This is a genomic window from Streptomyces sporangiiformans (genome assembly GCF_005768555.2).
Lineage (GTDB): Bacteria > Actinomycetota > Actinomycetes > Streptomycetales > Streptomycetaceae > Streptomyces > Streptomyces sporangiiformans.
In genome coordinates, this window is record NZ_VCHX02000017.1 from 1 (window position 1) to 42994 (window position 42994).

The 42994-nt window shown below is 68.3% G+C and carries 40 protein-coding genes, 1 tRNA gene and 4 pseudogenes; 31 read left to right on the forward strand and 14 right to left on the reverse strand.

The window, feature by feature from the left end; translation table 11 throughout:
• Both FGD71_RS00315 and FGD71_RS00320 read left to right on the forward strand, forming a co-directional pair.
• Window positions 1–198 (forward strand): SbtR family transcriptional regulator (locus FGD71_RS00315; RefSeq protein ID WP_478129456.1); only part of this gene is annotated, 198 nt, incomplete at its 5' end.
• 144 nt (window positions 199–342) lie between these two features.
• Window positions 343–1299: an AraC family transcriptional regulator gene (locus FGD71_RS00320; protein ID WP_119098350.1), complete on the forward strand. Its 957-nt coding sequence runs from the start codon at window positions 343–345 to the stop codon at window positions 1297–1299.
• Window positions 1300–1558: 259 nt separating this feature from the next.
• On the opposite strand, the gene FGD71_RS48215 is transcribed toward FGD71_RS00320, so the two are convergent.
• Window positions 1559–3397, reverse strand: coding sequence for an endo alpha-1,4 polygalactosaminidase (locus FGD71_RS48215; RefSeq protein ID WP_240436310.1), 1839 nt, complete (start codon window positions 3395–3397; stop codon window positions 1559–1561).
• Between the two features lie 309 nt (window positions 3398–3706).
• Here FGD71_RS48215 and FGD71_RS00335 point away from each other — a divergent pair, with 309 nt between their 5' ends.
• From FGD71_RS00335 to FGD71_RS00360, 7 genes and pseudogenes are all read left to right on the forward strand, one after another.
• Window positions 3707–4867, forward strand: coding sequence for a sensor histidine kinase (locus FGD71_RS00335; protein ID WP_181359089.1), 1161 nt, complete (start codon window positions 3707–3709; stop codon window positions 4865–4867).
• Window positions 4864–5532 carry a response regulator gene (locus FGD71_RS00340; protein WP_119098319.1) on the forward strand — a complete coding sequence of 223 codons (669 nt, stop codon included), beginning with the start codon at window positions 4864–4866 and terminating at the stop codon, window positions 5530–5532. The genes FGD71_RS00335 and FGD71_RS00340 overlap by 4 nt, the downstream gene beginning before the upstream one ends.
• A gap of 134 nt (window positions 5533–5666) precedes the next feature.
• Window positions 5667–5891 carry a hypothetical protein gene (locus tag FGD71_RS00345; protein WP_119098320.1) on the forward strand — a complete coding sequence of 75 codons (225 nt, stop codon included), beginning with the start codon at window positions 5667–5669 and terminating at the stop codon, window positions 5889–5891.
• Window positions 5892–5897: 6 nt separating this feature from the next.
• The gene (locus FGD71_RS00350) at window positions 5898–8084 is read left to right on the forward strand and encodes an MMPL family transporter (RefSeq protein ID WP_119098321.1); all 2187 of its coding nucleotides are present in this window, start codon (window positions 5898–5900) and stop codon (window positions 8082–8084) included.
• Between the two features lie 52 nt (window positions 8085–8136).
• Window positions 8137–8376: pseudogene (locus FGD71_RS48220) on the forward strand (mycothiol transferase); the annotation flags it as partial.
• A gap of 28 nt (window positions 8377–8404) precedes the next feature.
• Complete coding sequence (locus tag FGD71_RS48225; RefSeq protein ID WP_240436316.1) at window positions 8405–9076, forward strand: zinc metalloprotease; 672 nt, start codon at window positions 8405–8407, stop codon at window positions 9074–9076.
• Window positions 8982–9620 (forward strand): hypothetical protein, encoded by a 639-nt coding sequence (locus tag FGD71_RS00360; RefSeq protein ID WP_240436311.1) that lies wholly within the window; start codon window positions 8982–8984, stop codon window positions 9618–9620. Before FGD71_RS48225 ends, FGD71_RS00360 begins: the two co-directional genes overlap by 95 nt.
• A 35-nt stretch (window positions 9621–9655) precedes the next feature.
• Here the strand turns inward: FGD71_RS00360 and FGD71_RS50010 are convergent, their stop codons facing one another.
• Both FGD71_RS50010 and FGD71_RS50015 read right to left on the reverse strand, forming a co-directional pair.
• A complete protein-coding gene (locus tag FGD71_RS50010; RefSeq protein ID WP_119098353.1) occupies window positions 9656–9970 on the reverse strand; it encodes a glycoside hydrolase family 6 protein in 315 nt (104 codons plus the stop codon).
• Window positions 9883–10167: pseudogene (locus FGD71_RS50015) on the reverse strand (glycoside hydrolase family 6 protein); the annotation flags it as partial. The pseudogene FGD71_RS50015 and the gene FGD71_RS50010, both read right to left, overlap by 88 nt.
• Between FGD71_RS50015 and FGD71_RS00370 the strand changes: the two are divergent.
• Window positions 10048–10797, forward strand: coding sequence for a tyrosine-type recombinase/integrase (locus tag FGD71_RS00370; RefSeq protein ID WP_119098325.1), 750 nt, complete (start codon window positions 10048–10050; stop codon window positions 10795–10797). The pseudogene FGD71_RS50015 and the gene FGD71_RS00370 sit on opposite strands and share 120 nt — an antisense overlap.
• A 100-nt stretch (window positions 10798–10897) precedes the next feature.
• Here the strand turns inward: FGD71_RS00370 and FGD71_RS47170 are convergent, their stop codons facing one another.
• Entirely contained in the window at window positions 10898–11038 is a 141-nt protein-coding gene (locus FGD71_RS47170) for a hypothetical protein (RefSeq protein ID WP_162930976.1), read from the reverse strand.
• A gap of 323 nt (window positions 11039–11361) precedes the next feature.
• Between FGD71_RS47170 and FGD71_RS00375 the strand changes: the two genes are divergently transcribed.
• Window positions 11362–12339, forward strand: coding sequence for an endonuclease domain-containing protein (locus tag FGD71_RS00375; protein WP_119098326.1), 978 nt, complete (start codon window positions 11362–11364; stop codon window positions 12337–12339).
• A 419-nt stretch (window positions 12340–12758) separates the two neighbouring features.
• Here the strand turns inward: FGD71_RS00375 and FGD71_RS00385 are convergent, their stop codons facing one another.
• Window positions 12759–13406 carry a TetR-like C-terminal domain-containing protein gene (locus tag FGD71_RS00385; RefSeq protein WP_162930977.1) on the reverse strand — a complete coding sequence of 216 codons (648 nt, stop codon included), beginning with the start codon at window positions 13404–13406 and terminating at the stop codon, window positions 12759–12761.
• Between the two features lie 71 nt (window positions 13407–13477).
• Here FGD71_RS00385 and FGD71_RS00390 point away from each other — a divergent pair, with 71 nt between their 5' ends.
• Window positions 13478–14938 carry an MFS transporter gene (locus FGD71_RS00390; RefSeq protein WP_119098329.1) on the forward strand — a complete coding sequence of 487 codons (1461 nt, stop codon included), beginning with the start codon at window positions 13478–13480 and terminating at the stop codon, window positions 14936–14938.
• A gap of 81 nt (window positions 14939–15019) precedes the next feature.
• Window positions 15020–15301: a hypothetical protein gene (locus FGD71_RS00395; RefSeq protein WP_240436312.1), complete on the forward strand. Its 282-nt coding sequence runs from the start codon at window positions 15020–15022 to the stop codon at window positions 15299–15301.
• Window positions 15302–15349: 48 nt separating this feature from the next.
• Here the strand turns inward: FGD71_RS00395 and FGD71_RS00400 are convergent.
• The 3 genes from FGD71_RS00400 to FGD71_RS00410 all read right to left on the reverse strand — a co-directional run bounded on the left by FGD71_RS00400 (window position 15350) and on the right by FGD71_RS00410 (window position 18955).
• A tRNA-Arg gene (locus FGD71_RS00400) sits at window positions 15350–15422 on the reverse strand.
• Window positions 15423–15959: 537 nt separating this feature from the next.
• Window positions 15960–17855: a propionyl-CoA synthetase gene (locus FGD71_RS00405; protein ID WP_119098330.1), complete on the reverse strand. Its 1896-nt coding sequence runs from the start codon at window positions 17853–17855 to the stop codon at window positions 15960–15962.
• Between the two features lie 188 nt (window positions 17856–18043).
• Entirely contained in the window at window positions 18044–18955 is a 912-nt protein-coding gene (locus FGD71_RS00410) for an alpha/beta hydrolase (RefSeq protein ID WP_119098331.1), read from the reverse strand.
• A 108-nt stretch (window positions 18956–19063) separates the two neighbouring features.
• Here FGD71_RS00410 and FGD71_RS00415 point away from each other — a divergent pair, with 108 nt between their 5' ends.
• Complete coding sequence (locus FGD71_RS00415; protein ID WP_140935783.1) at window positions 19064–19279, forward strand: iron-containing alcohol dehydrogenase; 216 nt, start codon at window positions 19064–19066, stop codon at window positions 19277–19279.
• Window positions 19280–19345: 66 nt separating this feature from the next.
• Complete coding sequence (locus FGD71_RS00420; RefSeq protein WP_119098332.1) at window positions 19346–20356, forward strand: enoyl-CoA hydratase/isomerase family protein; 1011 nt, start codon at window positions 19346–19348, stop codon at window positions 20354–20356.
• 237 nt (window positions 20357–20593) lie between these two features.
• Here the strand turns inward: FGD71_RS00420 and FGD71_RS00425 are convergent, their stop codons facing one another.
• Window positions 20594–21607, reverse strand: coding sequence for an NADP-dependent oxidoreductase (locus tag FGD71_RS00425; RefSeq protein WP_119098333.1), 1014 nt, complete (start codon window positions 21605–21607; stop codon window positions 20594–20596).
• A gap of 197 nt (window positions 21608–21804) precedes the next feature.
• Between FGD71_RS00425 and FGD71_RS00430 the strand changes: the two genes are divergently transcribed.
• Window positions 21805–22278 carry a winged helix-turn-helix transcriptional regulator gene (locus FGD71_RS00430; protein WP_119098334.1) on the forward strand — a complete coding sequence of 158 codons (474 nt, stop codon included), beginning with the start codon at window positions 21805–21807 and terminating at the stop codon, window positions 22276–22278.
• A gap of 250 nt (window positions 22279–22528) precedes the next feature.
• Here the strand turns inward: FGD71_RS00430 and FGD71_RS00435 are convergent, their stop codons facing one another.
• On the reverse strand, window positions 22529–23095 hold the full coding sequence (locus tag FGD71_RS00435; protein WP_119098335.1) for a TetR/AcrR family transcriptional regulator: 567 nt from the start codon (window positions 23093–23095) through the stop codon (window positions 22529–22531).
• Window positions 23096–23790: 695 nt separating this feature from the next.
• Here FGD71_RS00435 and FGD71_RS00440 point away from each other — a divergent pair.
• The 4 genes and pseudogenes from FGD71_RS00440 to FGD71_RS48235 form a co-directional block, all read left to right on the forward strand.
• On the forward strand, window positions 23791–24582 hold the full coding sequence (locus tag FGD71_RS00440) for an SDR family NAD(P)-dependent oxidoreductase (protein ID WP_119098336.1): 792 nt from the start codon (window positions 23791–23793) through the stop codon (window positions 24580–24582).
• Between the two features lie 336 nt (window positions 24583–24918).
• A partial coding sequence (locus FGD71_RS00445) for an alkene reductase (RefSeq protein WP_244951184.1) occupies window positions 24919–25732 on the forward strand: 814 nt, incomplete at its 3' end.
• A gap of 414 nt (window positions 25733–26146) precedes the next feature.
• Entirely contained in the window at window positions 26147–27064 is a 918-nt protein-coding gene (locus FGD71_RS00450; RefSeq protein ID WP_119098337.1) for an alpha/beta hydrolase, read from the forward strand.
• Between the two features lie 178 nt (window positions 27065–27242).
• Window positions 27243–27425, forward strand: a pseudogene (locus FGD71_RS48235) (AMP-binding protein); the annotation flags it as partial.
• A gap of 41 nt (window positions 27426–27466) precedes the next feature.
• Here FGD71_RS48235 and FGD71_RS00460 read toward each other — a convergent pair.
• On the reverse strand, window positions 27467–27934 hold the full coding sequence (locus tag FGD71_RS00460; protein ID WP_119098354.1) for a winged helix-turn-helix transcriptional regulator: 468 nt from the start codon (window positions 27932–27934) through the stop codon (window positions 27467–27469).
• Between the two features lie 103 nt (window positions 27935–28037).
• On the opposite strand from FGD71_RS00460, the gene FGD71_RS00465 reads away from it, so the two are divergent.
• The 7 genes from FGD71_RS00465 (at window position 28038) to FGD71_RS00495 (ending at window position 34084) form a co-directional block, all read left to right on the forward strand.
• Window positions 28038–28538: a PaaI family thioesterase gene (locus FGD71_RS00465; protein WP_119098338.1), complete on the forward strand. Its 501-nt coding sequence runs from the start codon at window positions 28038–28040 to the stop codon at window positions 28536–28538.
• Between the two features lie 158 nt (window positions 28539–28696).
• A complete protein-coding gene (locus tag FGD71_RS00470; protein ID WP_119098339.1) occupies window positions 28697–29287 on the forward strand; it encodes a TetR/AcrR family transcriptional regulator in 591 nt (196 codons plus the stop codon).
• 227 nt (window positions 29288–29514) lie between these two features.
• Window positions 29515–29847, forward strand: a complete 333-nt coding sequence (locus tag FGD71_RS00475; protein WP_240436313.1) for an alpha/beta hydrolase — start codon at window positions 29515–29517, stop codon at window positions 29845–29847.
• A 422-nt stretch (window positions 29848–30269) separates the two neighbouring features.
• Window positions 30270–31085, forward strand: coding sequence for an oxidoreductase (locus tag FGD71_RS00480; RefSeq protein WP_119098341.1), 816 nt, complete (start codon window positions 30270–30272; stop codon window positions 31083–31085).
• A 117-nt stretch (window positions 31086–31202) separates the two neighbouring features.
• The gene (locus FGD71_RS00485) at window positions 31203–32288 is read left to right on the forward strand and encodes an SMP-30/gluconolactonase/LRE family protein (protein ID WP_240436314.1); all 1086 of its coding nucleotides are present in this window, start codon (window positions 31203–31205) and stop codon (window positions 32286–32288) included.
• 38 nt (window positions 32289–32326) lie between these two features.
• A complete protein-coding gene (locus FGD71_RS00490) occupies window positions 32327–32929 on the forward strand; it encodes a TetR/AcrR family transcriptional regulator (protein ID WP_119098342.1) in 603 nt (200 codons plus the stop codon).
• Window positions 32930–33109: 180 nt separating this feature from the next.
• Complete coding sequence (locus FGD71_RS00495) at window positions 33110–34084, forward strand: alpha/beta fold hydrolase (RefSeq protein ID WP_240436315.1); 975 nt, start codon at window positions 33110–33112, stop codon at window positions 34082–34084.
• A 117-nt stretch (window positions 34085–34201) separates the two neighbouring features.
• On the opposite strand, the pseudogene FGD71_RS00500 reads toward FGD71_RS00495, so the two are convergent.
• From FGD71_RS00500 to FGD71_RS00510, 3 genes and pseudogenes are all read right to left on the reverse strand, one after another.
• Window positions 34202–34306: pseudogene (locus FGD71_RS00500) on the reverse strand (NADP-dependent oxidoreductase); the annotation flags it as partial.
• A gap of 138 nt (window positions 34307–34444) precedes the next feature.
• The gene (locus FGD71_RS00505; protein WP_119098343.1) at window positions 34445–35200 is read right to left on the reverse strand and encodes a TetR/AcrR family transcriptional regulator; all 756 of its coding nucleotides are present in this window, start codon (window positions 35198–35200) and stop codon (window positions 34445–34447) included.
• A gap of 443 nt (window positions 35201–35643) precedes the next feature.
• The gene (locus FGD71_RS00510) at window positions 35644–37542 is read right to left on the reverse strand and encodes an acyl-CoA dehydrogenase family protein (protein WP_119098345.1); all 1899 of its coding nucleotides are present in this window, start codon (window positions 37540–37542) and stop codon (window positions 35644–35646) included.
• A 453-nt stretch (window positions 37543–37995) separates the two neighbouring features.
• Here FGD71_RS00510 and FGD71_RS00515 point away from each other — a divergent pair, with 453 nt between their 5' ends.
• The 4 genes from FGD71_RS00515 (at window position 37996) to FGD71_RS00530 (ending at window position 42907) form a co-directional block, all read left to right on the forward strand.
• A complete protein-coding gene (locus tag FGD71_RS00515; RefSeq protein WP_119098346.1) occupies window positions 37996–38748 on the forward strand; it encodes a ScbR family autoregulator-binding transcription factor in 753 nt (250 codons plus the stop codon).
• Between the two features lie 114 nt (window positions 38749–38862).
• The gene (locus FGD71_RS00520; RefSeq protein WP_119098347.1) at window positions 38863–40122 is read left to right on the forward strand and encodes a cytochrome P450 family protein; all 1260 of its coding nucleotides are present in this window, start codon (window positions 38863–38865) and stop codon (window positions 40120–40122) included.
• Window positions 40123–40311: 189 nt separating this feature from the next.
• Complete coding sequence (locus tag FGD71_RS00525; protein WP_119098348.1) at window positions 40312–41022, forward strand: TetR family transcriptional regulator; 711 nt, start codon at window positions 40312–40314, stop codon at window positions 41020–41022.
• Between the two features lie 322 nt (window positions 41023–41344).
• Window positions 41345–42907 (forward strand): MFS transporter, encoded by a 1563-nt coding sequence (locus tag FGD71_RS00530; RefSeq protein ID WP_119098349.1) that lies wholly within the window; start codon window positions 41345–41347, stop codon window positions 42905–42907.
• Window positions 42908–42994 lie beyond the last annotated feature (87 nt).

Genomic DNA, 42994 nt, shown 5'->3' on the forward strand with positions numbered 1-42994 from the left:
CTCCTTACCGACGCCGTCGCCACCCTTCTCGAGGCCGGCGCCCGAGACGGCAGCCTGCGAACCGACGTCACCTCCGACGATGTTCTACTCCTCATGGGCGGCATTGCCTATGCCGTGCAGCACGGCACCAAAGAGCAGGCCAGTCGGCTCGTCGACCTCCTCATGGACGCGCTGGCCAAAGGCTCGACCGTGAGTTGAACCCAAGCTGCCGGACCGGCGCGTCGAATGCGCACGCAAGTGCGGCCATTCATCGAGCTGCTGCGCCAACACTCATGAGGCGCCGGACACATGACGCACACCAAGCTTCGAACGCATTCTGTTAGTGGTTCTTACACTGCGCCGGTGGACCCTTTGTCGATCTTGCTGGACGGAGTCAGGGCCAGGGGTGCATTCGTGCTGCGGACCGTCCAGAACCCGCCCTGGTCGGTGCAGGTGCGGGACAGGGCACCACTCAGCGTAGTGGCGATCCTGCGAGGGATGCCCTGGGTTGTGCCCAGCACTGGCGATGCGGTGCGACTGGGCGCAGGCGATATCGCGATCATGCGTGGCCCGGACGCGTTTACCTTCGCCGACAATCCCCGCACTCCGATCCAGGTGGTCATTCAGCCCGGCCCTCGACGGACAACCTCAGCGGGCACGGAGCTGCCCGAGGTCGCGGACATGGGTGTGCGCACCTGGGTCAACGGCGTGCGAACTTGCGACGACGGCGCGGACGGTTCGTCGGTGCTGCTGATCGGCAAGTACCGGGGACGGGGCGAGATCGCTACGCACCTGCTCAGCGCGTTGCCGCCGCTACTGGTCATCCCCAGGGCCGCCCACGTCGAATCGGCGCTGGTGTCGCTACTCGCTGAGGAGACCGTGCGAAACGAGCCGGGCCAGGATCTCGTGCTCGATCGATCTCTGGATCTCTTGCTGGTCGCAAGCCTCCGCGCATGGTTCTCCCGGCCCGATGCCGAAGCGCCGGCCTGGTACCGAGCCAACGGGGATCCCGTTGTCGGCACCGCCCTGCGGCTCATACACGGCCACCCGGGCCATCCCTGGACGGTGGCCGCGCTCGCCGGGCGGACCGGGGTGTCCCGAGCGACGTTGGCCCGCCGCTTCACCGACCTCATTGGTATGCCACCAATGGCGTACCTCGCCGAGTGGCGAATCGACCTGGCCGCCGATCTTCTCAGGGAGCCGGACGCCACGATTGACTCCGTGGCCCACCAGGTCGGTTATGGCAGCGCATTCGCGCTCAGCACCGCTTTCAAGCGGGCACGCGGGATCAGTCCACAACGCTACCGCGACCGGACATGACCGCCCGACCTTGGAGCGCGGGCATCGAATCCAGACGCCTGGGCAGCGATTACTCCCAGTCGCCAGGTTGACGCGGCGGCAGATCGCGCAGCGGCCTCGGACTCGGACTCGATGACGGTTGCCGCCGTTCTGGGTCGGACGGGTCCGGTGGCGGTGCTGAGCTTCGCGCAAACTCCCTCGGGCCGACAGCCGCCCTGTGCCGCTACAAACAAAGGGCCGGCTCAGGATGGGTTTCCTCCCAGGCTGGCCAGGCTTGGCGTCAGCAGGTTTCGCGGAGGTAGCCGCTCGTGCCCTCGGGCACGACGTACTGGTCGCGGCGGACAACGCTCAGTGTGCTGCTCCAGCCGGAGCACGCGTTCGACAGGCCCTTCGCCGTGTATTCGACAACGAGCACGTTGTTGTCGAACGCTTCGGCGAACTTGCCGCACTCGTTCCACTCGCCGCACTCCTCCGCCACGGCGAAGTCCAGACCTACGGACGCACGCTCGGACACGAGCTCCAGGGTGTTCTTCTGGGCGACGGCCAGGCCCTTCGCGTGGGCGTGCGCCGCCAGCAGCTTCATGAACGCCTTGGCCTGATTGGCCGTGAGGTAATCCGGGAAGCGGGTGAACGTGTCGTAGTTGTCGGGCTCGACGGCTTTGTACCCCTTGGTGGCGCACTCGTCGATCCAGGTGTTCACCTCGGAAGCGATGCGCTGCCGCTTGGCGTCCGTGCGGATGTCCAGGACCGCCTCGCCCCAGTCCTCGTCGTAGACGACATCCCCGTTGGCATCGCGCAGCAGCAGGTCGGAGGCCCAGTCCTTCTCCGCGTTCTCCTGCGCCTGGAAGGCGTTGAAATTGCAGATGTTGTATGCACCCGGCGCTGGCGTGTCTTCGTGGCTGCGACTGACTACCTGCACACCGGTCGGCAGGGCGTACGCACCGCCGATCTGGTAGTCCCACCGCACGTGCTTCGGCGGTGGCGTCACTGTTGCGGCGGATGTGGATGTGGATGCGGGCGCGGGCGCGGATGCGGGCGCGGTCGGCTGCTGGGAACTTTTATTCTGATGTGACCCGGTTTCCGCTGCCGTTTTCGCTGCCGTTTTCACTGCCGTGATGCTCAGCCCGGTGACGACCAGGGTTGCGGCGAGACTGATGAGGATGCGCCGTCCTCGACGTCCGTGACCGGCCCGGGGCCTGTCCGTTCCCCCCTCACCCCCGGTGGTGGCAGGGCCTTGTGCGACAGGGTGTGTATCGGAAACCTGGTGGCTGGGTTCCGCTGAGTCGGCCACTCCCGGCGCGACCGGGGCGGTGGAATCCGGGAGCGTCAGGAGCATGCTGTGCAGCTCGGCAAGTTCGGGGCGGCCGGCCGGATCCTTGGTCAGACAGAGTTCGGCGATGCTCCGGAGCGGTTCGGTGACTCCGTCCAGGACCGGCGCCTCGTACATCACCTGATAGCCCGTCAGGTACGGGCTGCTCCCGTCGAACGGGCGGGTACCGGTGGCCGCATACACCAGCAACGACCCCAGCGAGAACACGTCCGAAGCGGTGGTGACGTCCCGTGGCGCGGCGAACTGCTCCGGCGACATGAAGGGCGGCGTGCCGATCAACCGCCCGGTCACGGTCAGGGCTTCGTTGTCGACGGCGTGCGAGACGCCGAAGTCGATGACGCGGGGTCCGTCCTCGGCCATCAGAACGTTGCTCGGCTTCAGATCGCGGTGCACCACACCAGCCTGGTGGATGTCCCGCAGCGCCTCGACAAGGCCCAGCGCGAGCGTGCGCAACTCACGTCCGCTCAGCGGGCCGTCCTTGGCCACGACGTCCGACAGGGTGCGGCCCGGCACATACTGCGTAGCCATCCACGGCTGCACGGCGTCCGGATCGGCGTCCACCACCGGGGCCGTGAACGCCCCGCTCACCCGGCGGACTGCCACTATCTCCTGCCTGAAGCGCGTCCGGAACTCCTCGTCCTGCGCGTACGGCGCGTGCACAACCTTGACCGCGACCTGCCGTCCCGAGGCCGAGCGGCCCAGATAGACGACGCCCATGCCGCCGCTGCCGAGCCGGTCGATCAGCGTATAGCCGCCTATGGACTCCACATCGCCGGGTCTAAGCGGCATCCCCCGTCACCTTTTCCATGTGTCGTGCTCTCGAAAGGCTGTTCAGGGGGATCAGACTAGTCCGAGGTTTTCTCAGTGAGACAGGCTTCGCGAGTCGCTCTGATCTTCCCTTTACCAGAGGCAGCTCTCGAGAACCTCGCTCCCGTACCTGTCCTCCCAGTGCCCACGCTCATGGCCTTCGCCTGCACAACCCGGCCTACCTGAAAGCCGGTGTCTGGCCCGCAGACCTCGCAGGGCGGGACGAAGTCCAGAGCGAGGGCCCTGCTGCAGGGCTCCTCCGTTGATCGGCGTCGCAGGCAGAATGAACGCGTGGCGCCTTTCGATCAGACCCGTTTCCGGCTGCCTCATGCCGCCCGCGCTGACGCTGCCCTGGCCTTTGGGGTGTTCGTGTTGGTGGCGATCGCTGAGGGGAAGCGGCTGAGCAACGGCGGGGGCTCGATGCCCTCGCTGATCGGATCCTGGCTGCTGATCATTGCGGTGTGCGGAGCGCTGTTGCTCCGGCGCCGGTATCCGGTGGCGGTGGGCTGGTTCACGGTGCTGGCCACGGGCGGCTACTACCTGCTGAGCGACATCGACGGTCCGCTGGTCGTGGTGCCGATCGTGGTGTTGTACGCCATCGCGGCCCGGGGCCGGCTGCGGGCGGCTGTCGCGATGGCAGCGGCGATGGCGATCGGCGTGGGCGCGGGCACCCTTGTGGGACACAGCGATGTCACCGGCACGGCGGTGTTCATGCTCACCGGCTGGCTGGTCGCCGTGGTGGCCCTCGGCAGCGTGCGGCACGGCCGGGTGGCGTACGCCGAGGAGGAGGCGCGGCTGCGGGCCACCGAGGAGCGGCTGCGCATTGCCCGCGAGTTGCACGATGTGATCGGGCACAACATTTCGATGATCAACGTGCAGGCGGGTGCGGCGCTGTACCGGTTGAAGAAGGATCCTGCCCAGGCCGAGGATGCGCTCGGCGCGATCAAGGCGAGCAGCCGGGAGACCCTGCGGGAGCTTCGGGCCACCCTCGGCGTGCTCCGCCAGGTCGACGAGGAGGCGCCCACGGCACCCGCGCCGGGGCTGGCCCGCGCAGACGAGCTGGTGGCCTCGGCGAAGCTGGCGGGGCTCGAGGTGCGGATCGAGCGGACAGGCGTTGAACGCTCGCTGCCGGCTCCGGTCGACCTGGCCGCGTACCGGATCGTGCAGGAGTCGCTGACCAACGCAGCCAAGCACAGCGGCGCCGGACGGGTCACGATCCAACTCGTCTACGGGGAAAGGGAGCTGACCCTGACCGTAGAGGACGACGGCCGGGGCGCTGCGGCCCGCCCGGCCGGGTCCGGTGGCGGTAGCGGGATCACCGGTATGACGGAGCGGGCGCGGGCACTGGGCGGCGAGCTGACCGCGGGTCCGCGACCGGATGGCGGATTCGCGGTGCGAGCCCGGCTACCGTACGGGACCACAGGCGAGCCGATGGAGCGGAGTGACCGATGATCAGGGTCCTGCTGGCGGAGGACCAGCGGCTCGTCCGGGCCGGGTTCCGGTCGATCCTGGAGGACCAGGACGACATCGAAGTGGTGGGAGAGGCCGCGGACGGGCAGTCGGCGGTCTCGGCTTGCCACGAGCTCCGGCCGGACGTGGTCCTGATGGACATCCGGATGCCAGGAATGGACGGTCTGGAAGCCTCCCGGGAGATCGCCGGAGAGGAGCGGCTGGCGTCCGTGAAGGTGGTCATCCTGACAACCTTCGATCTGGACGACTACGTGTACGGGGCGCTGCGCGCCGGGGCGACGGGCTTTCTGGTGAAGGACACGGAGCCGGAAGAACTGCTGCAGGCGATACGGGTCGCCGCCCGGGGCGATGCCCTGATCAGCCCGTCGATCACCCGGCGCCTCATCGCCGAGTTCGCGGGCCGGGTGCACAACCCGGTGCCGAATCCCCAGCTCGATGTCCTCACCAACCGCGAGCGCGAGGTCATGCAGCTGGTGGCCGCAGGGCTTACGAACGACGAGATCGCGGCGCGGCTCGTGCTGTCACCGTCGACGGCGAAGACGCATGTCAGCCGGATCATGGCGAAGCTGGGGGCGCGGGACCGGTCGCAGGTCGTGGTGGTGGCGTACGAGTCCGGCTTGGTCAGCCCGGGCTGGCTGGGGGCGTAGCCCGGCCCCGCGGTGAACGGCACACCCGGCACTCCTGGGGTACGACGCGGCGGCAGTCTGCACCTACTGGGGTACGCCTCAGTGTCAGCCGCAGGCTGACGATTCGGCCCCCTCGCGCAGGCACGCTCAAGGGCATGAACGCACCCCCCTTCCGCGGACGGGCCACGGCCGCATTCGTCGGCGCGCTCGTCGGGGCCGCCGCCGGGATGCTGCTGGTCACGGCCGCCGGAGCCCTGGCCTTCGAGGTCGGCGGCGCGTTTGCCGCTCTGGGGATCGGCGTGCCCACGTTGTGCGGCGCCGTGGTGGGCGCGCTTCTTCAGCCAGGCCACTCACACTCGAATCGCCCGAATCCGAGGTAGTCACCCATGTCTCCCACCCGCGGCACAGCCGCGCCCCTTGCCCCGCCCGCACCACCGGACCGGCCGGATCGGCCGCGCGGCGGCCGGTTCGGCGCCCTGGCCGGCTGGGCACAGCGTCACCGCTGGGCCGCCCTGCTGATCTGGGTGGCCGTCCTGGCCGCCGTCACGCTGGGCTCTCAGGCCGCAGGCTCCGCGTACAAGAACGACTTCGCCCTGCCGGGCACCGACTCCCAAGCGGCCACCGACCTGTTCACGAGGCACGGTTCCGACCAGGCCGGCGACAGTGTCGACATCGTGCTCAAGGACAGCCAGGGCATCGACGGCCGCAAGGCCGCCGTGGAGAAGATGCTGGCCGAGGTGAAGGGACTGCCGGGCGTCGCCGATGTGCGCAGCCCGTACGCCGATGCCTCCGCGGTGTCGAAGGACCGCACGATCGGGTACGCCACCGTCACGCTCGACGGCAAGGCCGAGGCCGTGCCCAAGGACGACGTCACCGCGATCATCGACACCGCCAAGGGTGTTGAGGCGGACAGGCTCCAGGTCGAGCTCGGCGGCGATGCCGTGCGCGGCGCCGAGGACAAGGGAAGCCCGACCGCTGAACTGGCCGGCATCGTGGCAGCCCTGGTCATCCTCGGGTTGCTCTTCGGCTCCCTGGTGGCGGCCGCCGTGCCGCTGCTCACCGCCCTCTTCGCGGTCGGCTCAGCTCTTGGGCTGATCGTTCTCGCCTCGCACGTCTTCACCATCGCCGACTTCACGCCGCCCATCACGATGCTCGTCGGACTCGGCGTCGGCGTCGACTACGCACTGCTGATCTTCTACCGCTACCGGCACGAGCTCACAGAGGGCGCCGACCCGGATCAAGCCGGCCGTAAGGCCCTGGACGCCGCCGGCCGCACGGTCTTCTTCGCCGGCTGCACCGTGATCATCGCCCTGCTCGGCCTGGTCGCGCTCGGCCTGGGCTCGCTGCAGGGTGTGGCTCTCGCCCTGGCACTGACCGTGCTGGCCACCATGGCCGCCTCGCTCATCCTGCTGCCCGCGCTGCTGGCGCTCTTCGGCATGCGCATCCAGCGCCATGTGCTCAAGCACGCGGCCAAGACCCCGGCCAAGGGCAAAGCCGAAGGCCATCGTTGGCGGGCCCTGGCCGCAGCCGTACAGCGCCGTCCGCTGCCGTCACTGCTGGTGGCCGTGCTTGCCCTGCTGGCCCTCTCCGCACCGGCCCTTGGCATGCGCCTCGGCTTCGCCGACGCCGGCAACGACCCGAAGACCACGACCTCCAAGAAGGCGTACGACCTGCTCGCCGAGGGCTTCGGCCCAGGTTTCAATGGTCCGCTGGTCGTCCTGGCGCAAGGAGACGAAGCAGCCGGCAAGGCCGTCCAGTCCGAGCTGGCCAAGGCCGAGGGCGTTGCCGCGGCCGGCCCCGCGATGCCGTCCGAGGACGGCGCGCTGTCCACCGTGATCGTCTACCCGAAGGCAGCACCGCAGGACGAAGGCACCACCGATCTCGTGCACCACCTGCGCGACGACGTGGCCCCGAACCTGGAGCGCGACACCGGCGCCAAGATCCTGGTCGGCGGCGCCACCGCCGCCTCCCAGGACTTCGCGGACACCGTCTCGAAGAGGCTGCCGCTCTTCGTCGCCGTCGTCGTCGGACTGTCGTCCCTGCTGCTGATGCTGGTCTTCCGGTCGGTCCTGATCCCCGTCAAGGCAGCCCTGCTGAACCTGATCTCGATCACCGCCGCGCTCGGCGCCATGACTCTGGTGTTCCAACACGGCCTGTTCGGGGTGCAGCCGGGCCCGATCGAAGCCTTCCTCCCCGTGCTGATCTTCGCGATCGTGTTCGGGCTCTCCATGGACTACGAGGTGTTCCTGGTCTCGCGGATGCATGAGGAGTGGGAGCGTACAAAGGATCATTCCCTCGCGGTGCGGGAAGGACTGGCCTCCACCGGCAAGGTGATCACGGCGGCTGGGGCCATCATGATCGTGGTGTTCGGCGCCTTCATGCTGAGTGCCGACCGGATGCTCCAGCAATTCGGCCTTGGCCTCGCCGTGGCGATCCTGCTGGACGCGGTGGTCATCCGCTGCCTGATCGTCCCGGCCATCATGCAACTGCTGGGCAAGTGGGCCTGGTGGCTGCCCGCCCCGCTTGCCCGGCGGCTGCCCAAGGTGGCGCTCGAACGCCCCGCGGACAGCTGACGCCCCGACAGGACGGTCGGCGGGTCAAGCCGAATAGATCGGCCTCCTCAGAGTGCGAGGAGGCCGATCAAAGCAGAGCGAGGAACCCGCGCCCTTCGGTTGGCCGAAGCGCAGGGACGGTGACTTCCTGTTGGACGACGGCGCGACATTGACTGAGGACGTCGCGTGCTACCTGGCCGCCTGCGAGCGCAGCCGCGAGATCTTCGCCGGAGTTTCACTGGATGATGTTTGCACGCACCACCGATTTGGGGATCTCGACGTGCGTTGCATCATGATGCACCGGCTGGATACCCACCCTCGGCATCCTCACCGTCGTCGCAGTGGCATCCGTGACGGCACCCGCACACGCCGCCGACTCCGACGGTGCGGCAGATCCCGACATCACCGTGGAGCCGATGCGTACCGGTTCCGCCTGTATTGGCTCAGCCCGGGACTCGACCTCGCGTTCCTCCGTAGATGATGGCGAGATCCGTTGGACTCAGTCCAGCAAGTACGACGACGCCCGCAAGAAGGCCAACAAAGCCTGGACCAGCAACGGCCTCGAGCAGGTGAAGATCAAGGGGGACGCCTGGAACACCAGTAACGACCTGCACTGGAAGGACAAGAACAAGAAGGATGGCGCGCTGGCCACCTGGACCATGCGCGGCGGAGTCGGCGCGACCGACACCATCGAGATGAACGACTACTACCTCAAGTCCGGACGGCCCGGGCCCTTCGACAAGCCGTTCTACCGGCGAGGCGCCGCAGCGCATGAACTCGGCCACGCTCTCGGCCTGTGCCACAAGGACCAGAACTACGGTCTCTCCATAATGGGGCCGGACGGGCGGTATCTGCCTGACACCAAACCGACGAGCCGTGACCGCAAGGACTACCACAAGCTCTGGGGAACTGATCTCTGTGAAGAAGACTCGAGTCATTGCCCTTGGTGTTGCCGCGGTTGCCGTTCTTGGGGCTGCTGCCTTCACGGTGTGGGTCGGCGACAGCGGCAATGAGACCTACGTTTCGGAGCCGACGGTCAAGGAGGATCTGCTCGTACCTGATCTTTCCAAAGACGAGTATGTCTCCTACGCCTCCAGTGATGTCTTTCACGCCCGTGTGGTGAAAAAGGTCAGCCAGAACGAGACCGACCTGGCAGGCGAACTGGAACAGCAGTGGCAGGTCAAGGTGACCAAGGCGTTCAAGGGCGATGCCGAGGGCACTGCGATCGTCAACACGATGGCGTACGTGGACGGCGAGGGGAACGAGACGGCCGGTGAAGGCGGCGTCGCGCTCGTGCCTGGTCGAGGCTATGTCTTCGCCGGGCAGTACGACGCTGACAACGAGCGGTACGAACCGTTCGGTGGCATTACCGGCGCACGCCTGTCCCAAGAGCTGGACAGCCCCGCCAAGTCCGCTGCGCGGAGCACCGCGAGTGAGAGCGGCGAGACGGTCGAAGAGCACTGGGAGCAGGCCGTCACGAACGAGCGCCCAGGTCCTCCGGTCGATGGCGCAACGCCGGACAGTGACATGGTGGAGGCGCCCGAGGGCGAACAGTAGCGCCCGGTCGACAGCTGGCTGTTCGTCGTCGAATTTCACCAGCCGTCGATCAGCCTCTCGGCCAGGTGAGGGGAGAAGGACCCGGCCGGAAATCCGTGGCCGATGCCGCAGGAACCGTCAGAGTCACCGGGTACCTTGATCCACAGCAGATAGTCGGCGCCGCCGACCCCGATCGAGCTGGGGACGCCGAGCCGACGGCCGGCTGGGTTGCACCAGTCGACGTGATCTGGGTCGCGTAGGTACAGCAGACGTCGATCGCGTCGAAGTTCGCGACATTCACCGCGACACCGCGGACGAAGGCGATGCCCGCGTCCTTCAGCCGACTGGCCATTTCGGTGGGGCGGATCCAGGTGGCGTTGCCGCCGTCCAGGTAGACCGTGGTCGCCGGGAGCGCGCCGAGGGTCTGTGCCGCGTAGCTAAGACCGACATGACCGCCGGCACCGTCCACATCAGCGAGCAACTCGTCGCGGCCTCCTACGACGTCTGGGAGGACACCCCGAAGAGCGACAGCGGCGCCCGCACCATCCGGCTCGACAGCCAGACCCACCAACTCCTGCTGTTCTGGCGGCGACGCCAGCAGAGCGAGCGTACGGAGTGGGAGAAGAAGCACCGCAAGAACCCCAAGAAGTACGGGCCTTACATCGACTCGGGTCGTGTCTTCACCTGGGAGGACGGGCGCCCGTACCACCCGGAGTACCTCTCCCAGATCTTCAACCGGCTCGTCCAGAAACTCGATCTGCCCCCGATCCGGCTGCACGACCTGCGCCACTGCGCCGCGACGCTGTCCCTCGCCGCCGGCATCCACATGAAGACCATCCAGGTCATGCTCGGGCACTCCTCGTACAAGCTCACCGCCGACACGTACACCAGCGTTCTGCCCCAGCTCGAGCTGGAGGCCGCCGACGCGCCTGTGGCGATCGTCCCGCGCAAGGCGAAGCCGCAGGAGCCAACCGAGGGAGAGCAGCCGCAGGGGCCTCGTGCAGTCCCGAAAGCGGAGGGCGTCCCCGATGAGGCGGCCGCGTACAGGGTGTCCCCAATCTGTCCCCGCACACATGAATACAGGCCCCTCGGAGATCACTCCGAGGGGCCTGTTCGATGCTCCGTGCCTGGTCAGGCATTGGTGCCCCCGGCAGGATTCGAACCTGCGACACCCGCTTTAGTAGTTCGATCCCCCTGAGGCGCGGCGTGCCGAAATGGGGCTCGGTAGTAGCTCGACGATCCGGTCGTGGCCGCTTCGGTGCGTCATCGTTCGCCGTCGTTGATGTCAGCTTGTGATGTCAGAACAGCTCGATCGCCAAGGTGACGTTGAGCTCCGTGTACGTCGTGACCTCGCCAAGCCTCGCCCGCTCGATGAAAAACTGCCGCCCAGACTCGAACAACAGGTCCCACTCCTCATCGGCATGGCCATATCCAGGCATCGCACCCCGATCCTGAACCATCCTGATCCGTACGGCGGAACGCACAGGGCCGGCGAAGGCCTCACAATCCCCCACCGGCGGACGGGCGGGTTGACGGCGCTGTAAGGGCGACGGCGCCTATGGCCCTGCCGCGCCCAACGCCTCCGGCCACTAGCACGATCGGCTCCTGTAGCGGAACGGCAAGCACCCCGGTGGGTCAGCGGGATGCGGAGAATTTCACGAAACCACCCTCCCGATCCTGCTGCTGTTGCTAGCCTCTCGCCGCCTTCGAGAAGGCAGACGGCCAGTAGCAACACGACTCTTTGACAATTTGGGGGGACAGTATGAGTGACCAAACGTGCAGCTTCGCTGGCTGCACGAACCGCATCAAGAACACGCCCCGGCGACTCTGCCACACGCACTACCTGCAGTTCCTGGCCGGCAAGGAACTGAGGCCGATCAGGAAGCGCGTCCGGACGTCGGGCGACTGCGCGTTCCCCAGCTGTGGGCGACCGATCCGGTCGCGTGGCCTCTGCAAGTCACACTACGCACAGCAACTCAAAGGGAAGACTCTCACCGCGCTGGTCGAGCGCATCCCCGATGGGTCGGTATGCACGTTCAGTGGGTGCACGAAGTCCCAGTACAGCATCGGGCTCTGTCAGGGCCACTACAGCCAGCAATATGCGGGGAATGAGCTCACACCGTTGAGAACCGTCCTGAACAAGGACCGCACCTGCGAGTTCCCGGGCTGTATCAACAAGGTCAGGGCTCGCGGCCTCTGCTACACACATGCCGACCAGCGCAACCGGGGCGTCCCACTCACCCCCATCCGGTCTAAGCTCCCGCGCCAGCGTGCTCTGGAGCTACGAGCACAAGGGATGGGCCACTGCACCCTCTGCGACCAGAACAAGGATCTGTCCGAGTTCCCATGGGACAACGGGCGGGACGTTCCCCATTCCTATTGCAAGCGCTGTAAGGCCATCAAAAGGAAAGCGAGTCAGAACAACCTGACTTTCGCGTTTGTTGAGGCCCTCTATAAGTATCAGGAGGACCGGTGTGCCATCTGCGACAGCACAAACGGAGAGCCCGGGAACGGCAGCGACTGGCTTCAGATGGACCACTGGGGCGGCTGCTGCGAGCGAAGTAGCAAGGACGACAAGACCTGCGGCAGGTGCGTACGCGGCCTCCTCTGCGGAGCATGCAACTCGCGGCTGCTGTCCTGGTACGAGCAGGCACCTGATCACCTTCGGACGATCGCCGAGGTCAACGACTACCTCACGAACTGGCCGGCACAAGTTGTCCGTCAGCAGGGCATCGAATAGGTGGCCTCAAGCCAGGTTTCGGCGACCCGCTGATCGAGTTCCTGGGCGGCGGCGACGCTGGAGTCGGGCGCGCGTCTCTCTCGAGGGCGCACCCCTCTCTTGTCGGTGCCTGCCGTGTACGGAGAGAGCACTGCCGACCTACAGAGCTGTGTGGGCCCGCAGCTGGGGAAGCTGCGGCATTCTGAGGCCTGTTGGGGCGCTGACCTGGGCGAACTGCTGATTGGCGGTCTCGTCGGGCTCGGCTGCTTTCACGTGATTCCCCCGTTCGCCGTTCGATCTGGTGCGGTTGTGGTGCGGAGTGAGCGGCGTTACGGCCGTCCGACAGCGGCGTGGAAGGACTTGATCCGCTCCTCGCCGCTGACCAAGCACTGATCTTCGGCACCGGCCAACGCCGTGCACCGCGGGCGCCCCGAGCCTGGTCACCCATCGTGGCGCTGCCGGTAGTGGTCGCGCCAGTGCGGTGTTGCCGCGCCGTCGAGGACGGTCATCACCACGTTGTGCGCCAGTCGGTCGTCGACCGGCAGATGGCCGAACAGCACTCGGTGATAGGTGGTGGCGGCCAGCAGGTCGAGCAGCAGGTTCAGGTCGGCGTCCGCACGGATGTCGCCGCGCTCGATGCCGCGCTGCAGCGCCGCCTTGGTGGTGGCCCGCCTGGGGTGGAAGATCGTGTCGGCGAAGACCCGGTCCAGTTCGGGATCGTCGGCCAGGTCCGCGATCAGCGCGGGCATCGTCCGGCGGCCGAAGGTGCCCCCGAAGGCCTGGCCGATGGTCTCGATGCCCAGGATCAGGTCGCAGTGGGTGCAGCCCGTGTCGGGGGTGGGGGCGGTGCCCATGATCTCGCCCAGTGCCGTGATGACCAGCAGCTGCCGCGACGCCCAGCGGCGCCGGATGGCCGGCTTGGTGGTGCCGGCCCGGACGGCCACCGCCTCCAGGGTGAGGCCGGGGTAGCCGACCTCGGCGAGCAGCTCCCGGGTGGCGGTCAGAATCGCGGTGTCGAGCCGCGCGTCCCGCGGCCGCCCGGCCGCCCTGGCGACGGTGCGGGCGGAGGTGCTCCCAGGGTTTGCCATGGCGCTCAGTATAGGTAGCATGGATTTTCATTCTGTTCCGGTCCGTAACGTAATATAAATGGGAGGTCCTCATGTCACGGCGGGAACTGGCCGACGAAGGAGCCACCGACCCCTCGGCGCGGCGCGATCCCATGACAGAGCCACCGGGCCAGGCCGCGGGGCAGAGCGTGTTCCAGGCCCCGTACACAGCCATGACCTGGGGAATCGTCCTGTCGGTCGGCCTGGTGGCCTTCGAGTCGATGGGCGTGGCCACGGTGCTTCCGGAGATCGCCGGCAGGTTAGGCGGCCTCAACGCCTACGGCTGGGGATTCTCCGCCCTGATGCTCGCCAACCTGATCGGCACCGTCGCGGCCGGCCGCTCCGCCGACCGCCATGGTCCGGCCAGGCCGCTAGGCATCGGCCTGGCCGTCTTCGCGGCCGGCTGCGCCCTAGCCGGCGCCGCGCCGAACTGGCCCATCTTCCTCGCCGGGCGCTTCGTGCAGGGCCTCGGCGTCGGCGCCGTGATGGCCCTGGCCTACACCGTCATCGGCCTGAACTATCCGGAACACCTCAGGTCCCGGATGTTCGCGCTGGTGTCCGGCGCCTGGACCGTCCCCTCGCTTGTCGGGCCGGCCCTCGCCGGACTGGTCGCCGAGCACATCCACTGGCGCGGCGTGTTCGTACTGCTGCTGCCGCTGATCGGGCTCGCCTGGGCGATGGCGGTGCCCCCGCTGCTGCGCCGAGGACACCCACACCCACCCGCCGCGGACGAACCGCGTGGCACCTGGTGGCGCGGCCCGGTGGCCCGCGGAATCCTGGTCAGCGCCGGCACCGCGGTGCTGCTCGGCGGCCTGCAGCTCACCGACCTCGCCCTGCTGGTGCCCTTGGCGCTGCTCGGCAGCGTGGCCGCGGTACTGGGCCTGCGCACCGTGCTGCCGCCCGGCACGTTGCGCGGCCGGCGCGGGGTGCCGACCGGAGTGCTGATCCGGTTCCTGCTGTGCGGCGCCTACTTCGGCAGCGAGGCCTTCCTGCCGCTCGGCCTCACCCAGTTGCGCGGACTGAGCACCACCGAGGCTGGCATCGGCTTGTCCGCCGGGGCGATCACCTGGGTGCTCGGCGCGGCCTGGCAGGGCCGGGCGGACGATCGCTGGCGCGGGAGTTCCCGAGCGCTGCCGATCGGTGCCGGCTGCGCGGTGCTGGCCGCGGGTGTCGCGATCATCGCCGTAGGCATCCTGATCGACTCGGTGCCGGCCCTGGTCGCCGTGCTCGGCTGGGCCGTCGGCGGCGCCGGCATGGGCATCGCGTTCAACGCCGCGACGACCGACGCCATGGAGCAGGCGCCCGCCGACCGGCAGGGCGAGGTCAGCGGCGCGATGCAGCTCGCCCAGACCCTGGCCGTCGCCGTACTCAGCGGCCTCGGTGGGGCGGCGATCGCCCTGGCACACGAACACGGCGCGGCCACCGCCACCGCGCTGACGGCCACCTTCGGCCTCACCGCCGCGCTGGCCGTCACCGGCGTCGCGACCGCCCACCGCATCAGGCGAACCGCCTGACCGCATCCCACCGGGCGGCGCATCCGCCGAGCGCCGCCCGGCCCCGCGCCGCCCGGCCCCGCGCCGCCCGGGACCGGGGTCGTGGCCCTGCCGTGCACCGAGCGCCCGCTCCAGCGCGTGCTGCTGCCCGAGGCGGATCTGGCGATCGCCGAGGCTGCCGCCCGGCTCGTACCGCGCGCACGCGCCACCTCCGAGAACACCGCCCCCGAAGCGGAGCCCGAGCCCGACGATGCCGAGGAGCCCAGCCCCGAGTCCGTGCCGGATGATGCTGATCCGTTGGGAGAAAGTCCGGGGCCTGGCGATCCGTCCGCTCACGCACCGCTCACGCAAACGGCCTCGGACGAGGAGTCCGAGGCCGGCTAAAGCGCCTCCCTGGGGGGAGGAACTCCAGATCAGCGGCGTAATGCGTTGTGCCCCCGGCAGGATTCGAACCTGCGACACCCGCTTTAGGAGAGCGGTGCTCTATCCCCTGAGCTACGAAGGCGGGGGCTTGTGGAAAACCTTGTTGAAAATCCAGCCTGCGGATCTTCGACGAGGGGCACAAGCCCGCTGGTCAGACGTTGTGCGACGTCCTCCGCAGGGTCACCTGAGCGGACAACGCGACGCACCAACGACCGACCAGGGACAGCGTAGCGGATGCGCGCCTGCGAGGGTCCTCTGTATAGGGGAAGGAGAGCGGCACGGCGAGCTAGAGTGCCTCTGACCTGGCGTTTCTGTGGCTTGCAGCGAATGATTGGTGGACGTTGAGGGCGCGGGGACCGAGGGCGGTTGGACCGTTCTGCTCCCTGCGTCAGCTTGTGGGGCTACTTGACACTGTCTCGCGGCGCCTGGCATGACAGGCCGCCCCTTGTTCCTTGGCGGTAGGTGGTCTCTTGCGATGCAGAGCCTCGTGAACCCCAATGCCACATGGGCAGTCGGCACACCGCGTCAGGGACCGATTGGGGGAGATGCTCGGTGTGACAGAACCCGGCCTATGCACAGCCGGATGCCGGCGGACAGCGAGAAGGGGCGCCCCGGGCGGTCACGTCCACGGGGTGTCGGTACGGCGGCGGAGAACCGGGCGCAGGACCTCGATGACGCCGGGGTCGTCCACCGTGGACGGGATGGGTTCGTCGTGGCCGTCGGCGATACCGCGCATCGTCTTGCGCAGGATCTTTCCCGAGCGGGTCTTGGGCAGGGCGGCCACGACCGTGACGTCCTTGAGGGAGGCGACGGCGCCGATGCGTTCGCGTACGAGCCGGACGAGTTCGGCCTCGACCTCGCTCGGTTCCCGGTTGCTGCCGGCTTTCAGGACGACGAAGCCGCGCGGGATCTGTCCCTTGAGTTCGTCGGCGACGCCGATGACGGCGCATTCGGCGACGTCGGGGTGGGCGGCCAGGGCCTCTTCCATGCTGCCGGTGGACAGCCGGTGTCCGGCGACGTTGATGACGTCGTCGGTGCGGCCCATGACGAAGACGTAGCCGTCGTCGTCGATGTGGCCGCTGTCGCCGGTGAGGTAGTAGCCGTCGTGGGCGGAGAGGTAGGAGGCGACGTAGCGGGCGTCGTCCTTCCAGAGGGTGGGGAGCGCGCCGGGCGGCAGGGGGAGCCGCACGACGATCGCGCCGTCGGTGCCCGCGGGCACCGGCTCGCCCGAGGGGTCGAGGACGCGGACGTCCCAGCCCGGCAGCGGGCGGGTGGGGGAGCCGGGTTTGAGGGGAGCGGCTTCGATGCCGACCGGGTTGGCGACGATGGGCCAGCCGGTCTCGGTCTGCCACCAGTGGTCGATCACCGGGACGCCGAGGAGGGCGTTCGCCCAGTGGTACGTCTCGGGGTCGAGGCGCTCGCCGGCGAGGAAGAGGTAGCGCAGGTGGGTGAGGTCGTAGCCGGCGGTGAGCGTCCCTTTCGGGTCCTCCTTGCGGATGGCCCGGAAGGCGGTGGGTGCCGTGAACATGGTCTTGACCCGGTACTCGGCGGCCACCCGCCAGAACTGGCCCGCGTCCGGGGTGCCGACCGGCTTGCCCTCGTACAGGACCGTGGTGGCGCCGGCCAGCAGGGGTGCGTAGACGATGTAGGAGTGCCCGACGACCCAGCCGACGTCGGAGCCGGTGAACATCGTCTCGCCCGGGCCCACGTCGTAGACGGCGCCCATCGACCAGTGCAGGGCGACCGCGTAGCCGCCGCAGTCACGCACGACTCCCTTGGGTTTTCCGGTCGTTCCGGACGTGTAGAGGATGTACAGGGGATCGGTGGCGGGGACGGGGACGCAGTCGGCCGGTGGCGCGGCGGCGACCAGGTCGGCCCAGTCGAGATCGTCCGGCCCCAGCGCGGCCGGCGCCTGCGGGCGTTGCAGGATCACACGCTTCTGCGGCTTGTGGACGGCGAGTTCGATGGCCCGGTCGAGCAGCGGCTTGTATGCGATGACCCGCTTGCCCTCGATGCCGCAGGAGGCGGAGACGATCACCTTGGGGGCGGCGTCGTCGATGCGGAGGGCGAGTTCGTGCGGGGCGAACCCGCCGAAGACGACCGAGTGGACCGCGCCGATCCGTGCGCAGGCCAGCATCGCGACGGCGGCCTCCGGAACCATCGGCATATAGATGACCACGCGGTCGCCGTGTCCCACGCCGAGCTGCACGAGCGCTCCGGCGAAGGCCGCCACCTCGTTCCTCAGCTGCGCGTAGCTGTAGGTGCGTTGGGCGCCGGTCACGGGGGAGTCGTAGATGAGCGCGGGTTGTTCGCCGTGTCCGGCTTCGACGTGCCGGTCGAGCGCGTTGAAACAAACGTTGAGCCGCCCGTCGGGAAACCAGCGGTAGAACGGTGCGCCGGAGGAGTCCAGGGCGCGTTGCGGATCGACATCCCAGTCGATGCCCTCGGCCGCCTTCAGCCAGAAGCTCTCCGGGTCCTCGGTGCTGGCACGGAAGACATCCTCGTACGTTCCCATCACGCACTCCTTTGTGGCATCGAGGGACGGTGGTGGGGCTGAGTGTGGAACGGTGTCGGACACAAGTACCGCATGCCGGCCGGCATGGTCGAGCAGGATGCCGGAGACCGGCGGACCGGTCACCGGCATCGCGGTGGTGCGGCCGCCTGGCCGTCAGGCCCCGCCCCGCTGTCAGGTGCAGCTGCTGATCACGCGCCGAGGTGCTTACGGAGCCACTGGCCCATCTGCTGGATCGCCTGGTCCACCTCGGGTACGCGCCCGGCGCCCAGGACGAACGAGTGCTGGCCCTCGGGCATCGGGTGGACCTCGGAGGTGACCTTGAAGTCCGCGAGTCGGCGGCCGAGCTGGGCGCCGTCGTCGGCGAGGGTCTCGTACTCGCCGTAGTGGACGGTCGTGGGCGGCAGGCCGGTCAGATCGGCGTTCGCGAGGCTGATCTGCGGGTCGGCGAAGTCGACTCCGGGGTCCTGCAGCCAGGCTCCCCGGAAGAGCTCGAGGGTGTTCCTGCTGAGCATCTTGTCGTTGTCTTCGTTCGCGTCCACCGACGCGTTCTGGATGGTGAGGTCGGTCCACGGCGAGACGCTGACGATCGCGCCCGGGGTCGCCTCCCCCTGCGCGAGCAGACGCAGCGGGAGCATCACCGCGAGCGTGCCGCCGATCGAGTGGCCCGTGCTGCCGATGTTCCGCGGCTCGTAGCCCTGCGAGAGCAGCCACCGGTAGGCCGTCTCGGCATCGTCGAGCTGCGCCGGGTAGGGGTGTTCGGGCGCGAGGCGGAAGTCCACGACGAGCGAGCGGGCTCCGGCCGCCTTCGCGATGTGGCCGGCTGCCTTGCGGTCCGAGTGCATCGAGGCGGTGACGGATCCGCCGAAGTGGAAGTGGAGCAGTGCCCGGTCGGGGTCGGCGCCCTCGGGGATGGCCCACAGAGCGGGGACGCCGTTCGCGTCCACCTCGGCGTACGTGACGCCTTCCGGCTCGGCCGACGCCTTGTGGTTCGAGTCCACGATGTCGCGGACGATGGCCAGGTCGAGGCCCGGTGTCGCCGACTTCGCGCTCACGCTCGCGAGGAACTCCGCGAACTCGTGTGCCTCTGGACTGATTCCCATGGTGGTGATCCTTCTCAGACGGGTGCCGTGCCGGGTTCCCCTGCGGCAGCCGGGTCGATGTGCTGGGCATGACGACGCTACTGGCTGAGTATAGAAAAGTAAACTCAGATGGGGTTGGAATCACCCACCGTGGAGGCGCTCCGAGCCCTGTGCCAGGATCTTGAGGTGCCCACCCCTCAAGCACACGGCATCGACACGGACGAGTGGTCCCGCCTGCTGCCCCTCATGGCCGAGCAGGCGCTCGCGTCCGGATCCCCCGCCAACAACCGCGTCGTACCCACCGTGGAAGAGATCCAGGATCTCTACGCGCAGATCTACGCCTGACACCCGGCGAGTGAGGAACGTGATGGCCACGACAGCCAGGTCCGCGCGGAGACGAGATGACGACCGATGACTGATACCGCTGCGGTCGAGATTCTCGCCGACGTCCACCGGGGCGTCGGCCGGATCCTTTTGAACCGGCCCAAGGCGCTCAACGCCCTGACGACCGGCATGGTCGCCGCCATCGACCGCGTGCTCGCCGGGTGGGAGCACACACCGCTGTCCGCTGTGGTGCTTGCCAGCACCAGCACGAAGGCGTTCTGCGCCGGCGGAGACATCCGCACGATCCGCGAGCACAGCCTCGCCGGGGATGCCGAGGCCAGTGAGCGGTTCTTCGCCTCCGAGTACCGGCTCAACGCCCGGATCGCCGAGTATCCCGTGCCGGTCGTGTCGCTCATCGACGGCCTGTGCATGGGCGGCGGTCTCGGTCTGTCCGTCCACGGCAGCTTCCGCGTCGTCACCGAGCGCGCGGTGCTGGCGATGCCAGAGACCGGGATCGGGTTCTTCCCGGACGTCGGGGCCAGCTACTTTCTGCCGCGGTTGCCCGGCGCGATCGGCATGTACCTGGGGCTGACCGGGCATCGGCTCGACGCGGCCGACGCCCTGTACACCGGACTGGCCACGCACTTCGTCCCCGCGGACGAGCTCGACGCGGTCGGGGAGGCGCTGGCCGACAGCCCCGGCGACCCGGTGGACGTGGTCCTGAACCGCCTCGCCGGCCGCTCCCCGGTGGCGGGCAGCACGCTGGCGGAGGTACGCGGGGACGTGGACTGGGCGTTCGGCGCGCCGGCCCTCGGCGAGATCGAGAAACGCCTGCGCCACCTCGACACCCCCTGGGCGGCAGCCGCGCTGGTCGCCCTGGAGTCCGCCTCACCGCAGAGCCTGGAGATCACCCACACCCTGCTGGCCCGGGGCAGGCAGCGCACGTTGCGCGAGTGCCTCGGCACCGAACTCGCCCTCACGCGCACGACCATCCGCACTCCGGACTTCCTGGAGGGCGTCCGTGCGGCTCTGGTCGACAAGGACCGCAGTCCCACCTGGCAACGTGCGTCGCTCGGCGGACGGACGCTGCCGTCCTGAGCATGTCCGCCGTGATCACGCTGCCGACATGCAACGGGTGCGAGGGCTTGACCACGGCTCGGGTCGGCGTGGAGCCGTGTGGCGCGCTGTGTCGCGAGCCGTATGGCGTGCGGAATGGCACCGAGACGCCTGCAGCGGCGGCTCTCCGCGACCGTAGTCGCCATTCATTGGATCGCCGACGGCGTCGTCGCCCCTCCGGTGACCGTGCCGGACGGAGGGTCTGTGGCCGGCACGGTCTCAGTCGTTGTCGGGCACCATCGAGACCACGACCTTGCCGGCCTTCGTGCGGCCCTGCTCGACGTGCGCCATCGCCTCGAGCGTCTGGTCGAACGGGAAGGTGCTGTCGATGACCGGGCGGAGCTTCCCGCTGTCGTAGAGGGCGCCGAGTTTGCGCAGCTGGGAGCCGTTGGCCTGCATGAAGAAGGATTGGTAGCGCACGCCCAGCGCCTTCGCCTGCTTGCGGATCTTTCGGCTGAGCACGTTCATGACCAGGCCCAGGAAGAAGGGGGCGCCGAGCTGCTTGGCGAAGCCGGCGTCCGGCGGGCCGACGACACTGATGGCCAGGCCGCCGGGCTTCAGCACGGTCAGCGACTTCTCGAGGTTCGCTCCGCCCAGGGAGTCCAGCACCAGGTCGTAGCCGGACAGCACCTTCGAGAAGTCTTCCTTGGTGTAGTCGACGACGACGTCGGCACCGAGGCTCCTGACCAACTTCTCGGTCTTGGTGTCCGTGGTCGTCGCCACTGTGGCGCCGAGGTGTTTGGCGAGCTGGATGACTGTCGAGCCGAGGCCACCGGCACCGGCGTGGATGAGCACCTTCTGCCCCGGCTTCACGTGGGCACGGTCAACGAGGACCTGCCAGGCGCTCAGGGCCACCAGCGGCACGGCGGCTGCCTCTTGGAGGGTGAGTGAAGCCGGCTTGGGTGCGACGTCGTCCTGGTCGATCGCGATGAACTCCGCGAAGCCTCCGATCCGCAGGTCGCGCGGACGGGTGTAGACCTCGTCGCCGACCTCGAGGCCGTGTACGGCGGGGCCGACCCGCGTCACGACGCCGGGCACGTCGTGGCCGAGCACGAAGGGAAGCTTGTACTTCAGTAGCTGCTTGAACTCCCCGTTTCGGACCATTTTGTCCAGCGGGTTGATACTGGCGGCGCTCACTCTGACCAGGACGTCGCGGTCTCCGACCGTGGGCTCGGGTACCTCTGCGGCGCGTGCGCCGTCCTTGCCGTACTTCTCGACGACGAATGCCTTCATACCGGCCGCCTTTCTGTGTGGGTGTTCTGGTGGTCGATGTGATGCTTCGCGCAGGTCCCCCCGCGCGCCCGTTTCCCGCGTGCGGCCGGGTTGGTGTGCTGGTCATGACGCTACCTGCTGAGTATAGAAAAGTAAACTCAGGTGGGGTTAGTATCGCTCTCATGGATGCGAGGACCGAAGCACTTCAGGGCGCTGGCATGGACTACCGACTCGACCGGGACACGTCGAACTGCTCGATCGCGCGGACTCTTGAGGTTGTGGGTGAGAAGTGGACGATCCTGATCCTGCGCGAGGTCTGGTACGGCTCGTCCCGCTTCAGCGACTTCGAACGCGTCCTCGGCTGTCCTCGCAACCTCCTGGCGGCGCGGCTCCGGATGCTGGTGGAAGAAGGGATCCTGGCCACCGAGACCTACAAGGAACCGGGCTCGCGGAGCCGGCCGAAGTACGTGATCACGCCCAAGGGCGTGGATCTGGTCCCGGCCGTGATGGGGCTCCTGCAGTGGGGCGACCGCTACCGCGCCGACCCGGAGGGCCCTGCCGTACTGGCGCGACACCGCGGATGCGGCGCGCACGTCGACGCCCAGATCCGCTGCGAACGGGGCCACGCCGTGCAGGCGGAAGACATCGAGAGCGTCCCCGGCCCTGCATTTCGTATGAGGCCCGCCGGGTGAGCTGAGCGCGGGTTGCGTCAGGTCGAGAGGTCGCAAACGTCCGGCGCGTCCGCAGCGCTCACAGCTTCGACAGATGGGCCAATGGGCTGCCGACGGACTCCTCCGCAAGATCGGTTACGGGAAGTACGTCCTGGTCGACGCGCGGGAACTCGTCCCCTTGACGGGCCCAACAACCGCTTGACCACGTGGTGTTGGGCCCCAGCCGCATAGCCCGTGTCCAGGATTCCGGGTCAGGGCCCGTGTGGTGCAGTCAGGGCCCGTGTGGTGCAGTCAGGGCCGTGTGGGTCGACTCCAGGATCTTCTCCGACAGGTCTGTGCCCGCCGTGGCCCGGGCAAGCAGGATCGCGCCGACCAGAGTGGCCACCATGGGAAGGCCGTCGTTGGCGTCGGTAGACATCCACGCGGCGAATTCCTCGACCCCGGCTGCGTACGTTTCGCGCACCTCCCCAGCTGTGGACTCGCGCGCCATGTCCCCAGCGAATCCCGCGGTGGGGCAACCGGTGCCGGGCTGGTCACGGTGCTCGGCCGACAGGTAGAAGTCGACGAGGGCGCCGCGCGCGGTTTCGTGATCGCCGTGGGCCGTATCGAACGAAGCCAGGAGTAGGTCAAGGTCCCCGAAAGCGGCTTGAGCCGCCTCGGCCACCAGGGCCTCCTTGGAGGGGAACTGCTTGTAGAAGCCGCCCGTGGTCAGCCCGATGGACTTCATCAGATCGGCGACGCTGATGCCGTTCACGCCGCGCTCCCGGAAGAGCTGGGAGGCCGCGGCGACCGCCCGCCTGCGGTTCTCGAGCGCTTGTGCTTGCGAAACGCGACTCATCAGTCACCTGCCCACGTTAGATAGTAAATCGCATCTATCATATGCGAAGTGTCGGCGGCCGGTCGCAGCGCCCTCTTTCCGTACGGCTCTTTCGCGCTGTCGCAAGGCGAGGAGCTCGTGGGCCCGTGGTCGAACCGGAAGCGGCTTCCGACCGTGCGATGCATCCGTGCCGGGGTGCGGTTGGTTGAGGGAAGACGCCGATGCGAAATCTCGTGGAGCGCATGCATAGCGGCTGAGGGGCCTGTTCAACCCCGTTGGCGACGAGTGGGTCCTATGTCTGGGCGCCTGAGCCTTTACGCGGCAAGCCGAGGCTGCCGAGCCGGAGACCGCGCTGCTCGCCCCGAGCGGCCGGGGGTGATCCGGCGCCGGGTTGGAGGCGGCTCGCGTTGTGCTCGGCGCGTGTGCACCGTGCAGGCCTCCGCAGGGGCGTCGTTCGCCGTGCCCGCGCGCTCGTCGTGAGGGCAGTACGCGAACCGTCCACGGCGACCGTGCGCCCCAGGGGTCCCCATCCGAACCTGATCGGCTGCCGGCCCTGTAGCCCCGCCGCGTGCACGTCGAGCAGTCTCCGGCCACGGGCGGGACCGGCGGCGTCGGGGGACCGTTGACTGGACGGCTTTAGATATCTATCGTAATCTAAATCGGGGCCGACGCTTTGGCCCCTATTCATTCGCCAGACCAGAAATGAGACCCACCACATGACCACGCAGAACAAGAGCGCCGTCGTCACTGGTGCGTCCGCCGGCCTGGGGACCGCCTACGCGCAGCGGCTTGCCGACCGGGGCTACGACCTGATCCTGGTGGCCCGGAACACTGCGCGGCTGGAAACGCTGGCGTCGGACATCCGCAGCCGCACGGGCCGTGCAGTGGACGTCGTCACCGCCGACCTCACCGATGCGGCGCAGATCTCCGTGGTCGAGGAGCGTCTGCGGACCGACGAGAGCATCGAGGTACTGATCAACAACGCCGGCGGGGGGATGTTCACGCCGCTGGCCACCTCCGACGCGGCGGCCTCCGAGGCACTGATCAACCTCAACGTGACAGCGCTGACCAGGCTGACCACCGCGGTCCTGCCGGGCCTGACGGCCCGCGGGCACGGCACCGTGGTGAACATCTCCTCTGCCCTGGCCCTCAACATCATGCCCGGCAGCGCCGTCTACAGCGGTACCAAGAGCTACGTGCTGATGTTCACCCAGGTCCTGCAGCAGGAACTCGCCGAGAGCCCCGTCACGGTGCAGGCCGTGCTGCCGGGTGCTGTCCGCACGGAGCTCTGGGACCGCTCCGGCGTCGACCTCGCGGCATTTCCCGACGAGACGATCATGAGCGCGGACGACGCCGTCGACGCGGCGCTCGCCGGGCTCGACGCCGGGGAGCCCGTCACCATCCCGTCACTGCCTCAGATCAGCGACTGGGAGTCGTTCGAGAAGGCGCGTCAGACGCTCGTCCCGAACCTGTCGCAGCGGGTCCCGGCCGATCGCTACCGCGGCTGACCGCCGCTCCGATTCCAGTGCGGCAGTCCCTTGTGACAACGGCACGGCCGCTGCCGCACACGACCGATGCGTCCTGTGGCGTGGGGGAAGACCGACGCACTCGGCCTCCTTCCCCCCGCCCGTACAAACAGCCGGGGCCCAGCACCGCATGCATGGGCGGCGGTCGTGTGCGCGGCTGCAAGCCCGTCCGCACCGTCGACTGCCCCTCCACGCAGTCGGCCTTCCACGGTGGAAGGTCACCGGGCCCATCCCGCCGGTCACCACCAACGCGCTCCCCGCGGGGCAGGCAGCCCGCCACCCCGCAGCTCTCTCCCACCCTTATTTGAGGAAACATCCATGTTGAACGCCCTGTGGAACCCGATTGTCGCCGGGGAGATCTCCCTGCCGCACCGGCTGGCGATGGCCCCCATGACACGGGACCGGTCCACCCCGGAAGGCATACCCACCGAGCTGAACGCCGAGTACTACGCCCAGCGCGCCTCGCACGCCCTCATCATCACCGAGGGCACCCAGCCCAACGCCGACGGCCAGGGCTACCTGCTCACCCCCGGCATCTACTCCGAGGAGCACATCGCCGGCTGGCGCAAGGTCACCGACGCCGTGCACGGCGTGGACGGTCGCATCGTCATTCAGCTCATGCACGTCGGACGGATGTCCCACCCCGACAACACCCCCCACCACCGGCAGCCGGTCGCCCCTTCCCCGGTCCAGCCGGCGGGCACCATGTTCACCCCGTCCGGCCCTCAGGAGATGCCTGTACCGCGTGAGCTGTCCACCGAGGAGGTCGCCGCGACGGTCGACGATTTCCGCCGCGCCGCCGCGGCCGCCGTCGCGGCCGGCGCCGACGGCGTCGAGATCCACGGCGCCAACGGCTACCTCGTGCACCAGTTCCTCGCCGACAACACCAACCAGCGCACCGACCGCTACGGCGGCTCCCTCGACAACCGCATCCGCTTCGCCGTCGAGGTCGCCACCGCCGTGGCGGACGAGATCGGCGCCGGCCGCACCGGCTTCCGGATCTCTCCCGGCAACCCGTTCAACGACATCGCGGAGAGCGACACCCACGAGCTGCACCCGGCACTCGTGCGCGCCCTCGCCCCGCTCGACCTCGCCTACCTGCACATCGGCCACGGCGGCGACGACGAACTCCNCACCCGGCACTCGTGCGCGCCCTCGCCCCGCTCGACCTCGCCTACCTGCACATCGGCCACGGCGGCGACGACGAACTCCTGCACACCCTCCGCAAGCTGTGGCCGAACACCTTGGTTCTCAACCGGGCCGGCACCGACATCGCCACCCGCGCCAAGGACATCGAAGACGGCCTGGCCGACGTCGTCACCGTCGGCACCATGGCCCTCGCCAACCCCGACCTCGTCGAGCGCGTACGCGCCAACGCACCCCTCAACACCCCCGACCCCGCCACCTTCTACGGCGGCGGCGAGGCCGGCTACACCGACTACCCCACCCATACCGCCTGACAAACCCCACCCACACCGCCTAACAAACCCCGGCGATACCGGTCCTGGCGGCAAGGTATGCCCAAATGGCCCCATGGAGGTGCCACATGTCTGATCACGCTGCAGTTGAACTGAGCCCGGAAGCGATCGAATTCGCTGACTTCATGGCCGGACTGGCGATTCCCGAGTCCGAGTTGGATGCGATGCGCATCGTGTCGGAGGGCGTCCATCTCAAGGCCCGGGAGCCGGAAGGCGTCACCTATCGGGAGGTGGACGCGGGTGGTGTTCTGGGAATCTGGTGCGAACCCGTCGACGCCAACACCGACTACGTCCTCCTGCACGGTCACGCCGGGGGATCCGTTCTGTCGTCGGCGTTCGTCGACCGAAAGCTCGCCGGCCATATCGCCAAGGCCGCAGGGGCACCCGTACTGGTCCTGGACTTCCGGCGAGCACCGGAACACAAGTACCCGGCTCAGGTGGACGACGCGGAGGCGGCCTTCAACTGGCTGCTCTCCGAAGGGTATGAGCCGGGAAACATCATCACGATCGGCCACTCGATCGGCGGGTTCATCGCTGTCGCCCTGGCGCTTCGCCTCCGCGACAAGAAGCAGCCGCTGCCCGGCGCCATCGTGTCGATTTCCCCCTGGTGCGACCTCGAGATCGCCAACGAGACCATGGCGACCAAGGCCGAGACGGACAAGATACTCAGCAAGGAACTGCTGCAGTTCTTCCGGGATGCCTGGATCGGCGGCACGGGCATCGAGTTCACGGACACCCGGATCAATCTGAACCGGGCGGACCTGAGCGGCCTGCCCCCGACCCTCGTCTCCTGGGGAACGTACGAGGTCCTGGCCGGCGAGGACGAGGAGTTCGCCGCTCGCGTCAAGGACGCCGGAATCGACACGGCGACCGTTGTGGTCCCGGGAGGCCAGCACTCGTACGTCTACGGTGCCGGCCGGGTTCCGGAGGTCGACGCCGCCATCGCACAGATCGGCGCGTGGGTCCGGGAGAAGACGAAGATCTGACCGAGCGGTCCGGGCGCGGCAGTTGCAAGATCCGCGCGCCTGCCGGATCGGGACGGTGAACGGACGCCGACATGGCCTGCGGTGGCGCGCGGGTCCGCGACGCCCACGACCTTGTCCCGGTCCGGCAGACGACGGTCGGACGTTCCAGGCGGTCGAGCGCGACGAGGAGGACACCGCGGTGGTCCTCCACACCTCCGGCACGACCGGCCGGCCCAAGGGCGCGGAACTGCGTCACCGCAACATGTACGACAACGCGCTCGTCAGCCGCATCCTGTTCGCCGCCGACTCCGAGCGCTCCGACACCTACCTGTGCTACCTGTGCGCGTTGCCGCTGTTCCATTCCTTCGGCCAGACCGTGATCCAGAACGGCGCTCTCGCCTTCGGCGGCACGATCGTGATGGCTCACGACCGGAGGCGGGCGCCTGTTCCCAGCCGGGCGGTGACTTCACGGGGAGTGAGGGTGGAGTGTTCCGCGGAGCACTCGACGACGACGCGGACCGGGGCCTCGCAGTCGGTGTGGCGGATGTCCAGCACGGGGCCCTCGGGGCCGAGGGCGTACGTCTCGCCCCACTGGCTCAGTGCCATCAGGACGGGCCACAGGTCCCAGCCCTTGCGGGTCAGGCGGTACTCGTTGCGGGGGCGGCTGCCCGGCTCCTGGTACGGGACGGTCTTCAGGATGCCGGCCGCGGTCAGCTTGCGCAGGCGGTCGCTGAGGACGGCCTCCGACAGGCCGATGTGGCGGTGGAAGTCGTCGAAGCGGCGGACTCCGTTGACGGCGTCACGCAGGATCAGCAGCGTCCATTTCTCTCCGACCACGTCGAGCGTGCGCTGGACGGGGCAGTTCTCCGTGCTCGCCTCAAGCCACTCCATGCCGCCATAGTAAGGGTCTGGCTTCGCCATTGACAGTCAGGTGGACAAAGTCTAGCTTCACTTGAAAAAGTCAGCTGACAGTCAGAGCGAAAGGCGCTGGACCGTGGGGCGAACGCGTACGTATCACTGGGACGATCCCGCGATCTCGGCGGAGGCCGCCGGGCGCATGGCCGGTATCGACTTCCTGCGCGAGGTGTGTGCGGGGCGGCTGCCGAGGGCGCCGATCAGCTGCACCGTCGACTTCGCCCTGGACGAGGTGGAGCCCGGCAGGGCGGTCTTCTCGCTGGCACCGGGCGAGGAGCACTACAACCCGATCGGCAGCGTCCACGGCGGCATCTTCGCCACCCTGCTCGACTCGGCGGCGGGTTGCGCCGTCCAGTCCACCCTCCCGCAAGGCATGGCGTATACCTCGCTCGACCTGACCGTGAAGTTCCTCCGGCGGATCACCGTGGACACCGGCAAGGTCCGCGCCATCGGTACGGTCGTCAACAGGGGACGCCAAACCGCCCTCGCTCAGGCCCAGTTGGTCGACGCGACGGACCGGCTGCTCGCCCACGCCACCAGCAGCTGCATGCTCTTCCCGGTACCCGCCCCTCGGGTGTGACTCCGCCGGGCGTCGGGTGCTCTGCTCGGGCGGCGTGGACGGTGTAGCCGGCCGCGCCGCCGCTGCTGTCGACTCTTTGGATTACGTTCGCAATATCATAGACTGGCGAAGTCGGTGAAGGGCAACCGGTCCTTCCGGTCGGCGAAGGAGCGTGTGCTGTGGTGCGGTACGGAAAAGAGCACAAGTCGGAGACGAGGCGGCGGATCATCGAGACGGCGGGCCGCCGGCTCAAGCAAGACGGTATCGACGGCTCCGGGGTCTCGACGCTCATGAAGGACGCGGGGCTGACCAATGGGGCCTTCTACGCCCACTTCAAATCCAAAGATGACCTCGTCACCACGACCATCGCCGACCAGTTGAAGGTGCAGGCCGAGAGCGTCGTCGCGCGGGCTGCTCCTGGCCGTGCCGGACTCGAGCAGATTGTGCGGGGGTACCTGTCGCCCCAGCACCGCGACAGCCCTGGCGACGGCTGCCCCAACGCCGCTCTCCTCGACGAGATCGGGCGCTGCACCGACACGACCAGGCAGGCGTACACCGACGGCGTGCTGGTCCTCATCGACGGCATTGCCGCCCGCATGGCACCCGAGGCCCCGTCCTCCGCACGTGTGAAGGCGCTCAGCCTCATCGGCCTGATGGCCGGGACACTGCAGCTTTCCCGCGCCTTGACCGACAGTCAACTCGCCAATGAGCTCCTCGATCAGGGGATCAACAACGCTCTCACCCTGCTGGATGCCGGGCAGCGCGTCTGACGCACCACATCCCTGGCCCCCAGGCCGTGGCTCTCGGGGAGCGGTCCGAAGCCGGCAGGTTCTCTCCAGCTGGGCGCAGCCGACGCCACCGGGGATCACCTCCTGCGCCGCTAAAGCTGCTGGACGCTGGAAGACCCGCATGCGGTTCTTCGCCGGACCCAGGATCTTGATCACCTACGAGCTCGCTGCCTCCCGCTGCCGAGGGCGGCGCCTCCGTCCTTTTCCAGGTGATCAACCAGCGGTATCTTCGCGAAGGGCGTGGCCGACTTCCTCGCGGACTGGCCGCTCCGGACCACAGTCGAACCGGACGATTCAATCCGGGCGGGTCGGCGACAGAGGATCTCACCGGACTTCCTCCTGCCTGGATCGGCGTCGGCACCCTCGATCTCTTCCACGACGAAGACGTCGCGTATGCGCGTCGGCTGAGTGACAGCGGCGTCCCCTGCGACCTCGACGTCGTCCCCGGCGCTTTCCACGGCTTCGACTTCGTGTTTCCCAAGGCCGAGGTCTCGCGGGAGTTCTGGCGTCGGCAGGCGCGGGCGCTGGAGGGCGCACTGTGAGGCCGACTGAAAGTGAAAGGCAGAGCGACATGCAGATCGCGGAGAGGGCTTTGGTCCTCACGGCGACGGCAACGGGATCGGGCGGGAAGGGGTGCTCGGACGCATCTCCCGCGGTGAGCGCGTAGCTGCTGTCGTCCACAGCGACAGCCGGGACTGTGCCACCAGCTGTACCCGGTGGCGCCCCCTGCGCCACCCGCGGTGATCCCGAACCGTTCGCTTGCCGTCTCGGGTGATGCGAGGGCCGGCCGTCCCGGTCAACTGCTCGTCGTGCGCTCGTGGTCTTTCCCGTACGTACGCACCCCACGTTTCCCGGATTCTTCTCAGATCGCCGGGGGTGACCCCTTGCCATCGGCCGACGACCCTCATATGGTCGTACGAACGTAAGGCATACGAACGTAATTCAAAACCAAGGGAGATTCGTGATGGCGACAACTCGGCCGGTGGCACTCGTGACAGGTGCCTCATCGGGGATCGGCAAGGAGACGGCCCGCGCCTTCGTCGCGGCGGGTTTCGAGGTGATCGGAACCGGCCGCAAGACCTCCGGACTCACCCCGCCCGCCGGTGTGACGTACCTCGATCTCGACGTGGCCAGTGACGACTCGGCCACCGCCGCGGTCGCAGAGGTGATCGACCGGTTCGGACGCATCGACGTCCTGGTCAACAACGCAGGCATCGGCTCGGCGGGCGCCGTCGAGGAGAACTCCGTCGCCCAGGCCCAGAGCGTCCTGAACATCAACGTCCTCGGTGTCATGCGTATGACGAAGGCCGTCCTGCCGCACATGCGCGCCCAGGGTGGCGGACGCGTCATCAACATCTCGTCCGTACTCGGGGTCGCCCCCCAGCCCTTCATGGCCCTCTACGTCGCGTCGAAGCACGCCATCGAGGGCTACTCCGAGTCGCTGGACCACGAGGTCCGCGAGCACGGCGTCCGGGTCCTGATCGTCCAGCCCGCCTATACCAAGACCAGCTTCGACACCAACGCCATGCAGCCCGACACCCCGCTGCCTCTCTACGCGGAGCGACGGCGCGTCTTCGACGAGGTGATGGCGGAGGCGATGAAGGATGGCGACGACCCCGCCGTCGTCGCCAAAGCGATCGTCACCGCGGCCACCGACAAGAAGCCGAAGCTGCGCTACACCGCCGGCCCGCTGGCCTCACGCGTCACCACGGCGCGCCGCCTCGTCCCCGCCGGAACGTTCGACAAGCAGATCCGCAAGAACAACCGCCTGCCCGCCTGACATCCCGGTCCGGCTTCAAGGGCGCCGGTTCCGCCCGAATGTCTCCGGTATACGCGACATCTCTGATGTCGCCGAGGGTCCATTGATCAGTCACTCGTTGATTTGCCAAGGAGAGTCATGCAGCAGCATCGCCGGCAAACGGCCTGGCGCAGTGCATCGCGCGCAAGGCGTTTTCTGAAGAAGAACGCCGGCATCGCGCTGGCGGTCACCGCGACGGCGGCCGTCCTGGGGTCGGCGCCGTCCGCGTCCGCAGGGACGGGACACTCGTACCGTGGCGGATCCGTTGTCACCGACGTACAGACCGCGGCGAAGTTCGACTACGCCGCCGGCGAGATCCCCGAGAACATCACCGCCAACCCCGACGGCTCAGTGACCCTGTCCATGCTCGGCAGTTGCGCGGTGTGCGAGCGCACCCATGGGCCGCAGCTGATGCGTATCTCCCCGTCCGGAGAGCGCACGGTGCTCGTCACCGGGCAGGTGGGTGAGGCGATCAGCGGCAACACCCGTGGCAATGACGGCACCGTCTACTACAGCGTGTGGGCCCCGGGCAACGCGGCCAGGAACGGCGTATACGCGCTGCGTGAGGACGGTACCCCTCAGCGCATCGCCGCTCTGCCCGCCGACTCGGGCCCCAATGGGCTGGCCATCGACGCGGCCGGACGCACCCTCTACATCGCGGACAGCCTGAAGGGCACCATCTGGTCCGTACCGGTCTCGGGCGGATCGGCGTCCCCGTGGCTGACCGATACCGCTCTCGCGCCGGTGCCGACCGAAGCCCTGCCGATCGGTGCCAATGGGCTCAGGTTCCACAACGGCGCTCTGTGGGTCAGCAACTTCAACAAGGGAACACTGCTGCGGGTACCGGTCACCGGCACCGGCGCGGCCGGTCCCATGCGCCTGGTCGCGGGCGGCCTGCCCAACATCGACGATTTCAGCTTCCTGACCCCCCGGTCCGATGTGGTGTTCGCGGCGCAGAACGGCTCCTCCTCGCAGAACGGTCCGGACAGGATCGTGGTGGTCTACCCGAACGGCACCTACAAGGCCGTTCTGACCAGCGCGGACGGTCTCGCCTCGCCCTCCGCGACCGCGGTCCGCGGCGACCGGTTGTACATCACCGACGGAGGGGTCCCCGAGCCCCACGACGCGAAACTGCAGACCGGGAGGATCAACTTCTCTGCTCTCCTTGCGGGCGCGGCACACTGACCTGACCAGCGGCAGCCGGGGCGCGAGCTCCGGCTGCGATGGAGGAACGCACGGTGCGGTACGCGAAAGAACACAAGAAGGAGACAAGGCAGCGCATCATCGCGACGGCCGGCCGTCGGCTCAAGCGGGACGGCATCGACGGCTCCGGAGTCGCGACGCTCATGAAGGACGCGGGCCTGACCAACGGCGCCTTCTACGCCCACTTCGAGTCCAAGGACAGCCTCGTCGCCGTCGCGATCGCCGACCAACTGCACACACTGAACGCGGACATCGTCGCGCAGGCGGAGCCCGGCCCGGCCGGCCTCGAACAGATCGTGCGCTGGTACCTGTCGGCCCACCACCGGGACAACCCCGGCGACGGCTGCCCCAACGCCGCCCTGCTCGACGAGATCGGGCGCTGTGCGGACGTGACCAGGCAGGCGTACACCGACGGCGTGCTGGTTTTCATCGACGGCTTCGCCGCACGCCTGGCACCCCACGATCCGCCGTCGGCGCGTCTGAAGTCACTCAGCCTCCTCGGCCTGATGGCCGGGACCCTACAACTCTCCCGTGCCCTGACCGACCGGCAGCTCTCCGACGAACTCCTCGAACAGGGCATCCGCAACGCCCTCGCGCTGCTGGACGCCGAGCAGCGCGACTGAGACGTCAGGAGGCCCTGTTGCTGCAGTCTTTGTAGCTGCCGTGACGTCGAGGGCCTGCTTCGTGGGGGAGGGGGCGGACTTCCGGCGGAACCGATTCGCTGTCGCGGCCTCGCTGTCATCGTGTGCGGCGCATCTCTTGCGGTCGAATAGAATTACGGTCATAATTTAATGGTCGGCGTGATGCTGAAGGACTCAACCGAACAGGGTTCCGACTCCTACGGACCCTCGGCCGTCGACCGAACCAACTGCAGCCGCAGTCCAGAAACCCCCATGCAGAAGGGCACGGCCATGAACGACGCACAAGGAGTACGAGGCGACGCGGTCACGTCGTACAAGAAGGCACCCACCCGCACCCTCACCGCCGGGGGAGTGACCTTCGCCTACCGCGACCTCGGTCCCCGGACTGGCGTCCCGGTCGTCTTCATCACCCACCTTGCCGCGGTCCTCGACAACTGGGATCCCCGGGTCGTCGACGGCATCGCCGCCAAGCACCGGGTCATCACCTTCGACAACAGGGGCGTCGGCGCTTCCAGCGGCTCGACGCCGAAGACCATCGAGGAGATGGCGAGGGATGCCGTCACCTTCATCCGGGGACTCGGGCTCGAGCATGTCGACATTCACGGCTTCTCGATGGGCGGCATGATCGCCCAGGTGATCGCGCAGGACGAACCGCAGCTCGTCCGCAAGCTGATCCTCACCGGCACCGGCCCCGCGGGCGGCGAGGGCATCAAGAACGTGACCCGACTGTCCCATCTCGACACCGTCCGGGCCCTGTTCACCCTCCAGGACCCGAAGCAGTTCCTCTTCTTCACCCGCACCGCGAACGGGCGCCGAGCCGGAAAGCAGTTCCTGGCCCGGCTCAAGGAGCGCACCCACGACCGCGACAAGGCGATCTCCCTCACGTCCTACTTCGCCCAACTCAAGGCCATCCACCGCTGGGGGCTCGCGCAGCCCCAAGACCTCTCCGTCGTCCATCAGCCCGTGCTCATCGCCAACGGCGAGAGTGACAGGATGGTGCCGACGAAGAACTCGTTCGAACTGGCCCGGCGGCTGCCGAACGCCGACGTGGTCGTCTACCCCGACGCCGGCCACGGAGGCATCTTCCAGTTCCACGAGCAGTTCGTGGCGGAGGCCCTCGACTTCCTTGGGCGGTAGTGGGTGTCAGGGACGGGCGGGCGGCACGTGGGCTGGGGGGCGTTGGAGGCTTCTCCGGCCAGGGTGGTCGACGCCCGTCAGCCGGTCATGAGTCGAGGTCGGAGAGGCCACTTCACGAGCGCTGCCGATCACCCGGCCGGCGCCCTTCAGCTTGGCGATCTGGCCGACCTGGGTGCCGATGGCGCCTGCCGCACCGGAGACGAAGACCGTGCCGCCCTCCTTGATCTCCTCGGCGTTGGAGGCCAGGACGCGGCCGATGGCGGGGCCGTCCAGCGGCGCGTCCACCTCGTTGGAGCGCGGGCATCGAAGGCGGGGTTCTGTCGGGAACCGTGTCTCTGGTTGGTCCGAGGAGGAGCGGAGTCACGCAGGACGGAGCCCGGTCGGTGCTGGTGGGAGGCGGGTGGCCAGGCCGTCCAGGACTCGGTCCAGGCCGTAGTGGAAGTTGTTGTCGCGGGACTCGTGGGGGTCTCTGCCGCGGGCTTCCGCGTAGCCCTCGCGGAGGTGGGGGTGGCCCTGGACGGCCTCTTCGGCGGCGGGCCAGAGGCGGTCGAGCCAGTCCTGTTCGTTCTGGCCGCTGCGGGCGACCGTCGTCAGCCAGGCCGCCTCGCTCGTCGTCATGCCGGTGACGTAGGCGAAGAGGGTGCGGACCGCCTGGTCCGCCTCGTCCAGGGGGAAGCCCGCCCGGGAGAAGAGGGTGAGCATCTCCTCCGAGAGGCGCATCATGTTCGGGCCGAGGTGGGAGAGGCCCAGCTCGCCGAGGGCCGAGGCGATCCAGGGGTGGCGCAGGATCGCGGCGCGCAGGCTGTGGGCGCAGTGCGCGGCCGCCTCACGCCAGTCCGTGCCCGTGTCGTCGGCCGCCGGTAGCTCGATCTCGCCGTAGATCTCGTCCACGACCAGTTCGATCAGCTCGTCCTTGTTGGCCACGTGCCGGTAGAGCGAAGTCGCGCCCGCGTCCAGGCGGGCGCCGAGCTTGCGCATGCTCAGCGCGTCGATGCCCTCCGCGTCGAGCAGTCGCACCGCCTCGCTGACGATCTGCTCCTGGCTCAGGGCGGGCTGTTCCCGGCGGCTCTGGGGTCGGGTCCACACCGACTGGGTGGCCTGCTTTCGGGTGGGCATGGGGATCTCCTGCTCTGCGGCCCGGCACATGGTGCGCACACCATACGCATTCTGCGTACGCCGTGAAAGATTGCGAACGGTGGGCGCTTATACGTCGAGTGTTCGCTGTCGGTACGGCGTACGTATCAGTTTTGAGGAGGAGTCATGGCAGCGGCGAACGTGACCTGGGACGCGAAGGGCGCCTGAAAGGCATCCAGCAACGGGGGGACGACGGACTCGAAGGGCCAGCTCCCGGACTTCGCCGTGGGCGACGCGGCGGCCACCGAGTCCATCACCGCCCGCCACCTTCTCTCCCACAGGTCGGGGCCGCCAAGGAGGTGGGACTGGAACGCCTCACACATCCCATGGACCGCGGCGACCAGGGCTCCGACCCCGGCCGCCGCAGTGCGTCGATGCAGTACGTCAGCGCAGTACGTCCATCAAGTGCGCCTGCGTGCACCTGGTCAGCAGAGCGCGGCGAGCCTGTCGGTCAGCGGTTCCGCCGTCTCACCGAGCGTCCGCACAATCGATCCGCCGCTTGCGATCGGAATGCTCGACAGGACCTCGGCCGGCAGGTCGAAGGCGTCGACGAGGGTCATCATGTGCGGGGCGAGATCACCGATGACCGTGTCGAGGGCCTTCGGCAGCGCCCGTACATGATCGGGTGTCAGATGGCCATCGGCGAGCAGATCCCCCGTGTGCTCGCCGAGTTGCTTGAGGAGGAACAACCGGCACAGGCTCTCCATCAGGAAACGGGATCTGGGGTCCCGGGCCCGTGTCGCTGCCCCGAGGAAGGCGTCCGCCGCCTGCAGGCGGGCGTGCGCGGAGACCATCTCGAGGGCGGCGGCCGACGTCACGTTCCAGCGGCCGACCGGGTCGCCCGACGGGCCCTCGCGCAGTGCGGTGCGCGCCCGGCCCTGCCATATGTGTTCGACCTCGGCGAGCAGGTCGCGAAGGAAGGCCAGGTCGGTGAGGTCCCGGTCGTCCCCGTCGTCCCGGCCGGACGCGGGGTCGACATGGCCCGTACGAGCCACCTGGTGGCCGAAGACCATCTCGGAGGCTGCCTTCACCCAGATCACCAGGTTGTCGCCCTCGGCGGTGATGCCGCCCTCGATGTTCAGCGGCAGATCGGCCAGGCCGTTCGCCGGGAACAGCCCCTGCGCCCCGCACCGCTCCCGGCACTCGGTGGTGATCGAGCGGGCCTGCCAGGTGATCCAGCCCTTGGCGACGGCCACGTCACGCTCGACCTCCGCCCGGTCCTCCTCCGTGTGCAGGGCGAATCGGTTGACCATCGAACGGTGCAGAAACGTCATCGCGTACCCCGTCGCCAACGCGTGCAGTAAGCGGCTGTGGTGGCTGCGGTGGGCGGCCAGCGGGATGCGCTCGCCGGCCTTCGGTCCGGCCAGAATGCGGCTGTGGGCGTAGCGCACCGCGATGGCCAGCGCGGCTCGCGACATGCCCAGGGTGCCGGCGCTCATGCAGAGCTTGCCCATCGTGACGCGGTTGATGGAACGGAGCAGTCGTTTGCGCTTGTTGCCGAGATTGCTGGTCAGCGTCCCGTCCGTGCTCAGGCGTCCGTGTTCCGCCTCCAGCAGCGCCTCGCGCGGCAGCCAGACGTGGTCGAACGCCGTGAGGGAGTGGTCGACCGGGGTACCGGTGCGCTGGGGCAGCTGCCGGACCCGGACTCCCGGGAGATGACCGTTCTCGTCGCTGAGCGGGGTCAGGAACAGGAAGGTGCCCTGGTCCTCCCCGTCGACTATGAGACGCGCGGCGACCACGGCGGTCTTGGGGCCGCCGGTCAGGCTGGTGTTGGGCATGAACTTCTGGGCGCCCGGGTTCGGCGTGTTCAGGTAGAAGCCGTTGGTCGACCGGTCGTGGACGGCGACGGTCTCCATCGACGCCACGTCGTTGCCGTGCTCCAGCTCGGTGCACAGAAACGTTCCCGTGTGCTGGAGCGAGGTGAACCGGGACAGGTCGCGGAACTGGCCGCCGTCGTGGTCGAGGATGCTGCCGAGGAACAGGTTGTAGTGGATGCTCGCGAGGGTGGTCAGCCCTCCGTCCACCGGCCCCGTCCACTCGTGCAGACCGGCGAGGCGGTGCGGATCGGTCGCGAGCTCCGCCGGGTCGCCGGCCCGGGAGTTGAGCAGCCGCAGTCGGTCGTACGAGAGTGCCGCCCGCTCGTCCGGTGTCAGGCCGGGGCGGTACGTGAACTCCTTGCCGGACAGAAGCCGGCGCCATGCCCCGTGCACCCGCTCGCGGTCGGCGCCCTCGAAGAGCAGTTGTGCCAGCTCATCGGCGGCCGAGTCGGCCACAGATGTGGCCGTGGAGTCGGCCGTGGATTTGGTTCTCGTGTGCGTGGGCATGGTGCCCTGGTCAGGAGCGCCCGTGATGCCGATGGTTCCTGTGGTTTCTATGGTTTCTGTGGTGCTTGTGGTTCCTTTGGTGCCGATGGTGCTGGAGGGCGTGATGACCTCTCGTTCGTTGGATCTGTCCGTCCCCGACGTTTCGGTCGTAAGCGCGATTGCCATCGAACCCCCCTTGGTCTGGGTAACCGGTCGGATGTGAATCACCGCCACCGAAGATACGTACCAACTGGTTTTCTTTTCAAGGTCGTTTCTGAATCCCTTGGTGGTTTTGGTGGAACGTTTGGGGCAAGTTGTTTATTTTTGCTGGCAGCGACTGGGTTGATGGTGGTTTCGCGGGCCCACTTGAGAAACCAAGCGGATGGTTTATTCTCAGCCGCGGAAGTCTCCCGCTGTAAGGTGCGGACGTCCTGGTCTCTTTTCCCGCTGGGCGGGCTGGTACGGAGGTTCCTTGTGGCGCGGCAAGAGCGAGCCATTCGGACGCGGCGGGCGATCCTGGTCGCGGCGGCCGCGGTGTTCGACGAGGTCGGATACGAAGCGGCGACGATCGCGGACGTCCTGAAGAAGTCGGGTATGACCAAGGGCGCCCTGTACTTCCACTTCACGTCCAAGGAAGAGCTCGCCCAGGCGGTCCTGGCGGAACAGGTCACCTCGCTTCCGCGGGTGCCCGACCGGGAGCTGAAGCTCCAGCAGTCACTGGACGAGGCGCTGCTGCTCGCGTACCTGCTCAAGCAGGACACGGGGGATCCGATCATCCAGGGCGGCGTGCGTCTCACGGTGGACCAGGGTTCGCCCAGGGACCACCTCAACCGACGGGTCCCGATGCAGGCCTGGCAGGACCACACGGAGTCGCTCTTCGAGCAGGCCAAGGTGAGGGGGGAAATCCTTCCGCACGCCGATGTGGCCCCGCTGGCGAAGCTGTTCGTCGGCGCCTTCACCGGCGTACAGGTCCTGTCGCGGATCATGACCGGCCGCGCGGATCTGGCGGAGCGGGTGGCCGACCTCTACCGGCATCTGATGCCGTCCATCGCGGTGCCGGGCGTGCTCGTACGCCTGGACTTCTCGCCGCAGCGCGGAACACAGGTCTACGAAGAGGCCGTGAAACTGCGCGACGCGGAAGCCGCGGCCACGGTGGAGAGAACCGGCCGGAGCAGACCGACTGAATCGCTGACTGCATCGCTGACTGAATCACCGCAGAATCACTGACGAATCATCGACTGAATCATCGACGGGGGACGTTCTCCTCGGTGTGCGTAAGTGCGACCACGCGCGACAGCGCGACCACGCGAAACGCAACGACCAACCGAACGGAGTGCACGGATGGACACGACCTCATGCCCGTATGCGCTGGACGTGAAGGGGCGCGATCTCGGGGGAGAGGCCGAGAAGCTGCGCTCGCGCGGGCCGGTGGCCGAGGTGGAGCTGCCGGGTGGAGTGACCGCCTGGGCCGCGGTCCGGCAGAAGTACGTCAAGCAACTGCTGCTGGACTCCCGGGTGTCCAAGGACGCGAGGCAGCACTGGCCGGACTTCATCGAGGGGCGCATAGGCGAGGAGTGGCCGCTGTACCCGTGGGTGGCGAACGAGAACATGCTCTTCGCGTACGGGGAGAGTCATGCGCGGTTACGGCGGCTGGTCGCGGGGGCGTTCACCGCGCGTCGGAGTGAGGCACTGCGTCCGCGGGTCGAGGAGATCACCGCCGGGCTGCTGGACGAACTCGCCGCCGTGCCGGCCGGGGAAGAGATCGATCTGCGGGACCGGTTCGCCAAGCTGCTGCCGATGCGGGTCATCTGCGAGCTGTTCGGGGTCGCGGAGGAGGGGCGTGAACGCCTCTGCGCGGCCCTGGAGTTGGTGTTCGGCACCGCCGTGCCGGCGGCGAAGATGGCCGCCGCCCAGGTCGAGGTCTTCGGGCTGCTGGCCCAACTGGTCGCCGAGAAGCGGGCGAACCCGGGCGGCGATCTGACGTCCGCGCTGATCGAGGCCCGGGACACCGAGGGCGGGCTCACCGAACAGGAGCTCCTCGGCACCCTGTATCTCATGATCGCGGCAGGTCAGGAGACGACCTGCACCCTCATCACCAACGCCGTCGGCGCGCTGCTCGCCCACCCCGAACAGCTCGCGCATGTCCGCGACGGGCGGGCGGGCTGGGGGGACGTGGTGGACGAGACGCTGCGGACGCACAGTCCGGCGGCGTACTCGCCGATGCGCTTCGCCGTCGACGACATAGAGCTCGACGAAGTGGTGATCCAAAAGGGGGACCCGATCCTCGTCTCCTTCGCGGCCGCGTCCCAGGACCCCGAGGCCTACGGGGACGATGTCGCCGTCTTCGATCTGCTGCGGCCGGGGCGGCGCGAGGACCTGGGCTTCGGGCACGGGGTGCATCGGTGCCTGGGCGCGCCGTTGGCGCGGATCGAGGCGGGCGTTGCTCTGGCGGCGTTGTTCGAGCGCTTTCCGGAGGTGACGGCGGCGGTGCCGGTGGACTCGGTCGAGCCGGTGGAGTCGTTCATCGTCAATGGGTACGGCTCCTTGCCCGTCGTTCTTCGCGGTGGCGTTCGGTCGGAGGGCGAGCCTGGAGCCCGCTGATGGTTTGCGCGGCGAACTGAAACGGAACTCCGGAGTCTGAACGGACTCCGGAGTTCCGTGTTTTCGTTCCGGGGCACTCGAGGGTTCGCGCACGGGTTCGTGCACTCCACACATAGAAACCGCACATGCGGTTTGTTACGGTGGGGCACTCCAGGCACCCCCACCATAGGTAGCAACGGAGCGCGCCCGATGGCCAAACAGGAACGTGCGGTACACACGCGCAAGGCGTTGATCGAGTCAGCTGCGGAGCTGTTCAGCAAGCACGGCTTCGAAGTGGCGTCCCTGTCCATGATCAGCGCGCGGGCCGGCGTCAGTAATGGGGCCCTCCACTTCCATTTCGCCAGCAAGGCGGCGCTGGGCGCGGCGGTGTGGGAGGCGGCGGCGCAGCGGTTGCGGCAGATCACGACCGACGGGGTGGCGGGCTCGGGATCGGGTGCCGGCTCGGGTTCGCGTTCGAGCGCGAGTTCGGGCGCAGGCGCGGGTGCGGGCTCGTCTGTGGGGGAGGTCGGTGGCGCCCTGCGGGTGTTGGTCGATACGACACACGCGTTGCTTCAGGCGCTGGGGCATGACGTGATCCTGCGGGCCGGGTTCGGTCTGAGTGAGTCCCTGAAGTCCTCGGTGGGCGGCGGGGATCTGTGGCGGTGGTGGCAGGAGTGGGTGGAGGGCGTGCTCGCCGAGGCCGATCAGGAAGGGGCGCTTGCGCGGGACGTGTCGGCGCAGGACGCCGCGAACACCGTGGTCGCGGCCACCGTGGGATTCGGTGCGCTGGGAAGTCGCGACGCGCAGTGGCTGTCGCAGGGGACGCTGTCCCGGTTCTGGGCGCTGCTGCTGCCGAGGCTCGCCGCGGGGGCGGCGCTTGAGGAACTGGCCGCTTCGGGGCGGCGGGTGGGTGCCGGCTGACGGTCCGTCTGCGGCTCGGACTCGCTGACCTGTTGTTCTTTTCCAAGGCGTGAACCGGCGCCCCTGGCGGGCGGCTCGGTCCACGCCTTTTTTGTGCGTTCGCGGCACCAGAGGCCGCACAACGTTTTGGGTTGCGCACACTGTTCGCTCTCCCGTACATTGTTCGTCAGAGGCGCTCGGCACCCCTCGGCTACTCGGGATCTGCGCTGCGCCTTGCGTCCGCGCCATCCCGTACCACCGCACCACCACAGCACCGCGTCATCGCGCACCATCCGCCCCGCCGGCCCCTGCCGTCGGCCCGTACTGCCCGAAAGGTTTGATGATGGACCGCCATCCGCGCCGCTGGATCATCCTGATCGTGTTGTGCCTCAGCACCTTGGTGCTGGTCATCGACAACATGGTTCTCACCGTGGCGATCCCGACGATCGCGGAGGACCTCAAGGCGAGTGCCCAGGACCTCCAGTGGATCCTCGACTCGTACATGCTGGTCTTCGCCGGCTTACTGCTGACGGCGGGCAGTCTGTCCGACAAGTTCGGCCGCCGGAAGGTCATGATCATTGGGCTCGCGCTCTTCGGAGCCGCATCGGTCCTGGCCATGGAGGCCGCCACACCCGAGCAACTGATTCTGGGGCGCGTCCTGATGGGCGTCGGCGGCGCACTGGTGATGCCCAGCACGCTCTCCATCCTCATCACGGTCTTCGACGACGACGAGCGCCCGAAGGCGATCGCCGCCTGGAGCGCGGTCGCCATGGTCGGCCTGGTCGGCGGCCCGGTTCTCGGTGGTGCCCTGCTCGCGGAGTTCTGGTGGGGCGTGGTGTTCCTGATCAACATCCCGATCGCCGCCCTCGCCATCGTCGCCGCGCTGGTCCTGATGCCGGAGTCGAAGGGGCCCTGGCGCAAGGCCGACCCGTTCGGGATGGTCCTGTCGATGGTCGGTATGACGGCCCTCATCTGGACGATCATCGAGTTCCCGAAGGACGGCCTCGACCACCTGGGCACGCAGATCTCGCTGGCGGTGACCGTGCTCAGCCTGGTGACGTTCGTCGTCTGGGAGAAGCGCTCCGCGTCCCCGATGGTCCCGATGCAGCTCTTCCGCAACCGGGTGTTCACCGGCGCCAGCTTCTCGCTGGTCCTGCTGACGCTCGCCAACGGCGGTCTGATGCTGGTCCTGACGCAGTACCTGCAGTTCGTCCTCGGCTACAGCGCCACCGAGACCGGTCTGGCCTTCACACCGCTGGCTGTCGCCGCGCTGGCCTTCAACAGCGTCGGCGCCGCCCTGCTCCCGAAGACCGGCAACCGGGCCATGGTGGTGTTCGGGCTCCTGGTCATCGCCTCCGGATTCGGGCTGCTGTCCACCCTCGGCACCGACAGCGGCTGGGGCGTCCTGGCCGGTGCCATGTGCCTGATGGGTGCGGGCGGCGGTCTGGCGATGCCCGCGGCGATGTCGGCCATGATGGGCGCGATCCCCGACGAGCACGCCGGCGTCGGCTCCGCGCTCAACGACACCGTCCAGCAGGCCGGCGCGGCCCTCGGCGTCGCCGTCCTGGGCGCCGTCCTCTCCAGCACCTTCACCAGCCACATGCCGGCCGCCGCTCCCGAGGCGGCCCGCCGCTCCATCGGCGACGCGCTCGCCGTGGCCGGCAGCAGCAAGGACGCCGGTCTGCTGGAGTCCGCGCACGACGCCTTCACCAGCGCGATGTCCGCCACCTTCATGGCGGGCGCGGCCGGAGTGGTCGGCGCTGCGGTACTCGCCCTCTTCCTGATGCGCGACATGCGCGACCCCAAGGACGCCACCCCGCAGACCGAGACCGGGCTGAAGAAAGAGACCGAGACCGAGCCGACGAACGAGACCTCCACGCGCTCGCTCGTCGAGACCGCTCACTGACGGAGGCCCGGCGGTCGGCCGGACGGTCCGTGGCACATGGCGAGGGGCGGGTGGGGGAAACGACCACGGTCGTTTCCCCCACCCGCC

Excerpts from the sequence above, each read along its gene's own strand:
- FGD71_RS00350 (WP_119098321.1), top strand. The coding sequence starts at position 5,898 with ATGTCTCCCACCCGCGGCACAGCCGCGCCCCTTGCCCCGCCCGCACCA.
- FGD71_RS00415 (WP_140935783.1), top strand. The coding sequence starts at position 19,064 with ATGGGGTTGGAATCACCCACCGTGGAGGCGCTCCGAGCCCTGTGCCAG.
- FGD71_RS00505 (WP_119098343.1), bottom strand. The coding sequence starts at position 35,200 with ATGCCCACCCGAAAGCAGGCCACCCAGTCGGTGTGGACCCGACCCCAG.
- FGD71_RS00435 (WP_119098335.1), bottom strand. The coding sequence starts at position 23,095 with ATGAGTCGCGTTTCGCAAGCACAAGCGCTCGAGAACCGCAGGCGGGCG.
- FGD71_RS00440 (WP_119098336.1), top strand. The coding sequence starts at position 23,791 with ATGACCACGCAGAACAAGAGCGCCGTCGTCACTGGTGCGTCCGCCGGC.
- FGD71_RS00530 (WP_119098349.1), top strand. The coding sequence starts at position 41,345 with ATGGACCGCCATCCGCGCCGCTGGATCATCCTGATCGTGTTGTGCCTC.
- FGD71_RS00460 (WP_119098354.1), bottom strand. The coding sequence starts at position 27,934 with ATGGAGTGGCTTGAGGCGAGCACGGAGAACTGCCCCGTCCAGCGCACG.
- FGD71_RS00450 (WP_119098337.1), top strand. The coding sequence starts at position 26,147 with ATGTCTGATCACGCTGCAGTTGAACTGAGCCCGGAAGCGATCGAATTC.
- FGD71_RS00340 (WP_119098319.1), top strand. The coding sequence starts at position 4,864 with ATGATCAGGGTCCTGCTGGCGGAGGACCAGCGGCTCGTCCGGGCCGGG.
- FGD71_RS00385 (WP_162930977.1), bottom strand. The coding sequence starts at position 13,406 with ATGGCAAACCCTGGGAGCACCTCCGCCCGCACCGTCGCCAGGGCGGCC.
- FGD71_RS00345 (WP_119098320.1), top strand. The coding sequence starts at position 5,667 with ATGAACGCACCCCCCTTCCGCGGACGGGCCACGGCCGCATTCGTCGGC.
- FGD71_RS00520 (WP_119098347.1), top strand. The coding sequence starts at position 38,863 with ATGGACACGACCTCATGCCCGTATGCGCTGGACGTGAAGGGGCGCGAT.
- FGD71_RS00430 (WP_119098334.1), top strand. The coding sequence starts at position 21,805 with ATGGACTACCGACTCGACCGGGACACGTCGAACTGCTCGATCGCGCGG.
- FGD71_RS00495 (WP_240436315.1), top strand. The coding sequence starts at position 33,110 with ATGCTGAAGGACTCAACCGAACAGGGTTCCGACTCCTACGGACCCTCG.
- FGD71_RS00375 (WP_119098326.1), top strand. The coding sequence starts at position 11,362 with ATGAGTGACCAAACGTGCAGCTTCGCTGGCTGCACGAACCGCATCAAG.
- FGD71_RS00485 (WP_240436314.1), top strand. The coding sequence starts at position 31,203 with ATGCAGCAGCATCGCCGGCAAACGGCCTGGCGCAGTGCATCGCGCGCA.
- FGD71_RS48215 (WP_240436310.1), bottom strand. The coding sequence starts at position 3,397 with ATGCCGCTTAGACCCGGCGATGTGGAGTCCATAGGCGGCTATACGCTG.
- FGD71_RS00425 (WP_119098333.1), bottom strand. The coding sequence starts at position 21,607 with ATGAAGGCATTCGTCGTCGAGAAGTACGGCAAGGACGGCGCACGCGCC.
- FGD71_RS00405 (WP_119098330.1), bottom strand. The coding sequence starts at position 17,855 with ATGGGAACGTACGAGGATGTCTTCCGTGCCAGCACCGAGGACCCGGAG.
- FGD71_RS47170 (WP_162930976.1), bottom strand. The coding sequence starts at position 11,038 with ATGCCTGGATATGGCCATGCCGATGAGGAGTGGGACCTGTTGTTCGAG.
- FGD71_RS00410 (WP_119098331.1), bottom strand. The coding sequence starts at position 18,955 with ATGGGAATCAGTCCAGAGGCACACGAGTTCGCGGAGTTCCTCGCGAGC.
- FGD71_RS00420 (WP_119098332.1), top strand. The coding sequence starts at position 19,346 with ATGACTGATACCGCTGCGGTCGAGATTCTCGCCGACGTCCACCGGGGC.
- FGD71_RS00370 (WP_119098325.1), top strand. The coding sequence starts at position 10,048 with ATGACCGCCGGCACCGTCCACATCAGCGAGCAACTCGTCGCGGCCTCC.
- FGD71_RS00390 (WP_119098329.1), top strand. The coding sequence starts at position 13,478 with ATGTCACGGCGGGAACTGGCCGACGAAGGAGCCACCGACCCCTCGGCG.
- FGD71_RS00525 (WP_119098348.1), top strand. The coding sequence starts at position 40,312 with ATGGCCAAACAGGAACGTGCGGTACACACGCGCAAGGCGTTGATCGAG.
- FGD71_RS00510 (WP_119098345.1), bottom strand. The coding sequence starts at position 37,542 with ATGCCCACGCACACGAGAACCAAATCCACGGCCGACTCCACGGCCACA.
- FGD71_RS00480 (WP_119098341.1), top strand. The coding sequence starts at position 30,270 with ATGGCGACAACTCGGCCGGTGGCACTCGTGACAGGTGCCTCATCGGGG.
- FGD71_RS00490 (WP_119098342.1), top strand. The coding sequence starts at position 32,327 with ATGGAGGAACGCACGGTGCGGTACGCGAAAGAACACAAGAAGGAGACA.